At 73.8% G+C, this 55,787-nt stretch carries 50 protein-coding genes, 1 tRNA gene and 1 pseudogene; 13 read left to right on the top strand and 39 right to left on the bottom strand.

Going from position 1 to position 55,787, the window contains the following annotated elements; translation table 11 throughout:
• Nucleotides 1-2,362, bottom strand: a 2,362-nt coding sequence (locus MNY60_RS12495) for a response regulator (protein ID WP_242360696.1), incomplete at its 3' end; no start/stop codon positions are given.
• 220 nt (nt 2,363-2,582) lie between these two features.
• Here MNY60_RS12495 and MNY60_RS12490 point away from each other — a divergent pair.
• On the top strand, nt 2,583-3,143 hold the full coding sequence (locus MNY60_RS12490; RefSeq protein WP_242336996.1) for a hypothetical protein: 561 nt from the start codon (nt 2,583-2,585) through the stop codon (nt 3,141-3,143).
• A 40-nt stretch (nt 3,144-3,183) separates the two neighbouring features.
• A complete protein-coding gene (locus tag MNY60_RS12485) occupies nt 3,184-3,927 on the top strand; it encodes a metallophosphoesterase (RefSeq protein WP_242336993.1) in 744 nt (247 codons plus the stop codon).
• Nucleotides 3,928-4,072: 145 nt separating this feature from the next.
• On the opposite strand, the gene MNY60_RS12480 is transcribed toward MNY60_RS12485, so the two are convergent.
• The 3 genes from MNY60_RS12480 to MNY60_RS24285 form a co-directional block, all read right to left on the bottom strand.
• On the bottom strand, nt 4,073-4,978 hold the full coding sequence (locus MNY60_RS12480) for a MoxR family ATPase (RefSeq protein ID WP_242336991.1): 906 nt from the start codon (nt 4,976-4,978) through the stop codon (nt 4,073-4,075).
• A gap of 480 nt (nt 4,979-5,458) precedes the next feature.
• Nucleotides 5,459-7,714, bottom strand: coding sequence for a glycogen debranching N-terminal domain-containing protein (locus MNY60_RS12475; RefSeq protein ID WP_242336988.1), 2,256 nt, complete (start codon nt 7,712-7,714; stop codon nt 5,459-5,461).
• Nucleotides 7,693-8,766 carry a glycosyltransferase family 4 protein gene (locus MNY60_RS24285; RefSeq protein WP_242336985.1) on the bottom strand — a complete coding sequence of 358 codons (1,074 nt, stop codon included), beginning with the start codon at nt 8,764-8,766 and terminating at the stop codon, nt 7,693-7,695. The genes MNY60_RS12475 and MNY60_RS24285 overlap by 22 nt, the downstream gene beginning before the upstream one ends.
• A gap of 215 nt (nt 8,767-8,981) precedes the next feature.
• Here MNY60_RS24285 and MNY60_RS12465 point away from each other — a divergent pair, with 215 nt between their 5' ends.
• On the top strand, nt 8,982-10,094 hold the full coding sequence (locus tag MNY60_RS12465; RefSeq protein WP_242336982.1) for a type IV pilus twitching motility protein PilT: 1,113 nt from the start codon (nt 8,982-8,984) through the stop codon (nt 10,092-10,094).
• Nucleotides 10,091-10,981: a PilZ domain-containing protein gene (locus MNY60_RS24280; RefSeq protein ID WP_242336979.1), complete on the top strand. Its 891-nt coding sequence runs from the start codon at nt 10,091-10,093 to the stop codon at nt 10,979-10,981. The genes MNY60_RS12465 and MNY60_RS24280 overlap by 4 nt, the downstream gene beginning before the upstream one ends.
• A gap of 93 nt (nt 10,982-11,074) precedes the next feature.
• On the opposite strand, the gene prfB is transcribed toward MNY60_RS24280, so the two are convergent.
• The 8 genes from prfB to MNY60_RS12420 all read right to left on the bottom strand — a co-directional run bounded on the left by prfB (nt 11,075) and on the right by MNY60_RS12420 (nt 21,843).
• A protein-coding gene (prfB, locus tag MNY60_RS12455) for a peptide chain release factor 2 (RefSeq protein WP_242336976.1) occupies nt 11,075-12,194 on the bottom strand; the annotation gives its coding sequence in 2 pieces (ribosomal slippage) (nt 11,075-12,124 and nt 12,126-12,194; 1,119 coding nt in all).
• Between the two features lie 20 nt (nt 12,195-12,214).
• Nucleotides 12,215-13,972, bottom strand: coding sequence for an apolipoprotein N-acyltransferase (gene lnt, locus MNY60_RS12450; RefSeq protein WP_242336973.1), 1,758 nt, complete (start codon nt 13,970-13,972; stop codon nt 12,215-12,217).
• Nucleotides 13,973-14,032: 60 nt separating this feature from the next.
• Nucleotides 14,033-14,410 carry a hypothetical protein gene (locus tag MNY60_RS12445; protein ID WP_242356311.1) on the bottom strand — a complete coding sequence of 126 codons (378 nt, stop codon included), beginning with the start codon at nt 14,408-14,410 and terminating at the stop codon, nt 14,033-14,035.
• A complete protein-coding gene (ybeY, locus tag MNY60_RS12440; RefSeq protein ID WP_242336966.1) occupies nt 14,311-14,895 on the bottom strand; it encodes an rRNA maturation RNase YbeY in 585 nt (194 codons plus the stop codon). Before ybeY ends, MNY60_RS12445 begins: the two co-directional genes overlap by 100 nt.
• Nucleotides 14,892-17,237, bottom strand: a complete 2,346-nt coding sequence (locus MNY60_RS12435; protein ID WP_242336963.1) for an HD family phosphohydrolase — start codon at nt 17,235-17,237, stop codon at nt 14,892-14,894. The genes ybeY and MNY60_RS12435 overlap by 4 nt, the downstream gene beginning before the upstream one ends.
• 99 nt (nt 17,238-17,336) lie before the next feature.
• Nucleotides 17,337-18,413, bottom strand: a complete 1,077-nt coding sequence (locus MNY60_RS12430) for a PhoH family protein (RefSeq protein ID WP_242336960.1) — start codon at nt 18,411-18,413, stop codon at nt 17,337-17,339.
• 89 nt (nt 18,414-18,502) lie between these two features.
• Nucleotides 18,503-19,699, bottom strand: coding sequence for a DUF4388 domain-containing protein (locus tag MNY60_RS12425; RefSeq protein WP_242356310.1), 1,197 nt, complete (start codon nt 19,697-19,699; stop codon nt 18,503-18,505).
• An 11-nt stretch (nt 19,700-19,710) separates the two neighbouring features.
• Complete coding sequence (locus tag MNY60_RS12420; protein WP_242336954.1) at nt 19,711-21,843, bottom strand: tetratricopeptide repeat protein; 2,133 nt, start codon at nt 21,841-21,843, stop codon at nt 19,711-19,713.
• Nucleotides 21,844-21,893: 50 nt separating this feature from the next.
• On the opposite strand from MNY60_RS12420, the gene mazG reads away from it, so the two are divergent.
• On the top strand, nt 21,894-22,751 hold the full coding sequence (gene mazG / locus MNY60_RS12415; protein WP_242336950.1) for a nucleoside triphosphate pyrophosphohydrolase: 858 nt from the start codon (nt 21,894-21,896) through the stop codon (nt 22,749-22,751).
• A gap of 495 nt (nt 22,752-23,246) precedes the next feature.
• Nucleotides 23,247-23,519 carry a 30S ribosomal protein S20 gene (gene rpsT / locus MNY60_RS12410; RefSeq protein WP_242336947.1) on the top strand — a complete coding sequence of 91 codons (273 nt, stop codon included), beginning with the start codon at nt 23,247-23,249 and terminating at the stop codon, nt 23,517-23,519.
• Nucleotides 23,520-23,525: 6 nt separating this feature from the next.
• Here rpsT and lptE read toward each other — a convergent pair whose 3' ends face one another.
• Entirely contained in the window at nt 23,526-23,999 is a 474-nt protein-coding gene (gene lptE / locus MNY60_RS12405) for an LPS assembly lipoprotein LptE (RefSeq protein WP_242336944.1), read from the bottom strand.
• A 171-nt stretch (nt 24,000-24,170) separates the two neighbouring features.
• Entirely contained in the window at nt 24,171-26,666 is a 2,496-nt protein-coding gene (leuS, locus tag MNY60_RS12400; protein WP_242336941.1) for a leucine--tRNA ligase, read from the bottom strand.
• A 156-nt stretch (nt 26,667-26,822) separates the two neighbouring features.
• Between leuS and asnS the strand changes: the two genes are divergently transcribed.
• Nucleotides 26,823-28,127, top strand: a complete 1,305-nt coding sequence (gene asnS, locus MNY60_RS12395) for an asparagine--tRNA ligase (protein ID WP_242336938.1) — start codon at nt 26,823-26,825, stop codon at nt 28,125-28,127.
• 80 nt (nt 28,128-28,207) lie between these two features.
• On the opposite strand, the gene MNY60_RS12390 is transcribed toward asnS, so the two are convergent.
• On the bottom strand, nt 28,208-28,411 hold the full coding sequence (locus tag MNY60_RS12390; protein ID WP_242360694.1) for a DUF2892 domain-containing protein: 204 nt from the start codon (nt 28,409-28,411) through the stop codon (nt 28,208-28,210).
• Nucleotides 28,412-28,525: 114 nt separating this feature from the next.
• Between MNY60_RS12390 and MNY60_RS12385 the strand changes: the two genes are divergently transcribed.
• The 4 genes from MNY60_RS12385 to MNY60_RS12370 all read left to right on the top strand — a co-directional run bounded on the left by MNY60_RS12385 (nt 28,526) and on the right by MNY60_RS12370 (nt 31,868).
• Nucleotides 28,526-29,113, top strand: a complete 588-nt coding sequence (locus MNY60_RS12385; protein ID WP_242336931.1) for an RNA polymerase sigma factor — start codon at nt 28,526-28,528, stop codon at nt 29,111-29,113.
• Nucleotides 29,110-29,379 carry an anti-sigma factor gene (locus MNY60_RS12380; protein WP_242336928.1) on the top strand — a complete coding sequence of 90 codons (270 nt, stop codon included), beginning with the start codon at nt 29,110-29,112 and terminating at the stop codon, nt 29,377-29,379. Before MNY60_RS12385 ends, MNY60_RS12380 begins: the two co-directional genes overlap by 4 nt.
• A gap of 76 nt (nt 29,380-29,455) precedes the next feature.
• Nucleotides 29,456-30,073, top strand: coding sequence for an alpha/beta fold hydrolase (locus MNY60_RS12375; RefSeq protein WP_242355641.1), 618 nt, complete (start codon nt 29,456-29,458; stop codon nt 30,071-30,073).
• 124 nt (nt 30,074-30,197) lie between these two features.
• Nucleotides 30,198-31,868: an HNH endonuclease signature motif containing protein gene (locus tag MNY60_RS12370; RefSeq protein ID WP_255821381.1), complete on the top strand. Its 1,671-nt coding sequence runs from the start codon at nt 30,198-30,200 to the stop codon at nt 31,866-31,868.
• A gap of 139 nt (nt 31,869-32,007) precedes the next feature.
• Here the strand turns inward: MNY60_RS12370 and MNY60_RS12365 are convergent, their stop codons facing one another.
• The 21 genes from MNY60_RS12365 to MNY60_RS12265 form a co-directional block, all read right to left on the bottom strand.
• Nucleotides 32,008-32,811 carry a phosphatase PAP2 family protein gene (locus MNY60_RS12365; protein ID WP_242336920.1) on the bottom strand — a complete coding sequence of 268 codons (804 nt, stop codon included), beginning with the start codon at nt 32,809-32,811 and terminating at the stop codon, nt 32,008-32,010.
• Nucleotides 32,812-32,854: 43 nt separating this feature from the next.
• Nucleotides 32,855-34,384, bottom strand: a complete 1,530-nt coding sequence (locus MNY60_RS12360; RefSeq protein WP_242336917.1) for an AcvB/VirJ family lysyl-phosphatidylglycerol hydrolase — start codon at nt 34,382-34,384, stop codon at nt 32,855-32,857.
• Entirely contained in the window at nt 34,381-36,906 is a 2,526-nt protein-coding gene (gene mprF / locus MNY60_RS12355) for a bifunctional lysylphosphatidylglycerol flippase/synthetase MprF (protein ID WP_242355645.1), read from the bottom strand. Before mprF ends, MNY60_RS12360 begins: the two co-directional genes overlap by 4 nt.
• Nucleotides 36,907-37,099: 193 nt before the next feature.
• On the bottom strand, nt 37,100-37,681 hold the full coding sequence (locus MNY60_RS12350; RefSeq protein WP_242355647.1) for a M17 family peptidase N-terminal domain-containing protein: 582 nt from the start codon (nt 37,679-37,681) through the stop codon (nt 37,100-37,102).
• A gap of 14 nt (nt 37,682-37,695) precedes the next feature.
• The gene (gene nusB / locus MNY60_RS12345) at nt 37,696-38,127 is read right to left on the bottom strand and encodes a transcription antitermination factor NusB (RefSeq protein ID WP_242336909.1); all 432 of its coding nucleotides are present in this window, start codon (nt 38,125-38,127) and stop codon (nt 37,696-37,698) included.
• A gap of 2 nt (nt 38,128-38,129) precedes the next feature.
• Entirely contained in the window at nt 38,130-38,621 is a 492-nt protein-coding gene (ribE, locus tag MNY60_RS12340; RefSeq protein WP_242336905.1) for a 6,7-dimethyl-8-ribityllumazine synthase, read from the bottom strand.
• Complete coding sequence (locus tag MNY60_RS12335) at nt 38,618-39,895, bottom strand: bifunctional 3,4-dihydroxy-2-butanone-4-phosphate synthase/GTP cyclohydrolase II (RefSeq protein WP_242336902.1); 1,278 nt, start codon at nt 39,893-39,895, stop codon at nt 38,618-38,620. The genes ribE and MNY60_RS12335 overlap by 4 nt, the downstream gene beginning before the upstream one ends.
• Nucleotides 39,892-40,539 (bottom strand): riboflavin synthase, encoded by a 648-nt coding sequence (locus MNY60_RS12330; protein WP_242355649.1) that lies wholly within the window; start codon nt 40,537-40,539, stop codon nt 39,892-39,894. The genes MNY60_RS12335 and MNY60_RS12330 overlap by 4 nt, the downstream gene beginning before the upstream one ends.
• 12 nt (nt 40,540-40,551) lie before the next feature.
• A complete protein-coding gene (gene ribD, locus MNY60_RS12325; protein ID WP_242336896.1) occupies nt 40,552-41,748 on the bottom strand; it encodes a bifunctional diaminohydroxyphosphoribosylaminopyrimidine deaminase/5-amino-6-(5-phosphoribosylamino)uracil reductase RibD in 1,197 nt (398 codons plus the stop codon).
• Nucleotides 41,745-42,233: a transcriptional regulator NrdR gene (gene nrdR / locus MNY60_RS12320; protein WP_242336893.1), complete on the bottom strand. Its 489-nt coding sequence runs from the start codon at nt 42,231-42,233 to the stop codon at nt 41,745-41,747. Before nrdR ends, ribD begins: the two co-directional genes overlap by 4 nt.
• A gap of 57 nt (nt 42,234-42,290) precedes the next feature.
• Complete coding sequence (gene glyA, locus MNY60_RS12315; protein ID WP_242336890.1) at nt 42,291-43,544, bottom strand: serine hydroxymethyltransferase; 1,254 nt, start codon at nt 43,542-43,544, stop codon at nt 42,291-42,293.
• 45 nt (nt 43,545-43,589) lie between these two features.
• Entirely contained in the window at nt 43,590-44,033 is a 444-nt protein-coding gene (gene rpiB, locus MNY60_RS12310; protein ID WP_242336887.1) for a ribose 5-phosphate isomerase B, read from the bottom strand.
• 151 nt (nt 44,034-44,184) lie between these two features.
• Nucleotides 44,185-45,426, bottom strand: a complete 1,242-nt coding sequence (gene fabF, locus MNY60_RS12305; protein ID WP_242336884.1) for a beta-ketoacyl-ACP synthase II — start codon at nt 45,424-45,426, stop codon at nt 44,185-44,187.
• Nucleotides 45,427-45,495: 69 nt separating this feature from the next.
• Nucleotides 45,496-45,738 (bottom strand): acyl carrier protein, encoded by a 243-nt coding sequence (gene acpP / locus MNY60_RS12300; RefSeq protein WP_012097538.1) that lies wholly within the window; start codon nt 45,736-45,738, stop codon nt 45,496-45,498.
• Between the two features lie 71 nt (nt 45,739-45,809).
• Nucleotides 45,810-46,559: a 3-oxoacyl-[acyl-carrier-protein] reductase gene (gene fabG, locus MNY60_RS12295; protein WP_242336881.1), complete on the bottom strand. Its 750-nt coding sequence runs from the start codon at nt 46,557-46,559 to the stop codon at nt 45,810-45,812.
• 11 nt (nt 46,560-46,570) lie between these two features.
• Nucleotides 46,571-47,512, bottom strand: a complete 942-nt coding sequence (gene fabD / locus MNY60_RS12290; protein WP_242336878.1) for an ACP S-malonyltransferase — start codon at nt 47,510-47,512, stop codon at nt 46,571-46,573.
• 19 nt (nt 47,513-47,531) lie between these two features.
• Nucleotides 47,532-48,512, bottom strand: a complete 981-nt coding sequence (locus MNY60_RS12285) for a beta-ketoacyl-ACP synthase III (protein WP_242336876.1) — start codon at nt 48,510-48,512, stop codon at nt 47,532-47,534.
• A gap of 14 nt (nt 48,513-48,526) precedes the next feature.
• Nucleotides 48,527-49,609: a phosphate acyltransferase PlsX gene (plsX, locus tag MNY60_RS12280; RefSeq protein ID WP_242336873.1), complete on the bottom strand. Its 1,083-nt coding sequence runs from the start codon at nt 49,607-49,609 to the stop codon at nt 48,527-48,529.
• 6 nt (nt 49,610-49,615) lie between these two features.
• Entirely contained in the window at nt 49,616-49,795 is a 180-nt protein-coding gene (gene rpmF / locus MNY60_RS12275) for a 50S ribosomal protein L32 (protein WP_242336871.1), read from the bottom strand.
• Nucleotides 49,796-49,826: 31 nt separating this feature from the next.
• Complete coding sequence (locus MNY60_RS12270) at nt 49,827-50,387, bottom strand: DUF177 domain-containing protein (protein ID WP_242336868.1); 561 nt, start codon at nt 50,385-50,387, stop codon at nt 49,827-49,829.
• Between the two features lie 188 nt (nt 50,388-50,575).
• Nucleotides 50,576-51,223 (bottom strand): response regulator transcription factor, encoded by a 648-nt coding sequence (locus MNY60_RS12265; RefSeq protein WP_242336865.1) that lies wholly within the window; start codon nt 51,221-51,223, stop codon nt 50,576-50,578.
• A gap of 220 nt (nt 51,224-51,443) precedes the next feature.
• Here MNY60_RS12265 and MNY60_RS12260 point away from each other — a divergent pair, with 220 nt between their 5' ends.
• Nucleotides 51,444-53,786 carry a hypothetical protein gene (locus MNY60_RS12260; RefSeq protein ID WP_242336862.1) on the top strand — a complete coding sequence of 781 codons (2,343 nt, stop codon included), beginning with the start codon at nt 51,444-51,446 and terminating at the stop codon, nt 53,784-53,786.
• Between the two features lie 247 nt (nt 53,787-54,033).
• Here the strand turns inward: MNY60_RS12260 and MNY60_RS12255 are convergent, their stop codons facing one another.
• The gene (locus MNY60_RS12255; RefSeq protein WP_242336859.1) at nt 54,034-54,282 is read right to left on the bottom strand and encodes a hypothetical protein; all 249 of its coding nucleotides are present in this window, start codon (nt 54,280-54,282) and stop codon (nt 54,034-54,036) included.
• A gap of 4 nt (nt 54,283-54,286) precedes the next feature.
• Complete coding sequence (locus tag MNY60_RS12250; protein WP_242336856.1) at nt 54,287-54,970, bottom strand: NapC/NirT family cytochrome c; 684 nt, start codon at nt 54,968-54,970, stop codon at nt 54,287-54,289.
• 188 nt (nt 54,971-55,158) lie between these two features.
• Here MNY60_RS12250 and MNY60_RS12245 point away from each other — a divergent pair.
• A tRNA-Arg gene (locus MNY60_RS12245) sits at nt 55,159-55,235 on the top strand.
• 64 nt (nt 55,236-55,299) lie between these two features.
• Here MNY60_RS12245 and MNY60_RS12240 read toward each other — a convergent pair.
• Nucleotides 55,300-55,787 (bottom strand): annotated as a pseudogene (locus tag MNY60_RS12240) (hypothetical protein); the annotation flags it as partial.

Raw genomic sequence — 55,787 nt, 5'->3', positions numbered from 1 at the left:
CGCCCTCGAGCACGCCCTGCCGGGCGCCGGCCGCCGCCTCGACGTCGGAGAGGTGGGCGGTGAGCCGCGCGATCTCCTCGCGCGCCGACGCGATCGTGTCGGCGAGCCCCGCCGCGCCGCGCTCCGCCTCGACGAGCGAGGCCGCCACCGCGTCGCGCTCACCGGCGAGCCGCGCCGCCTCCGCGCGGGCGACCTCCACCTCGGCCCGCGCCTCGTCCCGCTCGGCGCCCCGCGCGTCGCGCTCCGCCTCGCGCTCGGAGAGGGCCGCCCGGAGCGCGTCGCGCTCGCGCGCGGTCCCCTCCGCCACCCCGCGCTGGCGCTCGAGGTCCTCGCGCACTCCGTCGAGCTGGGCCCGCTGCGCCTCTCGCTCGGCCGCGCGCGCCGCCTCGACCTCCTCGAGCCGCGCCCGCGCCTCCGCGAGCGCGCCGTCGAGCGCCTCGGCCCGGGCGCGCACCTCGGCGAGCGCACGCTCCGCGCCCGCGAGGGTCCGCTCCGCCTCCTCCTGCCGCACTGCGGCGGCCTCGGCCGCCTCGCGCGCCGCGCGCTCCGCCGCCGCGCGCGTCTCCTCCAGCGCCGCCTGCGCCCCCTCCAGCTCGGCGCGCAGCTCCCCCTCGCGCTCCGCCGACGCCTGCGCGAGCGCCTCGAGCGCGCCCTCGACCTCGCCGAGCCGCTGGAGCCGCTCCTCCGCCTCGCGGCCGAGCTCCTCCTCGCGCCCGCGCGCCGCGTCGCGGAACTGGCGGTACTCGTCGTCGAGCAGCCTGAGCCGCCCGTCGCGCTCGCGGAGGGCCGCCTCGCCCTCCGCCACGCGCCCCTCGAGCGCGGCCTGCGCCTCGCGGGCGGCGACCGCCGCCTCCTCGCGCGCGCGCTCCCCCTCGGCGAGGGCGGCCTCGAGCTCGCGGATGCGCACCTCGAGCGCGGCGCGGCGGTTCTCGTCGTCCGCGCGCTGCTTCTCGCGCTCCACCTCGACCGCGCGGACGCGGGCCTCGTTCTCCTCCCGCGCCGCTTCGCGCGAGCGCGCCTCGGCGTCGCGCTCGGTGCGCGTCCGCTCGAGCTCCGCCTCGAGCGCCCGCCTCCGGGCGGCGGCCTCGTCGAGCTGCGCCGCCGCCTCCCGGGCCGCGACCTCCGACGCCTCGCGCGCCTCGCCGAGCGCCTCCTCGGCGGCGGAGAGCTCGTCGGTCCGGCGGGAGATCTCCTCCTGCAGCTCGCGCTCCCGGGCCTCGGTCCGGTGCTGCTCGGCCCGCGCGTCGCGGCCGAGCTCCTCGATCTCCGCGCGCGCCCGCGAGAGCGCCGCGTCGCGCTCCTGCAGCTCCTCGCCCGCGGCGCCCACCTCCCGCTCGAGCTCGTGGATGCGCCGCTCGTTCGCGGCGACCACCTCGATGAGCTCCTTCTCCTGCCCGAACTTCTCGAGGAGCAGCCCGTCGATCGACGCGCCGTACTCGCGCTCCTTCTGGACGAAGAGCTCGCGCGCCTCGCCGAGCCGGCGCGAGAGATCCTCGACCTCGTCCCGGAGCGCCTGCAGCTCCACGTCCTTGTCGTGGAGCCGCTCGTCGAACACCGAAAGCTCGCGCTCGCGCGCTTCCCACGCCTCGGCGAGCCGGGCGATCTGCGCCTCCCGCCACTTGAGATCCTCGCGGAGGAGCTGCGTGCGCCCCTCGGGAGTCTCCCTGAGCTCGCGCCGCTGCGGGGGGCGGCGGTCCGCCTCCGCGGCGAGCGCGTGCCGCTCCCCCACGGACTGGAACACGCGCTCGACGAACGACCGGTCCTCGTCGGTGAGGCCGCTCCGCTGGGCGCGGCGGGGCATCGGCGGCGGCGCGTCCGGGTCGGGCGCGGGCTCCTGGCTGGGCTCCTCGGCGACCTCCTCGCCGCTCGCCGCGGCGGCCCCGGCCTCCGCCTCGGAGGCGACCTCGCCCGGCGGCTCGCCGGGGAGCTCCACGTCGCCGTCATCGAGCTCGATGACTGCGTCGTCCGCGCTCTCCACCGGGGCGGCCGCGGCGAGGATGCGCGCGGAGAGCTTGCGCAGCGCGTCCGTGTCGAGCGGCATCGCGAGGTAGCCGTTCGCCGCCCACGGCGTGCGGGCGTGCTGCGCGAGCGCCTCCGGGGGGGTGTCCGACGAGTAGAGGAGGACGGGCAGGCCGGCGGTCGTGCGATCGTGCCGGAGCCGCGCGCAGAGCGAGAACCCGGAGAGGTCGGGCAGCTCCGCGCGGGCCACGACGAGGTCGGGACGGCGGGTGGCGATCTCGAGCTCGGCCTCGCCGGCGCTCGCGACGATCCGCGTGCCGCAGCCGTCTTGCCGGTAGAGCGAGGCGAGCGAGAGCGCGAAGGCGTTGTCCGGCTCGACGATGAGGACGCGCTTCTGTTCCATGTGTGGGCAGGTCGCGAGAGGACTCCCGCGCGGTCACCGAGCATAGGCCGGTGTCGTCCGCCAATCTAGCCATCGCCTCCCGCCGCGCCGAACGGGCGAGCGCCGACCGAGGAGGGTCTCGCGGGGCGTCTGCGCGCGGGCGCCCCGCGCGCGGATTGCGGGGGCGCACCCGGCGACCGAACGTGTCCGGGCGCCCTGGGACGCCAGGGCGGGACGACCCATGACCACATCGGCCCTCCTCGTCGCGCTCGCGCTCACCACCTCGCCCGCGCTCGCGCCCTCGGGGGCCGCCCCGAGAGAGAACCTCCTGCGCGGCCCCGCGCGCGTCGTCCTGCACTACCTGGACGAGGTACGCCTCGCCGGACCCCGCGGGCCGCTCCGCGCGGGCGCCGCCGTGCCGGCTCGCGCCGGGGAGTACTCAGCGGCGACACGCCTCATCGCACCCCGTACGAGGGCCGAGCTCGAGCGCAAGGACGCGGCGGGCGAGCCCCACCCACTGGCGTTCTGGCGCGACGCCGCGCGGGCCCACGTGCTCGACTCCTTCCAGCTCCTCGCCGTCCGCCGCGGCCCTCGCGCGACCGCCGTCGTGACGGTCGAGGAGCGTTACCTCGACCCCGCCGCCGACGCCCGCAGGCTCCTCCGGACCGTGAGCGAGTACCTCGTCGCCCGCGCGGGAGGCGAGTGGCGGATCGTGGATCGGCGGCCAGGTGGCGCGTTCGACGCGGCGGCGATCGCGGCCTACGCCGGCTACTGGGACGAACCCGCCTCGGCGGCTCGGTGATCGCGCCGCCCAGGCGGGCGGGCGTTACACTCGCCCCGAGATGGCCGCGCCGCGCCGCACCCTCGTCGTGGGCGACGTCCACGGATGCCTCGCCGAGCTCGACGACCTGCTCCGGGCCGCCGGCTTCGCGCGCGGACGGGACCGGCTCGTCCTGCTCGGCGACCTGCTGGATCGAGGCCCCGACCCGGTGGGCGTCCTCCGGCGGGCGCGGGAGCTGCGGGCCGAGTCGGTCCTCGGCAACCACGAGGAGAAGCACCTCCGCTTCGCGGCGCACGAGGCGCGCCGGCGCTCGGACCACCGCCACCAGAACCCGGTGCGCTTCGATCCGCGCCGGGCCGCCCAGCACGCGGCGCTCGCGAAGGACGACCTCGCCTGGCTGGCCGCGCTGCCGCGGACCATCGCGCTCGGCGACGGCTGGGTGGCGGTGCACGCCGGGTTCCTGCCGGGGATGCCCATCGCGGCGCAGCCGCCCGACTGGATGGTCCGGCTGCGCTACGTCGACGCCGCGGGCCGTCCGGTGGGGCGCGTGCGCGGCGACGCGGGCGAGCCCGGGGTGCGGCGCTGGGCGGAGGCCTGGACGGGGCCCGAGCGCGTCGTCTACGGCCACCACCCGCAGAGCCTCGCCGAGCCGACGCGCGACCTGAGCGAGGCCGGCGTGAGGTGCCTCGGCCTCGACACCGGCTGCGTCTACGGCGGTCGCCTCACCGCGCTCGTCCTGCCGGGAGAGGAGATCGTCCAGGTGCCCTCGCGCATGCAGGGCGGGGGATCCGCCGCCGGGGCTTGAGCGACACGCGAGCGAAGCGAGCCCGCCGGGGCGCCGGCGCGTTCGCGGCGAAGCCGCCACGCGGCGGCGCACGGGACCCGGCGAGCAGGGGTGGGGCCCCGGCCGACGGCGGTCAGCCGTCGGTGGGGCGGGGGCGCAGCCCCCGTTAGATCAGCCACTCCCCGCGCCGCTCGCGCGCGCGGGCGAGATCGGCCTCGTACTTGAGGACGAGGTTCAGGGTCTCGTCGAGCAGCGTCGCGTCGAGCTCCGTCGCGTTCAGCACGGCGAGCGCGCGGATCCAGTCGAGCGTCTCCGCGATCGAGGGCGGCTTCTTGAGGTCGAGCGTACGGAGCTTCCCCACCGCCGACACCACGGCGCGCGCGAGCGCCTCCGTGGCCTCCGGCACCTTGGCGCGGACGATGGCGAGCTCCCGCTCGCGCGAGGGGAAGTCGATGTGCAGGTGGAGGCAGCGGCGCTTGAGGGCGTCGGAGAGGTCGCGCGCCGCGTTGGACGTGAGCACCACGCGGGGCACCTGGCGCGCACGGACGGTGCCGATCTCCGGCACGGTCACGGTCCACTCCGAGAGCACCTCGAGCAGGAACGCCTCGAGCTCGGGATCCGCCTTGTCGATCTCGTCCACGAGCAGGAGCGCCGGCTCCTCGCTCGTGATGGCCCGCAGCACCGGCCGCGGCAGCAGGAACCGCTCGCTGAAGAAGACGTTGCCCTCCCCCGCGATGCGATCCGCCGCCTCGGCGAGCGACTCCGCGCCTGACATCGCCTCCCCGATCCGCTCGCGGAGGAGCTGCGTGAACAGGAGCTGCTTCGCGTACTCCCACTCGTAGAGCGCCTTCGACTCGTCGAGCCCCTCGTAGCACTGGAGCCGGATGAGGGAGCGGCCCGACGCCTGCGCGAACGCCCGGGCGAGCGCCGTCTTGCCCACGCCGGCCGGCCCCTCGACGAGGATGGGCTTCTCGAGCCGGTCGGCCAGGAATACGGCGGTCGCGATCTCGCGCGAAGGCAGGTAGCCGGCGCCCGCGAGCTTCTCGGCGGCTTCTTCGATGGTCGCGAACATGGCTCCTCGCAGCGCGGCTCACGCGCTCCACGGCGCCATTCCTTATAGGGCGGGCGCGGGCACGATCGAGCATCCGACCGGTCATGTTACCGGGGTTCGCTACACCCTGGCGTTGCCGGGAACCGTCAGAATTACAGCCGCGGCCCGCGCGGGTTTTCCACAAGTCTTTGATTCCAGGAGTGATTCGCCTTGGAGGCCCTACGGCACGCCGATTGAACAGGTACGCACTCGAGTCCCGCCGGAGGCCGACCGAGGACCCTGCCATGAAGAAGCTCCAGCCCAAACGCTCGAACTGCAGGGCCCACCTCCCGTCTCACGTCCTCGTCGATGCGTGGTCGGACGCTCGACTCCTGCCCCCGCCGTTCGTCTCGAGTGAGGCGTCTGGCGGAGAATCCTAGTCGGGCGCCCACGCGCCAAAAAGCTGGAGAGGCCGCGGGGCACACCCGCGGCCTCTCGCTTTTCGTGCGCGCGGGTGAAGGCTCACACCTCGATGCGCACCCGCAGCGGTCCGCCCTCCACGTCCACCACCTCCGCGTAGGCGGACTTGGGCCCGCGGAGGAAGCGCAGCGTCGCGCGCGCGGCGCCCACGCGCACGCCCTCGAGCGTGAGCTCGTCGAGCCAGGGCGGCAGCCACGGGAACCGGACGTGGAGCGTCTGGGCGTGCGCGTCCGGAAAGAGCCCCAGCACCGCGCGGACGAGGAGGAACCACGCGGCCGACGACCAGGCCTGCGGCGAGCAGGCGACCGGGTAGTGGACCGGGAAGCGGCCGCCGTCGCGGCCGAGCCCGCAGAACAGCTCCGGGAACCGGAGCAGGCGGAAGTGCTGCGCCGCCTGCCAGAGCCCGGTGAGCACCTCCCCGGCGCGCTCCACCTCGCCGTAGGCGCTCATGCCCATCGCGCAGAGCGCGTTGTCGTGCGGCCAGACGGTGCCGTTGTGGTAGCTCAGCGGGTTGTACGCCGGCTGCCCCGCGCCGAGCGTGCGGATCCCCCACCCGCTCCACATGCGCTCGTCGAGCAGCGAGGCGACGACGCGCCGCGCGCGGTCCGGCGCCGCCGCGCCGGAGAAGAGCAGGTGGCCGGGGTTCGAGGTGACCGCGTCCACCTGGCGTCCTTCGCGGTCGAGCGCGATCGCGTAGGTGCCCGCCCGTTCCATCCAGAAGCGCGCCTCGATCGCGTCCGCGTGCGCGTTCGCGATCGCCAGGAGCCGCTCCGCGTCCGCGTCGCGGCCGAGGCGCCGGTAGAGCCCGGCCATCCGGCGGCGCGCGTCCACGGCGTAGCCCTGCACCTCCACGAGCGCGATGGGCGGCTCGGCGGGGCGGCCGTCCGCGAACGGTACGCCGTCGTGGCTGTCCTTCCAGCCCTGGTTGCGCAGGCCCTTCGGCGTGCGGCGCGCGTACTCCACGAGGCCGCCGCGCGCCGGATCGGCGGCGCGGTCGAGCCACCCGAGCGCGCGCTCGGCGGCCGGGAGGAGCGCCTCGACGGTGGCCCGATCCCCCGTCCAGCGGTCGTACTCGTCGAGCACCACGAGGAAGAGCGGGGTCGCGTCCGCCGAGCCGTAGTACGGCGAGTGCGGCACCTCGCCCGCCGCCGCCATCTCGCCGAAGCGGATCTCGTGGGGGATCTTCCCCGGCTCCTCGTCGCGCTCGGGATCGTCGATCGTGCCCTGCAGGCGCGCGAGGAAGCGGAGCGCGTCGCGCGCCACCTCGGGCGCGGCGAGCATCGCCTCGTAGCCCGTGATGAGCGCGTCCCGGCCGAACGGGCAGGTGTACCAGGGGATCCCCGCCGAGATGACCGGCTCGCCGAAGTGGTAGACGCGCAGCGCCTTCAGGTCGGCGACGGCGTTGTGGAGCGCGAGGTCGAAGAGATCGTTCGACGAGCGGAAGTGCGTCGCGCCGCGCTCCCACGAGTCGTAGGCGTCGCGGGTCGCGCGGGCGCGCGCGTCGAACGACGCGGACGGGCCGCGGGGCACCTCGCGGTCCTCGTCGCGCCCCCTCCGGCCGGCCGCCGGACCGCGCTCGATCCCCGCCGCGACGACGAACGACAGCTCGACCTTGCCGGCCGGCTCGAGGTGGAGATCCACCCGCGCGCCCCGGCCCCCCATGCGCGAGAGGCGCGCGGGGCCGTCCGCCCGCAGCCCCTCCAGCCGGATCTCCGTCGCGTACCCGCGCCCGTCGCGCCCGTCGTAGCGCAGGATCGCGCGGTCCTTCTCCACGCGCGGGACCTCGTAGGTGCCGCGCGCCGCGCGCTGGGCGCCGCGGATCTCGAAGACGTCCGCGAAGTCCGCAGCCCAGCACATCTCGATCCAGAAGGCGATGGGGCGGTCGAGGAAGTTCGTGAGGACGATGCGCTCGAGGAAGACGTCGTCGATGATCTGGTCGCGCCGCAGGTGGACGTAGTTCAGCGGCTCGCGCCCGAGGAGATCCCCCTCGTGCAGGCTCGTGACGGTGAAGTCGATCTGGGCGACGTACTCGGGCGACACCTGGGACGACAGGCAGAGGGGCGGCCCGCCCTTCACCGAGAGCTTCCACGAGGAGAGGTGGCGCGTGTCGGTGAGGAAGAGCCCGAGGTCGCGGGCGCCCGCCGGCGCCACGTCCCCGAGCCGGTTGGCCACCAGGAAGAGGTTGCCGCGCTTCAGGACGAGCTTGTCGACCCCCGTCGCCTCGGGCTGCGTCGAGGGGTCCGAGTAGCCGAGCAGGTCCTCCGGTCGCGCGAGGCTCACTGCGCGAGCGTCGTCCATCCGTCCTCCGCCGCGGGCGCCCCGCCGAGCCGCAGGCGCATGCGCTCGGCGATCGCGGCGCGATACACGGCGAGGTACCCGGCCGCCATCCGATCGGCCCCGAAGCGGTGCCGCGCCCGGGCCTGGATGGCCCGGCGGTCGAGCGCGCCGACCCGCCGCAGCGCGGCCGCCATCTCGCGCTCCGAGCGGACCAGGAAGCCGGTCTCGCCGTCCTCGACGATCTCCGGCGCCGCGCCGCTGGGCGACGCGATGACGGGGCACCCCGCGAGCGCGGCCTCGATCATCACGAGCCCGAACGGCTCGTCCCAGCGCAGCGGGACGAGCAAGGCGCGCGAGGTCGCGAAGAGGCGGCGCTTGGCGGCGAGATCGGCCTCGCGCACCCAGCTCACGTGTGGCCGCCGGAGCGCGGGCGCGAGCACGCGCTCTCGCCAGCCCTCCGGCGCGGCGTCGCCGTGGATGGCGCCGGCCACGGTGATGGGGACGCCGGCCCGCGCCGCAGCCTCGATCGCGACCTCCGGCGCCTTGCACCAGGAGAGCCGCCCGAGGAAGAACGCTCCGCCCCCGCCCGTGCCGGCGACGGGGTACAGCTCCGGATCGAGCCCGTGGTGGACGACGTCGTGCGGCGCGGGCCGCGCGAGCTCCGCCTGCCGCTCCGAGATGGCGACCAGGCGTACGCCCTCGACGCGCTCGTAGAAGCGCGCCAGGGTGGGCTCGAGCGCGTGGTGCAGGGTGTAGACCATCGGCGGGCGCAGCTCGTCGGCGAAGGCGAGCATGGCGGGGACGTTCGCGTGCACCACGTCGTAGCCGCCCGCGGCGATCTCCTGCGCGGCGAAGCGGCAGTGGAGGATCTCGGAGTAGGGATCGGGCGGCCACACGGCGCGCTCGAAGAAGGCGCGCACGCCGCGGGCGGTCGAGTCGCCCGTCGCGAAGACGGTGACGTCGTGGCCTGCGCGGGCGAGGGCGCGGTAGAGCGCGTGGACGACGAGCTCCGTCCCGCCGTACGCCGGGGGAGGAACGGGGACGAAGGGGGTCGAGACGATCGCGATGCGCACCTCCACACGGTAGGCCGCGCCCGGCGCCGGGGCCACGCACCGGGGCGGCGCACGCCGGGCGCGGGCCCGCTCCCCCGCGCGAGCCACGGCCGCCCGGCGCGCTTCCCGGGTGCGCGCGGGCGCCCAATGGTAGGCGCGCCGACGACATCTCCGGCGCGCTCTTCCGCGAGCACGCGATTGGCCGCTCGCCCGGGGCGCGGGTAGACTCGCCCGCCATGGATGGCCAGGGTCCGCTCAGCGAGGAGATGTTCCATTCGTTCCTGCAGCTCGCGGTGAAGCGGCAGGCGAGCGACGTCCACTTCGAGGTCGGCTACCCGCCGACGTACCGCGTGTTCGGCGAGCTGCTCGCCGCGAAGTATCCGCCCCTCACGCACGCCGACACGGAGGCGATCGCGAACTTCGTCCTGGGGGCGCCCGGCTCGGGGTTCACGCCCCTCGACTTCCGCGAGGTGGACCGCAGCTACTCCCTGCCCGGCGTCTCCCGCTTCCGCGCCTCGATCTTCAAGCAGCGCGGGAGCTGGGGCGCGGTGATGCGCACCATCCCGTTCCAGATCCCCGACTTCGAGACGCTGAACCTGCCGCCCGTGGTCCGCACGATCGCGGAGGCGCGGCGCGGGCTCGTCTGCGTCACCGGCGCGACCGGGAACGGGAAGTCCACCACGATCGCCGCGCTCATCAACTTCATCATCCAGCAGGAGCGGCTCCACGTCGTGACGGTGGAGGATCCCATCGAGTTCATCTTCCCCGGCGGGAAGGGGCTCGTCATCCAGCGCGAGGTCGGCTCGGACACCGCGAGCTACACCGACGCGCTGCGCGCCGCGCTCCGGCAGGACCCCGACATCATCATGGTGGGCGAGCTGCGCGACCGCGAGGCGGCCGACATCTGCCTGAAGGCCGCCGAGACCGGCCACCTCGTCATCACCTCCCTCCACACCCCCGACGTCCCCCGCGCGGTGAACCGGCTCGTCGGGCTGTTCCCGGCCGAGGAGCAGGACACGGTGCGCGCCCGGCTCGCCGACAACCTCCAGGCGGTGGTGGCGCTGCGGCTCCTCATGCGCGCCGACGCGGCGGGCCTCATCCCCGCGGTGGAGGCGCTGCTCGCGACGAGCACGGTCCGCGAGCTCATCCGCGACCGCTCCAAGATCACCGAGCTCAAGAGCTACATGGAGACCGCCGGCTCGGATCTCGGGATGAACAGCTTCGACCAGTACCTGTACCGGCTCCACGAGTCGAAGCACATCTCGCTCGACAGCGCGCTCGCGAACGCCACGAACCGCGCCGACCTGGAGCGGCGGATCCTGATGGAGACGGGGGGCCGCACCGCGTGACCCTCGCCGCACCAGCGGCGTCGCGCGTCCTCGTGGTCGGCTCGGACGCGGACGTCTCGATCGCGCTCCACCTGCACCTCGAGCGGGCGGGCTACGCGATCCACTGCATGCCCGGCCCCGCCGAGCTGGAGGCGATCGTGCGCGCGGTCGCGCCGCACGTGCTCGTGCTGCTCCTGCCCGCCGCGCCCGACGGGAGCTGGGGGCCCGCGCTCTCCACCGCGGCGAACACCGCCAAGGTCGGGGTGCGCGTCGTGATGGTGGCGCCCTCGCGGGAGGTGGTCGAGCCGCTCGCCGCGGTGGCGGGCGCCGAGCGCGCGCTGGCCCGCGCGGAGGTGCTCTCCCGCCCGCTCGTCGTGGTGGAGCGGACCATCGGCGCGGTCCCGCCCGGCGCCGTGTCGTCCCCCTCGCCCGCCCAGCGCCCGGCGCCGGCGCCAGCGCCCACGCACTCCCTCGCCGACGCGGCGGGGCCCCTCGCGGCGCCACGCCCGCGCACGAGCCCCGTCGATCTGATGGCGCTCATCGACGAGGAGCTCGTGGACGAGCCGCGCTCGCGCCCCGTCCCGACCCGCGTCGAGGTGACGGTGAGCCTCGTCTCGGAGCACAACTTCTACGTCGGGCCGACGCGGCGGGTGGACTCGGGCGGCGTCTTCATCGCCACGGCCATGCCGCCCCCCACCGGCACGCGGCTCCAGGTGAGGCTCGGCCTCGCCGACGGGCGCCGGATCGACCTCGAGGGCGAGGTCGCGTTCGTCCGCGAGAAGAGCGCGACCATCGGCCGCCAGCCGACCGGCTGCGGCGTGAAGCTCTTCAACCTGCCGGGCTGGGCGGTCGACGCGATCGACCGCTTCGTGCTGGCGCGCCAGCCGATCGTCTATTCCCCGCAGTAGCCGCGCCGCCCGGGGCCGCACCGGGAGCTCTCGGATCCCGCGGCGCGAACCCGCCGGCGCGACGGGCGAGGACGGCCGCCGCGGCGCCCTGACCTAGTCGTCCACCGGACGATCCGTGCGCCTCACGCCCAGCAGGTAGGGCTGGATGAAGCCGTCGAGGTCGCCGTCCAGCACGTCGTCCACCTTGCCCGTCTCCACGCCGGTCCGGAGATCCTTCACCATCCGGTACGGCTGCAGGACGTAGCTGCGGATCTGCGAGCCGAAGTCGATGTCCTTCTTGGCCGCCTCGACGACGTCGCGGGCCTCGGCGCGCTTCTTCTCCTCGAGGTCGTAGAGCTTCGCGCGCAGGATCTTCCAGGCGACGTTGCGGTTCTTCTGCTGCGAGCGCTCGTTCTGGACCGCGACGACGAGCCCGGTCGGGATGTGCGTGAGGCGGACCGCCGAGTCGGTCTTGTTCACCTTCTGCCCGCCCGCGCCCGAGGAGCGGTAGGTGTCCACCCGGACGTCCGCCTCCTTGATGTCGACGACGATGTCGTCGTCGATCTCCGGCGTCACGTCCACCGCCGCGAAGCTCGTCTGCCGGCGCGCGGCCTGGTCGAAGGGGCTGATCCGGACGAGCCGGTGCACGCCGCGCTCCGCCTTCATGAAGCCGTAGGCGAAGTCGCCGCGCGCGATGAAGGAGGCCTGCGAGATGCCGGCCTCCTCGCCCGCCACGAGGTCGGCGGGCTCGACCGCCCAGCCTCGACGCTCGCAGTAGCGCATGTACATCCGGTACAGCATCGCGGCCCAGTCCATGGCCTCGACGCCGCCCGCGCCGCTCTTCACCTCGACGATCGCGCCGGCGCGGTCGTGCTCCCCGGAGAGCATCCGCTGGAACTCGAGGGCCTCGAGGTCCTTCGCCACGACCTCGCAGTGCTGCGCCGCCTCGGCGCGGGTGGCCTCGTCGCGCGCCTCCTCGGCGAGCTCGGCGAGCGCCTCCGCGTCGTCGAGCCCGCGGCGCACGCGGCCATAGCCCCCCGTCACCGCCTCGAGCTGGGCCTTCTCCTTGAGGAGCGCCTGCGCCTTGGCGGCGTCCGACCAGAACGCGCCGTCCTCGGAGAGCTTGGAGATCTCCTCGACCCGCCGCTGCTTGCGGTCGACGTCAAAGCGACCCCCGGAGCGCCTCCAGGCGACGGGTGAGCTCCGCGATGCGTTCGTTCGTCGGTCCGGCCATGGGTGTCCTCGGGCGTCTCGCTACGTCCGCGCGGGGCGACGGCCGGCGCGGAGCGCGGCCGCGAGCGCCGCCACGGTGAAGAGCGCGCTCGCGTAGGCGAAGAGGTCGCCGACTGTAGTGTAGGGGGTGCGCCCGCGCAAGCGCGGGACCTCGGCGAGGAGGAGGCGCGCGGGCTCGTCGGGATGGGGGGCGCGATCGAGATCGACGGGCCCGATCTCCAGCGCGCCCGGCGCGAGCTCGCCGGTGGGGAGGAGCACCGCCGAGACGCCGGCGTAGGCGGGCCGCACGACGGCCTTGCCCGCCTCGATCGCCCGCATCCGCACGATGTCGAGGAACTGGTACGGCCCCGACGAGTAGCCGTACCAGGCGTCGTTCGTGGAGTTCACGAGCAGCTCCGGCTCGAGCGGCTGGCGCGCGAAGGCGACGTTGATCTCGGGGAAGATGGCGTCGAAGCAGATCATGGGGGCGAGGCGCACCGAGTCGCCCGGCGCGGCCGGCTCCGCCGCGCGCGCGGGCGCGACGAGGCCCAGCGCGGCGCCGGCGCTGCGCCCCTCCGGCGCGGGGTCGGGCACCGCCTGCCCGCCCGGCGCGGGGAACGCGAGGACCGCGAGCTCCGCTCCCGGCGCGGAAGGCGCGAAGCTCGGCACGACCTGCTTCAGGAACGGCAGCCACTCCTGGAGCGGGACGTACTCGCCGAAGGGCACCAGGTGGTGCTTCTGGTAGCCGCCGAGGACCTCGAGCCGCGGCGTGAGGAGCAGGTTCACGTTGCCCACGCGCGAGACGCGCTCGCCGCCCTCCCCGCGCAGCCGCTCGATGGTCGCGGCGCCCAGGAGCAGGTGCGCGTGCGACAGGACCGGCAGCTCGTAGCCGGGCAGCGCGAGCGAGCGCACCCCGGGCGAGAGGTACATCGGGTACGCCGACTCCGGCCAGGCGACGAGATCCGCGCCGCGGCGGTCCGCCTCGACGGTGAGGGGGACGAGGCGGTCGAGGATGTAGTCGAAGTTGTCGCGCGCCCGGTTCTTCACCGACTGGTTCACGTTCGGCTGGACGATCCCGACGGTGAGCTTCGGCGCCTCGGCCATCCGCGCCCGCACGTGGCGCAGCCTGAGCTCGCCGTGCGCCACGACCAGGGCGAGCAGGGCCGCCGTCGCGACCACCGCCCGGCGCGGCAGGGGCCGCCCCTCGCGGCGCGCGGCGATCGCCTCGGCGATCACCGCGTTCACGAGCACCACCACCGCCGCGAGGGCGTAGACGCCGGCCAGCGCGGCGAGCTGGGCCACGGGCAGGGTCCGCACCTGCGTGTAGCCGACGTTCGCCCACGGGAAGCCGGAGAACAGGTAGTTCCGCGACAGCTCGAACGCGGCCCACACGAGCGGGAGGTGCAGGTGGAGCGGCCAGCCGAGCCGCGCCCGGATCGTCCAGGCGACGGCGAACGCCGCCGCCCAGTGGGCGGCCATGTAGAGCACGAGCAGCGTGAGCGCGACGAACGAAAGCCCGAGGGAGAGCCCCCCGAACTCGGTCATGGCGTTCGAGACCCAGTAGATGGCGACGTAGAAGTAGCCGAGGCCGGCCACGAGGCCGCGGAGGGCCGCGGCGCGCGCCGAGGGCGCCCCCCGGAGCGCGAGCAGCGCGGGCACGAGCGCGAACCACGCCACGGGCTCGAGCCAGCCCGCGGGATCCACCTGCCGGATGGAGAGGAACGGGACGACGAGCGGCAAGGCGAGCGCCAGGGCGGCGCCGGAGGCCACCGCGGCGAGGTACGGGAGAGCGCGCTTCATCGGGATCCGTGCGATCGAGGTTGTTCTTGCCGCGCCGGGCGGCGCGGCGCAACTCGTGGCCTAGCGACGCCGCCCGCTCGCCTCCGCGGGCTCGTCCTCGGGTGCGGCGGCGGGCGCGTCCTGCCCGGCGACGTAGGCGGCCGCGGCGGCGAGGTAGTAGGCGACCGCCTCGCGCACGAGGTGACCGACCGGGCGACCGAGCCGCGTGGCGGTCGTGCCCACCGCGTCCGCGAGATCGGCCGGCATGCGGACGGTGACGATGCGCGCCTGGGCGAGGGCCGCCTCCAGCCGCTCGAGCGCCTGGCTCGGCCGCGAGACGCGGAAGTCACCGGCCTCGATCATCTCCTTGATGCGGTGCGCGAGGTCCTCGCGCGTGTACCACGCGCCGTCGAGCCAGACCGACTCTGAGTCGAGGTCGATGTCGGCGAACGGGTCCATGAAGTCTCGGTCTCCGGGGCGCCGCGCGTGGGCCGGCCGCCCTCCCGGAGCGCCGCGCCGACGAGCCCCTCGGCGCGCGCGAGCTCCGCCTCCTTGCGCGCCATGCGCCTCGCGTCGGCGGGCCGCTCGTGGTCGTAACCGAGCAGGTGGAGGAGCCCGTGTGCGAGGTAACGGTCGAGCTCCGCGCCGACCGCCCGCCGCTCCTGGCGCGCCCTCCGGGCGGCGGTGTCGAGCGAGATTACCACGTCGCCCAGGAGCGGCCCATTCCCCGGCGGCTCGCTCTGCGGGAACGACAGCACGTCGGTGGCCGCGTCCTTGCCGCGCCACTCCCGGTTGAGGATCCGGATGCGCCGGTCCGTGACGAGGAGGACGGAGAGCTCCGCCTCGCCGCGCCCGACGGCGGCGAGGTAGGCGGCGGCGCGGGCGCGCAGGCGGCGCGCGGCGGCGCGCCCGCGCGGGTGCTCGGTGGCGAGCCGGACGGTCACGGGCGGGAGACGACCTGGATGGCGGGCGGCGTGCTCGGCTCCTCGCCGGAGCGCGCCGGGTACGCCGGCCGCGTGTGGTAGATGGCCTCGAGGGCGCTCACCATCGCGCCCGCGATCGCGTTGAGGTCGCGGAGGGTGAGCTCGCACTCGTCGAGCTGGCCCTCGCTGAAGATCTCGTTCACCCGCTTCGACACGAGCGCCCGCAGCGCCGCCTCGGTGGGCTCGGGCAGCGCGCGCGACGAGGCCTCGCAGGAGTCGGCGATCATGACGAGCGCCGCCTCGCGGCTCTGCGGCTTCGGCCCCGCGTAGCGGAAGAGCGCCTCGTCCGGCGGGGCCCCCCGCCCCTCGGCGGCCATCTTCAGCGCGCGCGCCCAGAAGTAGCCGACGAGCCGCGTCCCCTGGTGCTGCGGGATCGCGTCCGCGACCACCTTGGGGAGCCGCCACTGGCGCGCGAGCTCGAGGCCGTCCGTCACGTGCCGCTTGATGATGAGCGCGCTCATGCTGGGCGCGAGGGCGTCGTGGCGGTTCTCGCCGCGCTGGTTCTCGGCGAAGTAGACCGGGTTCCGGATCTTCCCGAGGTCGTGGTAGTAGGCGCACACCTTGGCGAGCAGGGGGTTCGCGCCGATGGCCTGCGCCGCCGCCTCCACCATCGAGCCCATCAGGATCGCGTGGTGGTACGTCCCCGGCGCCTGGACGATGAGCTCCTTCAGCGCGGGGTGGTTCAGGTTCGCGAGCTCGAGGAGCTTCACGTCGGTGACGTAGCCGAAGAGCCCCTCGACGGCGGGCAGGATCCCCACCACGGCGACGGGCAAGAGCAGCGCCCCGCCGGCCAGGGCGGCGCCGGCGGCGACCAGGATCTCCGCCGCGCCCTTCCCCCCGTGGAGGCCGATCGCGACGGTCACGGCGACGCCGACGACGCCCACGGCGAGGCCCGCGCGGAACAGGCCCGCCCGGTCGCGGCTCCCCGGCACGAGCCCCGCGGCCGCGAGCGAGGTGAGCGTCGCGTAGACGGCGAACGACATCGACTGCCCGGCGAGGAGCCCCGCCGAGAGCCCCGCCGCGAGCGAGAAGAGGAGCGCGGTCTCCGCGGCGAGCACCTGCCGCACGATCATGGCGCCCGCCGCGAACGGCACGAGGTAGTGCAGCGACGGCCGCGGCAGGAGCGGGAACCGCTCGTGGAGCGCGTCCGCGACGGTGAAGCCGAGGAACCCCAGCGCCAGGGTCCCGAGGAGGAGACCCGCCATGAGGATCGCGTCGCGGCGCGCGGGGCGGAAGCCCGGGAAGTTCCGGCGCGCGTAGCCCCAGAGCAGGACGACGAGGAGGCCGACGAGCGCGCCGCCGCCCAGGCGGACGTGCGTGATGTCCTCGTCCTGGCGCTGCGCGCGCATCCCGTCGAGCACGACGAGGTGCCGCGCCTCGATCCGCTCCCCGTCGCCGATGATCTTCTCGCCCCGCTTCACCGGGATGACGACCGGCTTCACGCGGGCGGCGGCCTCCGACTTCCGCCGCTCCGTCTCGGCCTGGTTGTGGACGAGGGTCGGCCGGACCATGGCCGTCGAGAGCCGCGCGATGGCGGCGCGCAGGGCAGGCGGCTCGTGCTGGAGCCGCGCCGCCGCGGTCCGCGCGACCTCCTCGCGCGCCTTCTCCACGGTGCGGACCAGGGAGACGTCGGAGAGCGTGCGCTCTCCGCGCAGCGCGCCGTCGCCGAAGGTGCGCAGCGCGAAGGCCGGGTCCCGCCCCGCGGGGAGGAGCTTCGCGTCCTCGACGACGAGCCCCTCGAGCCCCTTCTGCGCGAGCGCCGCCAGATCGTGCTCGACCGCCTCGGAGAACCGGGCCTGCGTGAGGGCCGCCACGTCCTCGTCGCGGACGAGCACCTGGAGCCGCGAGACGAACGCGTCGCGCTGGGCGGCGTAGCGCCGCTCCAGCTCGCGGGCGTCGCGGGCGGCGGGCGTGTCGCGGAGGGCGGCCTCCTCGCCCCGCATGAGCTCGAACGCGGCGTGGATGCGGGCGACCGCCTCGTCGGCGGCGCCGGAGTCGTGGTCGTAGACCGTCCGCTCGGCGGCGGCGGCCTCGGCGCGGCGGCGCGCGGTCGCCTCCGCGTCCACGATGTCGTAGTCCCGATCCGCCTTGATGGTGACCGGCGCCGGGGAGCCCAGCGCGTCGGGGCCCGGGAGCCGGTGCGCGGCGAACGGCGCGAGCAGGAGCCCTGCGGCAGTCGCGATGAGGAGGACGAGCCCGAGGCGCATGATGCGCCCGAGCCAGTCGACGCGCCGCTCGGCGAGCGGCCCGGCGGCAGCCTGCACGGGCGGCTGGGTCGTGGAGACTTCGGTCGGTTCGGGCACAGGCGCGCAGCCTCGCACCGGGGGAGCCCCCTGGCAACCGGGTCCGGTGTCCCCGATGGAACCTTCCAGGCCCCCGGTAGGCTTCCCCCGCCCGGGGTCCTACTCGCCGGCGCCCGTCCGGTCGGCGTTCCCGGCCGGCTGCGCCTGGGCCGGCGCGGTGGGCCGCTCCCGCTCCGCCTTCGCCGCCTCGGCGCGCGCGCGCCGCTCCGCCTCGAACACGTCGTAGGCGCGGACCACCTCCTGCACGAGCGGGTGGCGGACCACGTCCACCTCGCTGAACTGGCAGAAGCCGACGCCCTCCACGCCGCGCAGCACCTTCTGGACCTCGATGAGCCCCGAGCCGCGCCCGGACGGCAGGTCCACCTGCGTGACGTCGCCGGTGACGACCGCCTTCGAGCCGTAGCCGAGGCGCGTGAGGAACATCTTCATCTGCTCCTCGGTCGTGTTCTGCGCCTCGTCGAGGATGATGAATGCGTCGTTGAGGGTGCGGCCGCGCATGAACGCGAGCGGCGCGACCTCGACCGTCCCGCGCTCCATGAAGGCCGTCGCCTTCTCGTAGTCCACCATGTCGAACAGGGCGTCGTGGAGCGGGCGCAGGTACGGGTTCACCTTCTCCGCGATGTCTCCGGGCAGGAAGCCGAGCTTCTCGCCCGCCTCCACCGCCGGCCGCGTGAGCACGATGCGCTTCACCTTGCGCTCCACGAGGAACGACACCGCCATCGCCATGGCGAGGTAGGTCTTGCCGGTGCCGGCGGGGCCGATGCCGAACACGATGTCGTGATCGCGGATCGCCTGGATGTAGCGCTTCTGCGCGAGCCCCTTCGGCGTGATGATCCGGTGGCGCGAGGAGACGAAGACGGTGTCGCCGAAGACCTCCTTGAGCGGCACGCCCTGGCCGGCGAGCTTCGTGGCCTGGTCGACGTCCTCGAGGTAGAGGGGATAGCCGTCCTCGACGAGCCCGTACAGCTCGCGCACGAGCCCCTCGGCCACCTTCACGCGCGCCTCCTCCGGCGCCGCCACCACGATCTGTCCGCCGCGCAGGCCGAGCTGCACGCCGAGGCGGCGCTCGATGAGCTTCAGGTGCTCGCTGTGCGCGCCGCAGAGCGCGCGAACCTTGTCGTTGTCCGGGAAGTCGAGCCGTGCCGTCTTCAGCGGTTCCGCCGCGGTCTGAACCAAGCGTCTCCTCCGGGGCCGCGCGTTTGTACGTCGCGGTCCTCGATCGCACGATAACCGCCGCGGCCCCGGCCGGCACGCGGAGGAGGCGGCTACTCCACGGGGGGCAGGAGCACGAAGCGGCCCTCGGCCGTCCGGCGGTAGTACCACTCGACCGGCCACGGGTGGCGAAGATCGCGCGCGGAGGCGAGGTCCGCCTCCACGAGGGCGGAGAGGGACGGCGGGTACTCGCCGCGCTCCACGCGGTAGATCTCGAGCGCGCTCCGCAGCCGGGACGCCTGGGCGCGCGCGAGGAACCGCCGGCCGGCGTCGTCCGCCACCTCGGCGCTCGCCTGCGCGGCGAGGCCGCGCGCGTCGACCCAGGTCGCGATCCCGGCGAGCGCCGCGGCGAGGGCCACCGTCGCGACCACGCGGACCGCGGCGCGGCGCAGGCGGCTGCCCCACCCTTCCCGCCCGTACACGCCCACGGCGGAGGTCCGGCGCGCCGGGGCGATCGGCGCCAGGTAGCCGAGGTTCACGAGGGCGAGGAGCGCCTTGCACGTCTCGAACTCGCCCAGGCGCGAGAGGTCGACGATCTCCTCGACGGGCCGCCCCGGCTCGGCGAGCGCGTGGACGCGCCGCTCGTTCGGGCCCAGGCTCGCGAACTCGCCCTTCCGCTCGACGGGCTCCTCGCCGAACGCGTCGAACGCCGCGTCCACGTCGTCGCCGCCGGCGGGCGCGGAGCCCGCGCCGGCCCCGCGCTCGGCGCCGAGCGGCCGGAGCCGCTCGAACGTCATCGCGGTGGAGGTGATCCGCTTGCGGATCATCGGCCACTCGTCGACCTGGCGGAACCCCTCCATCAGGACCGACTCGGCGCGGAGCGGCGTGACGGTCGCGCGGTCCCACTCCACCTCGCCCGGCTCGAACGCGTACGTCCCGCTCTTCCAGTGGAAGAGCCGGTAGACCGTCTCGGTGGTCTGCAGCGCCGTCATCTCCTTCAGCGCCGCCGTCGAGACGAGCCCCTCCTCGACGAGGACGTCGCCGAGCCGGCGCAGGCTGCGCTTCTGGACCTCGAGCGCGTGCTGGAGGCCGTCCGGGCTCACGAGCCCGGCGCGGACGAGCAGGGTCCCGAGGCGCTCGCGCGACTTGCGGCCCGCCGACTCGGCGTGGACGACGCAGCCGTCGGCGAGGGCGATGCGGATCTCGTCGCCGCTCCCGCGAAGGTGGAGCACGCCCGTCTTGGCCTGCTGGCCGATGAGCTGGAGGATCTCCGCGATGCCGAAGTCCTTGAGGGTCCCGGTGAGCGCCATCGCCGTCTCCCTCAGCGCGTGCGGCGGAACGCGTCGCGCACCGCGAGCCCCCACGCGAGGAGCGCGAGCGGCGCCGCGACGGCGAGCTTGCCCGCGAGCACCCAGGGCGTCGCCTCGGGCGGGGGCAGGACGCCGCGCCAGAACCAGACCACGAACCCGAGGAACAGGAGCGCGAGGAGGAGCAGCGCCCCGCGCACCGGCGCGCCGCTCCAGAGCGGGCCCGCGCCGCCGCCCACGAGCGCGAGGATGCGGGCCGAGAGCGCGGAGAGGCGGGCGTGGCGCCGGATCTGCGCCTCCTTGCGGAGCCGGTCGCGGGCGTCGACGAGGCCGCGCCGCTCGAAGGCGTTCACGCACTGGCCGCAGCGGACGTCCGACGCAGGCCCGCAGCGGCGGCACGCGGCCCCGCCGCAGCCCTCGCACGCGCGCGAGGGGCCGAGGCGCGGGGCGAGCGCCGAGAGGAGCCACAGCGCCGCGAGGAACCCGACCCCCGCCCAGGGGAGCGCCGCGCGCGGGAGCGTCCCGGCGAGCCGCGCCTCCGCCCACGCGCGCACGCGCCCCGCGGCCCCGTCGGCGTTCGCGAGCGCCGCGAGGCGGCCCTCCGGGATGGGCAGATCGACGAGCCAGCGGTTCGCCGAGAAGTCGTCGTCCGAGCCGCGCGCCCGCAGGAACGCGCCGGCCTGCGCCTCCGCCTTCTCGCGGGCGGCCGCGCTGCGGTCCATCTCCGCGGTGCGCAGGTAGAGCTTCGAGAGCCCGTAGCTCGCGGCGCCCTGCACGAGCGGGTCGCCCGCCGCGCGGTCCGACGCGGCGAGGTACGCGGCCCGCGCGCCCTCGAGATCGCCCGCGAGGAACAGCGCGTTGCCGAGGTTCACCGAGAGCTCCGGAGCGCGCTCGTCGGCGGCGGCCGCCGCGCGGTAGTGCCGGAGCGCACCGGCGAGGTCGCCGCGCCGCTTCGCGAACCTCCCCAGGGCGGCGTGGACCACCGCCGGGGCGGGCTCGCCGGCGGCCGCCTCGAGCGCGGCGGCGTCCTCGTCGGAGGCCGCCCCGTGCTCCACCGCCTGGACCCGCTCCGCGAGCGTGCCGGTCCAGGCGGTCGCGCGCGCCGCCGCCCCGGAGGCCCACGGCACCGCGAGCAGGGCCGCGAGCGCCGCGGTCGCCACGGCGCGCTCCGCGCGCGCGAGGTAGGGCCAGGCGGCGAGCGCCAGCACCGCGAGCGCGACGAGGGGCCCGAGCCCGAACGCGAGCGGCGCCAGGAGCAGGACGATCGCGAGGAAGCCGGCCTGGACGCGCGCGGTCCCGCGCACGAGCGGGAGGTGATGGAAGTCGTGGACGAGCAGGGGGAGGCGTCGCGCCAGCAGGAGGACGAGCACCGCGACGGCGCTCGTGATCGCCGCCGCGAGCGCCGCCGCGAGGACGTCGGCCAGGAACGCGCGCCGCGTCTGCGGATCGCGGGCGGCGGCGACCGCGGTGTCGCGCAGCGCGCCCGCGACGGGCGCGGCCCGGCCCGGCGCCTCGGCGAGCCGCGCGAGCGCGAGCGCGAGGTGCGCGTCCGGCAGGTCCGGCGCGAGCGCGACCGCGAGCTGGGCGTGGGCCACGGCCTCGGCGACGAGGTCCGACGCGAGCGCGCGCGAGACGGCGCGCGTCTCGGCGACCGCGAGCGGGACGAGGTTCTCGATCCCGAGCTCGCGCTGCGCGCCGAGCAGCGCCTCGGCCGCCGCGTCGGCGCGGGCGGGATCTCCGTCGCGGAGCGCGTCCCGCCGCTCCGCCCAGCGCCGCATGAGCTGGGCGTAGGTGGTCGAGACGGGCACGATGCGCCGCGCGCGCTCCGCCGGCGGCAGGCGCACCTCCGACGCAGGGGGCGGAGCGGCGCTCGGGCCGGGGCGGACGGACGCGTCGGAGGGCGGCACGTCGGCCGGGACGGGCGGGGACCGCTGCGCCGAGCCGGCCGCTCCGGGAGTGGAGAGCGTCCCGCCTCCGGCAGGCCGCGCAGCGGCGGGCGCGGGCGGCACCAGCGTGGGCACGGCCTCCTCGGCCGTCTCCTCCCCCTCCACGACGAGCCTCGGGGGCGCGAGCTGCGCGGCGGCGAGGACCGGCGCGGCGAGCGAGAGGAGCGCGACGAGGAGGATGGGCGATCCGCGGTGGGCCACGCGAGAACGGGATGCTAGCACGCCCGCTCCTGGGCTAAGAAGACGCGACCATGTCGCGCGCCACCGATGCGATCGAACGTCTCCTCGGGATCATGGAGCGGCTACGCGGACCCGGAGGCTGCCCGTGGGATCGCGAGCAGACGCTGCGGAGCCTCCGGCCTTACGTGCTCGAGGAGACGTACGAGGTGCTCGAGGCGATCGACGCGGGCGACGCCCGGGAGCACTGTGAGGAGCTCGGCGACCTCCTCCTCCAGATCGTGTTCCAGGCGCAGCTCACGCGCGAGCAGGGCCAGTTCGACTTCGCAGACGTCGCGAACGCCATCTCGAACAAGCTCGTGTCGCGCCACCCTCACGTGTTCGGCGACGTCGCGGTGAAGGACGCGGACGACGTGCTCCGGCAGTGGGCGGCGCTGAAGCGCGAGGAGAAGCGCGCGAAGGGGCGCGGCGAGAGCGTGCTCGAGGGCGTGCCGCGGGAGATGCCGGCGCTCGCCCGCGCGGACCGGCTCACCGAGAAGGCGAGCCGCGTCGGCTTCGACTGGCCGGACGCGGGCGGCGCGAGAGAGAAGCTCTCGGAGGAGATCGGCGAGCTCGACCAGGCGATCGCCTCGGGCGACCGCGACGCGATCGAGCACGAGCTGGGGGACGTCCTCTTCGCCGCCGCGAACCTGTCCCGCAAGCTCGGGATACCTGCAGAGGAGGCCCTTCGGGGGACGGTCGCTCGCTTCATAGCGCGCTTTTCCCACATCGAGCGCGAGCTCGCGCGCCGCGGCGTGCCCCACGGCGGCGCCTCCCTCGACGAGATGGACGCCCTCTGGAACGAGGCGAAGATCTTGGAGGCCAAGGCGAAATCGCCAGCCGATCCGGCCGTCACCGAGCCGCCACAGGGTTTGGGGAAAGAACGTGGATAAGTCTGTGGGCAGCCCCCTCGGAAGGCGGATTTTCGCGGGTGCGGCGGGCTCTGCTGCATTTTGCGGCGGTCGCGAACCTGTGTGATTCCGGTCGCTTGTCCTTGGACACACCCACGAACGTCCACATCCGGGAGTCAAGTGACCCGCGAGGATTCCCGCTTCTTCGCCGCCGGTGGATAACTCTCCTCCCCCTGTGTCTCCCAGACCCGCACCCGACGTGGGACAGCCGTTCGGGTAATGCGCGGGTGGTTGCAGGAGAAGGGCGCGTGCGACCGCCGCTGCGCTCTGCCGCGCCGCCCTAGGGCATGCGGCGCGAATGGGCCGCGGGACCGCATGGCCGTAGGGGCCGCGGAGCACGCCCGCGGTCGAGGCGAACGGTCGCTGCGCGCCGGCCTGCGCGACGCCGCGCAGCCGAGCGGTCATAACCCCTTGACGTCGCTCGCGATGGACGGTAGATAGCGCGCCCTCGTACCCCTATAGAGCACAGAGGTCAGCTTGGCGAATACCGCATCGGCCGAGAAGCGAAACCGTCAGGCGCAGAAGCGCCGCGCCCGCAACGTCCAGGTCCGCACCGGCGTGAAGAGCGCCGTGAAGAAGGCGCGCGAGGCGATCACCCAGGGTGACGCCAACGCTGCCCGCGACACGTTCAAGGCCGCGGCCCGCGCGCTGGAGAAGGCGACGTCGAAGGGCGTCGTGCACAAGAACGCGGCGTCGCGGAAGATCTCGCGGCTCGCGAAGGCGGCCGCCAAGGCCGCCGCCGCGAAGTAGGCGGAGCTACCGCTCGAACGCGCGGAGGAGGTCGCGCGCCGCGTCGCCCGCCACCCGGCGGAGCGCGAGCGCGCGGCGCCCCTCCGTCTCGAGCGCGTCGTTCACGCGACGACCCTGCGCGTCGAGCGCCGACACGCCCGCGAGGTAGTCGGCGTCGCGCCGCACCGTCCGCTCCGACACGGTCGCGCCGTCCACGACGAGGCGCGCCTTCACCACCACCCCGATGCGCCAGGTGGAGCCGTCCGGCGAGGACGTCCCGGGCGCGGTCGCGCGCACCTCTCCGACGATCTCCGCAGGCGCGCCGGGCCCCGCCGAGGCGCCGCGGCGCGCGAGCTCGTCCCGCAGCGCCGCCGTCAGCTCAGCCCCGAGCGACGCCTCCGTCGAGAGGTTCTCGAACGGCTGGACGTGGACGCGCTCCGCGCCGCCCTTCGCGACGTAGCGGTTCTCGAAGCCGTAGCCGCAGCCGGACAGCGCGAGCACCAGCGCGAGCGCCGCCAGGCCCGCGGGCGGTCGGGCTCCGCGTGGGGAGGCTGCCGGCCGCATCGGCGACCCCTGCCGCACCTCGTGTCGCCAGCGCAAGCGCAGGGGCGGCCGGCTGAGGCCGCCCCGGAGCGCGCCGGGGGGGTGTGGGGGGGTAGCCAGCCTCATCGGCTACCCCACCACAAAGTTGATCAGCCGCTTCGGGACGAAGACGACCTTGCGGATCGTCTTGCCGTCGAGGTGCGCCCTCACCCGCTCCTCGCCCTCCGCGAGCGCGCGGACCTCGGCCTCCGCGGCGGCGACGGGCGCCTGCACCTCACCGCGAAGCTTGCCGTTCACCTGGACGGCGATCGTGACCACGTCCGCCGCGACGAGCGCGGGGTCGAAGGTGGGCCACGGGTGCTCCGCGAGCAGCTCCTCGCGCACCGACGGGCCGAGCACCTCGTGCCAGAGCTCCTCGGCCGCGTGCGGCGCGAAGGGCGCGAGCAGCGTCGCGACCGCGAGGAGCGCCTCGCGCACGGCGGCCCGCTCCGGATCGGCGCCCGGCTCGAGCGCGTAGAGCGCGTTCACGAGCTCCATCAGCGCGGCGATGCTCGTGTTGAACTTGAGATCGCCCTGGAGCCCGTCGGTGACGCGCTTGATCGTGCGGTGCGTCTTGCGGCGGAGCTCGAGGAAGTCACCCTGCGCCTGCGCGAGCGCGGCCTCGGGCGCGCGGAAGCACTCCTGCCGCGCGTGGAAGATGCGCCACACCCGCGAGAGGAACCGGAACAGGCCGTCGACCTGCTCGTCCGACCAGTCGATGTCCTTCTCCGGGGGCGCGGCGAACAGCATGAAGAGCCGGACCGTGTCCGCGCCGAACCGCGCGACCATGGGGCCCGGGGCGACGACGTTGCCCCAGCGCTTCGACATCTTGCGGCCGTCCGGGCCGTTCACGATGCCCTGCGTGACGAGCCGCTTCACCGGCTCGTCCTCCTGGACGAGCCCGAGCTGGTGCATCACCCGGTGCCAGAAGCGGAAGTACAGCAGGTGCATCACGGCGTGCTCGGGGCCGCCGACGTACACGTCGACGGGGAGCCAGCGCTTCGCCTCGGCGGGATCGAACGGCCGCGTGTCGTCCTTCGGCGAGAGGTAGCGCGCGTAGTACCAGGACGAGTCTACGAACGTGTCCATCGTGTCCACCTCGCGCCGGGCGGGCTTGCCGCAGCGCGGGCAGGTGGTGTTCACGAACGACGGCACCTTCGCGAGCGGCGGCTCGCCGGTGCCGGTGATGAGCGCCTCCGCCGGCAGCGTCACCGGGAGCTGATCCTCGGGGACCGGCACGGCACCGTGGTCGGGGCAGTAGACGATGGGGATCGGCGTCCCCCAGTAGCGCTGGCGCGAGAAGCCCCAGTCGCGCAGGTGCCAGCGAACCGTGGCCTGGCCGAAGCCGCGCGTCTTCGCCTCGGCGGCGAGCTTCTCGCGCGCCGCCGCGCTGTCGAGCCCGGACGCGTCGCCGGACGCCTCGAGCACCCCGTCGGCCGTGTACGCCTCGGTCAGCGCGTCGCCCGCGGGGAGCCGCTCGCCCCGGGCCGGCTGGATGACCACGCGGATGGGCAGCCCGTACTTGCGCGCGAACTCGAAGTCACGCTGGTCGTGCGCCGGCACGCTCATAACCGCGCCCGTCCCGTACTCGGCGAGCACGAAGTTCGCGATCCAGACCGGGACCTCCTCGCCGGTGTACGGGTTCACCGCGTGCGCGCCGGTGAAGACGCCCTCCTTCGGCGCCGCCTCGCCGGTCCGCTCCGCGGCGTCGGTCTTGCGCATGCGCTCGACGAAGGCGCGCACCTCCGCCTGCCGCTCGGGGCGCGTGAGCCGCTCGACGAGCGGGTGCTCGGGCGCGAGGACCACGTAGGTGCAGCCGTGGATCGTGTCGACACGCGTGGTGAAGACCTTGATCGGCCCCTGCCCCGGCACCGCGAAATCCACCTCAGCGCCGACGCTCTTGCCGATCCAGTTGCGCTGCATCGTGATGATGCGCTCGGGCCACTCCGTGAGCCCGTCGAGCCCGTCGAGCAGGTCCTGGGCGAAGGCGGTGATGCGGAAGGCCCACTCCGGGATCACCTTCTCCACCACCGGCGAGCCGCAGCGCTCGCAGCGGTTGTCCTCGACCACCTGCTCGTTCGCGATGACCGTCGCGCAGCCGGTGCACCAGTTGGCCTTCCCCTCGCGCCGGTAGACGATCCCGCGCTCGAGCATCTTCAGGAAGAACCACTGGTTCCAGCGATAGTAGGACGGGTCGGCGGTGACGACCTCGCGGTCCCAGTCGAACGCGTAGCCGAGCTTCTTCATCTCGGCGCGGAAGGCGACGATGTTCTCGCGCGTCCGCTCGGCCGGGTGGCGTCCGTCCTTGATGGCGGCGTTCTCGGCGGGGAGGCCGAGCGCGTCGAAGCCGATGGGGTGCAGCACGTCGTGGCCGCGCATGCGCAGGTAGCGCGCGAGCGCGTCGCCGATGGTGTAGACGCGCGCGTGCCCCATGTGCATCGCGCCGGAGGGATAGGGGAACATCTCGAGCACGTAGCGCTTCTCGGCGTCGGGGCGGCGGCCGGCGTGGAAGGCGCCCGCCCCCTCCCAGCGCGACTGCCAGCGTGGCTCGATCGACTGCGGCTCGTAACGCTCGTTCATCGCCATAAGGGGCGGCGATATTACCGGACGTCGGGGTGTTCGTCTGCCCTTCGTGAGGAACGGCGCCCCCGTCCGCGCCACGCCGCGAGGCCCCGCCGGCCGCCGGGCGTTCGGTTATAGTGCCCGCCGCCAGAGCGCCCCGAAGCCCACGGAGCCCACCGCATGTTCCCGCCCGTCCACATCGCCGACATCGCCCAGCACGAGGGGAAGGAGGTCACCCTCCACGGCTGGCTGTACAACCGCCGCTCGTCCGGGAAGCTCCACTTCCTGCAGGTGCGCGACGGCACGGGCACCATCCAGTGCGTCGTGTTCAAGGGGAACGTGACGCCGGAGGTGTTCCGCGAGGCCGACCACCTGCCCCAGGAGACGAGCCTCACCGTCACCGGGCTCGTGAAGAAGGACGACCGCTCGCCCATCGGGTTCGAGCTCGACGTCCGCGACCTGAAGGTCGTCTCCCTCCCGGCGCAGGAGTACCCGATCGGACACAAGGAGCACGGCGTCGCGTTCCTCATGGAGCAGCGGCACCTCTGGCTCCGGTCGCAGCGGCAGCAGGTGATCCTGCGCGTGCGGCACACGGTCGAGAAGGCGATCCGCGACTTCTTCGACGCGCGCGGCTTCACGCTCGTCGACGCGCCGATCTTCACGCCCTCCGCCTGCGAGGGGACCTCCACGCTCTTCGAGGTCCCCTACTTCGATCTCGGCAAGGCGTACCTGACGCAGTCCGGCCAGCTGTACATGGAGGCCGCGGCCATGGCGCTCGGGAAGGTCTACTGCTTCGGCCCGACCTTCCGCGCCGAGAAGTCGAAGACGCGCCGCCACCTGACCGAGTTCTGGATGGTCGAGCCCGAGGTCGCCTTCATGGACCTCGACGGCGACATGCAGCTCATGGAGGAGTTCGTCTCGCACGTCGTCCAGACGGCCCTCGCGAAGCATCGCAAGGAGCTCGCGGCCGTCCTCGAGCGCGACGTCTCGAAGCTCGAGAGCGTGAAGCCGCCGTTCCCGCGCATCACGTACACGGAGGCGGTCGAGGTGCTGCAGAAGGCCGGTCACCCGATGAAGTGGGGCGACGACATCGGCGGCGACGAGGAGACGGTCATCGCGAAGCAGTACGACCGCCCGGTGATGGTCCACCGCTACCCGGCGGAGATGAAGGCCTTCTACTTCAAGAAGGACCCGACGGATCCGAAGGTCGCGCTCGGCTGCGACGTGCTCGCGCCCGAAGGGTACGGCGAGATCATCGGCGGGGGCGAGCGCGAGAGCTCGCTCGAGACGCTCGAGGCCGCCATCGCGCAGCACCAGCTCCCGAAGGAGGCGTTCGAGTGGTACCTCGACCTCCGCCGCTACGGGACGGTGCCGCACGCGGGGTTCGGCATGGGCGTCGAGCGCTGCGTCGCGTGGATCTGCGGCCTCCACCACGTCCGCGAGACCATCCCGTTCGCGCGGATGATGGAGCGGATCACGCCGTGAGCGGCGCCGGCTGATCCTGATCTTCCACGAGAGAGAGGGGCTCCGGCGATGAGCCGGAGCCCTGTCCGGTCGCCGCGGGATCAGCTACGCGTCGACACCTTGGGCATCGGGCAGGTGCTGAGGCCGAAGAGTCGGTACAGCGGGCAGAACCCGACGAGCCCGGTGAGAAGCGGGATGACGCCGATGAGCCCGATGAGCGGGCGGGGGCCGGCGACGGTGAGGGAGAGGAGCGCGAGCCCGACCACCACGCGGATGGTCCGGTCCAGAATGCCTTCGTTCATCATGTTTACGACCTCCTGCACCGGAGAGTGCCGCCGCCCGCCGGAGGATTCGCGGGCCGGCGCTTCTGGCGCTCGCGAATCCTTTCCGCGTCCGCGGGACTCGCAACGGAAGGAACGATGCTCGGCGCGCCGACGGACACCAGTGACGAGGAGCTGATCCGCCGGAGCGCGGCGCGCGACCGCGCCGCGTTCGACGCCCTGGTCGCGCGCCACGGCGGCGCGCTCCTTCGCTTCGCGACGCGCAGCTGCGGGACGGAGGTGGAAGCCGCCGACGCGCTGCAGGACGGGCTCCTCGCGGCGTGGCGCGGCGCCGGGACGTTTCGCGGCGACGCCAGCGCGCGCACCTGGCTCTTCCAGATCGTGCTCCACTGCTGCCGCCGGCGCGCGCGCCGGCGTGCGGGCGAACCGGAGCAGCACGCGCCCGTCGAAGCCGCCGCCGATCTCCCCGGAGCCGATGCGCCCGAGGCGCGGGTCGCGGCGCTGCAGGCCGGCGCCGCCCTCGAGCAGGCGCTCGCGTCGCTACCCGCGGCGGCGCGGGAGGTGCTGCTGCTCCGGGATGTCGAGGGGCTGTCGGGCGCCGAGACCGCGGCGGCGCTATCCATCGACCTCACCGCGATGAAGAGTCGACTCCACCGGGCGCGGCTCGAGCTCAAGGCCCGCGTCGAGGAGCGCCTCGGCCGCGCGCTCTCGGAGGTGCTGCCGTGACGATCGAGAACGAGAAGGTGATCGCGGGGCTCTCCTGCAGCGACGTCCTCGCGCGGCTCTCCGACTACGTCGACGGCGACCTTCCGGCGGAGGAGCGAGGGCGCGTCGAGGACCACCTGCGCGCGTGCGAGGGCTGCGCGCGGTTCGGTGGGGAGTTTGCGGCGACGGTTCGCGGGCTGCGCACCCACCTCGGCGCGCCCGCCAGCGTCTCCGGCGAGCTGAAGGACCGGCTCCGCCGGGCGCTCGACGACGACGGCGCGCCGTAGGGCCCCCGAGCATCTTTCGACGCTGTTGGTCCTGGTTCGACGGTTCGTCGTACAGTGACCGTCCAGGTCATCTGCAATGGCACCTCCCCTCGTCTTCCTGCCCGGCGCCGGCGGAAGTGAGTCGTTCTGGAAGCCAGTCGGACAGCGGCTGGCCGACCTGGGCGACGTCGTCCTCTTCGGCTACCCCGGGTTTGGCGGGGTCCCCGCCGATCCTGGCGTGAAGTCGCTGGACGACCTTTACCGCTGGATCGTCGCGCGCCTCCCTGCAGGAGCGAGTCACGTCATTGCGCAGTCGATGGGCGGAATCTTCGCCGCACGTCTGGCGCTGGAACATCCGGAGCGGGTTGAACGCTTGGTCCTGGTCGCGACCTCGGGCGGCATCGACGTACGACGGCTCGGCGCAGCGGAATGGCGTCACGACTACCGAGCGTCGTTCCCGGACGTGCCGAGCTGGTTCATCGACGACCGCACCGACCTCACGCATCGGCTCGCGGGGATCCGTGCACCGACCCTCCTGCTGTGGAGCGACTCGGATCCGATCAGCCCGCCCGCCATCGCTCATTTCCTTGCCGAGCGCATCGGGGGCGCTCGCGTCGTCACCGTGCCGGGCGGGACTCACGCGTTCGCGAACGAGCGTCCAGACGAGGTCGCGACGATCATCAGGTCCCACCTGGTACCGGTACAGCGGCCCTGACGCCGTGCCGCTCCGGCGAGGCGACGACGACCGATCGTATACGGCGGCCGGGGCAGGTTATCGGCCAACTCGACATTGCTTCAATTGACGGTGAGTGTCAGACCTCCATGCCATCCTGTATTCGATGGAGGCCGCGCTCCCCACGATCGAGACGGACGCGGTGACGCCCGAAGCCTCGCTGGCCGGCTACGCGGCGCCGCTGCTCGATCTGCCGCCGCTCACCCGGGCCGAGCTCGAGACGTGGTTTCGGGGCGGGGAGCCGGAGGCCGACGCCTGCGAGCATCTCCTCGCCTGGGCCGCACGGGCTCGGGGGACGCTGGACCTCGCGATCGGCGAAGGGCTCGACGCGCTCAGGCGGGGGGACCGGCTCGCGGAGCTGGGCTATCACCTCGACGACTACGCCCGCGAGGTCCTCGATCTCGGGAAGCGCACCGCCGAGAACCTCGCCCGGCTCGGGGCTGGGCTGCGCACGCGTCCACGGCTCCGGGCGGCGCTGCGGTCGGGGCTCGTCCGGGTCCGCGCTGCGGAGACGGTGCTGCCGGTCGCGGTCGGCGAGGCCGAGGCGCGCTGGGTCGAGCGCGCCAGCGTGCAGACGGTCCGCGAGCTGGAGGAGGCGGTCCGCGCGGCGCGGGCGGAGCCGGCCGCCGGCGAGGAGGAGTGGGTGCGGCTGCGCACGCATCTGCCGCTGAACGAGCGGCTGGTCGTGGACGAGGCGCTCGCGGCCGCGCGCGAGCAGGTGCCGGGCTCGACCCGGATCGAGCAGCTGGAGGCGCTCGCGCAGGAGTACCTCGCCGAGTTCTCGTCCGACGGCGACTCCCACGAGCCGCGCTCGCTCGGGCCCGGGTTTGGCGCCGTGGGCCCCGGTCACTCCGCGCGGCGCGCGGGGGACGGAGCCGAGACCGGCCGATGGGCGGCGCTCCCCCCAGTACCCGAGCTCGCCGCGCCTGACGTTCCGTTCGACGAGACCTCGACGGCGCAGGAGCTCGACGAGCGGCTCCGCGCGCTCGGCCGCCTGCGTTCCGGGTGGGATCGCCTCATCGGATTCTGCGGGTACGCCGTGAAGCGGAGCGGGATTCCGGTGCTCCTGGGCTACGACGGCTTCCGCGAGTACGTCGAGGAGCGGCTGGGGCTCCCCGCGCGCGCGGTGGAGCAGCGCGTCGCGCTCGAGAAGCGGCTCTGGGAGTCGCCGGCGCTCCGGGAGGCGCGGCGGCAGGGCGTGTCGTACGAGAAGCTGCGGGTGCTGGCGCGAACGCCGGAGACCGACATCGCGACGTGGATCCCCCGGGCGCTCGCGGCGACCTGCATCGCCCTGAAGCGCGAGGTGGAGGGGGAGCACGAGCGGCAGATGCGTGCGCGGCAGAAGATGCTCGTTCCGTTGCCGCGCCGGGTGGCGGTGCTCCTCGCGGACGCCATCGAGGCCGTCCGGGCAAGATTCGGGCGCGTGCTCTCGACCGGAACGTGCCTCGCGGTCATCGGATTTCACTTCCTCGCGTCGTGGAGGGGTGCGGGGAGACGATCGATGACTCGTTCACAGAAGGTCCGCGCCCGAGATCACGGTTGGTGCCAGGTCCCGGGGTGCAGCCATCGCGCCGTCCACTCGCACCACATCGAGTTCCGCTCGCACGGCGGCAGCGACGATCCCGAGAACCAGGTCGGCCTGTGCGCCTTCCACCACCTGCGGTGCGTCCACGGTGGGATTCTCGCCGTGATCGGGCGGGCGCCGGACCGGCTCACCTGGCTCCTGGGCGGAACCATTTGGGAGGCGGGCACCTGCGCCGAGCCGGTGGCTTGCTGAATCGAGCAGGCCCAGAACCGCGTGGCCGCGAAAGCGCCCCTCTTCCGGGCAAGCATTCCGGCGGCGCAGGAGGCGCGTGGCGGCTCGAGCGCGGCCGCTCGCCGCCCGTTCCTCAGGCGCCGGGGCTGCATCTGGCCGTTCAGAACCGTCCCATGAGCGCGAGGCCGCGGCCCACGGGCGCGACGCCGAAGTCGCCGGACCTGCGGCGGTGCAGGAGCGGGACGGCGGTGCCGACCGCCGCCCCCGCGACGAAGCCGACCACCACGTCGCTCGGGAAGTGGTGGCCGCCCCACACGCGCTCCACCGCAACGCTCGCGCCGGCGAGCCCGGCGACGAGCCAGGGCCAGCCGCGTTCGCCGTAGCGCAGGCGCATCGTCCAGGCAGCGTCGGTGAGGGCCGCGACGGTGGTGCTCGTGTGGCCGGACCAGAAGGCCCGGTACGAGCCGGGCTGCCGGAGGTACGCGGGCTCGCCCTCGTACGCGCGGGGGATGGGGCGCTGGGTGGTGTACTTCGCGAGCGCGTTCAGGGCGCCGTTCACGGCGAGCGTCTCCGCGAACACCGTCGCATCCTCGACGAGCGCGCGGCTCCTGCCGAGCGCGGCCCAGTCGGCGAGCGGCGGGCCGAGCATCGCGAGGTACACGGTCGCGTCGCTCACGTGCGCCGCGGCGTCGTCGTGGAGGCCGATCGCCCAGCGGTCGAGCCGGTTCACCTCGCCGCGATCGCAGGGGCAGCGCAGCGCGATGAGCCGGTCCTCGAGGAGCCAGGGCACGAGGTTCCCGAGCCCGGCGATCGCGATGATCGCGCCGTCCACCGCCGGGTCGACGTGGAAGACCTCGCGCGGGGACCCTCCTGCCGCCGCGCCCGAGCCCGGCGTCGCGACCGCGACGAGCGCCGCGGTGACGAGCGCCCGGACCGCGGCGGTCCCACCTCGCCCAGGAGCCATCCCCCCCTCCCCTCCCCGCGCCCGGCGGCGCGTACCGACTGCATCATGGGGACGACGGGGCGCCCGCGCCCGGGGCGGTTCCGCTCGCCGCGTCGTTCACGATGCGCGCGAGGTTCGCGTAGTCCCGATCGAAGTGGTGACCGCCCGGGAGCACGACGCGGGCGACCCAGGGCAGGTCCACGAGGTGCGGGCAGAGGCTGTCGCTCTCGTCCGCGCCCTGCACGCACAGGAACCTCGTCGCGCCGCCCGAGGCGCGCACGGCGGCCTCCGTCGAGGTCGCCGCGCTCCGCCGGACCGACGAGAACAGATCCACCATGTGGACCTCGAACTCGGCGAAGGTCTGCGGGCCGAGCATCGCGACGAGCTTCAGCGCGGCCCGCTGGTCGGCCGGGAGGCGCGTGGCGACGAACGGCACGATGTCGGCGCCGCGCGAGTAGCCGATGAGGACCAGCTCCCGCCGGCCCCAGGCTGCGCCGTAGTGCGCGAAGATCCGCGCGACGTCCTTCGCGGTCTCGTCGGGCGTGCGCCGCCGCCAGAAGTAGCGGAGCGAGTCGAGCCCGACCACCGAGACACCGACGTCGGAGAGCGCGCGGCTCATCCCCTTGTCGAGCCCGACCCACCCGCCGTCGCCGGTGAGGAGCACGGCGAGGCGCGGTCCAGGCTTCGCCGCGGGGACCTCGACGAGGGGCAGGTTCTTCACGTCGGGGGGCGGAGCTGCGGCCGCCGGCGGCGCGGGGTCGGGGGGCCGGTCTCCCCCGGCGGCTTGCGCCTCCGCTCGCGGCGGCGCGGCGGGCGTTCCCGCCGCCGGCCGCGACGGAGCCGCCTCGGCGGCGTCACACTGCGCCTCGATGCGGTCGATCTCGTCCCCGGCGGCCGCGGCCCAGCTCGACACCGGCACGAGCGCGTGGCCGACTCCGGGAAGGACCGTCACCGCGAGGGCGCGGCCGCGCCCGAACGCCTGCGCGCTCGCCGCAGGACAGGCGCGGTCTTTCGCGCCGGCCACGATCGCGAGCGGCGCGCTCGGACGGGCGCCGTCCGCGGGGAGGTCGCCCTGGGGCGTGCTGCGCGGCGCCGGCCCCGCGCCGGCGCAGAGCGGCACCCCGAGCGGCTTGCCCGGGCACGGCGCGAGCGCGACCGCCCCCGCGAACGTGCCCTCGGGCGCCTGGGCGAGGGCGGCCCACGTCGCCGCGGCGCCCTGCGAGTGCCCGACGACGTACGGCCGGACGTACTCCTCGAGCCCGAGCTCCTTCTCGAGGTGTTGCGCGAGCGCCTCGAGATCGCCCGCGGGGTAGACGCAGCGGTGCTCGCGGTGGCGGGCGAGGTAGCCGGCGGTGTCGACCGCGAGCACCAGCGCCCCGCGGGCGGCGAGCGCCTCCGCGAGGGCACGCCGCCCCTCGCGCACGCCCGGGCCCTCGCCGGACAGGAGCACCACCACGCGGCGCGGATGGTCCTCGGGCGCGTGGACGTGGACCGCGCCGAAGCCTCGCATCTCGAACGTGCGCGGAGACGCGCTCACGGGCGGCTGGGCCGGCGCGCTCGCCCCGAGCAGCGCGGCGACGACGAGCGGGATCATCGGGACACCACCCCTTTCAGCCCGCGCGAGACGAGGGCCGCCACGTTCGTGAGCACGAGCGGCAGCCGGAGCCCCCCCGGCGCGGCGAGGAAGCGCGGCCGCCACTCCGGGGCGAACTTCTCCTTGTACTGACGCAGTCCCTGGAAGTTGTAGAAGTACTCGCCGTGGCGGTAGAGGCGAGCGCCGAGCCGCATCCACAGGGGCGCGAGCATGCGGTCCTCGAGCCCCGAGAACGGCGCCATCCCCAGGTTGAACGCCTCGTACCCCTCGGCGCGTCCCCAGCGCATGAGCGACACGAACAGGAAGTCCATCGTCGTGCGCGGCGCGTCGGACTCGTGGCGCATGAGGTCCACCGACAGCTCGGCCTTGCGCGTCCCCGCCCAGACGTTCGCGAAGGCGACGGGGCGGCCCCCCAGGAGCGCGAGGGCGACCGGGCCTTCCTTCAGATAACGCTCGTCGAAGTAGCCGAGCGAGAAGCCCTTCTCCCGCGTGCTCCGGTCCGCGAGCCATGCGCCGGAGATGCGCGCGAGCTCCGGGAGCAAGGACGGCACCCGCTCCGCCGGGACGAGCTCGAACGAGAGCCCCTCGCGCTCGGCGCGGTTGAACGCCTGGCGGAGCGGCCGCCGCTCCGGCCCGTCGAGCGAGAACGCGGGGAGCGGGACGATCGCCTCCTCGCCGAGCCGGTAGATCGCGAGGCCCAGGTCGAGGTAGCGCGGGAGCGCGCCGGGGCCGACCTGGTAGAAGCAGGCCCACCCGCCGTGACGGTCCGAGAGCTCGCGGAAGCGCCACGCGAGCTCGGTCGCGGCCCGCTTCGAGCCGATGGGATCCCCCATGGAGCACCAGGTCCGCCCCTCCACGCCGTACATGAGGAACGACGCGCCGTCCTCGCCGAAGAGGATCGGCTTGTCGCCGAGCAGCGCGAGGTGCGCGGTCGAGTCCTGCGCCCGATCGACGATGGGACGCAGCCGCGCGAGCTCCGCCTCGCCGGGCGGCGCGGGCTCGGGCGGCGCGGGGTGCATGAGCCGCACGACGCCGTAGAGTACGACGGCGCAGACCCCGACCACCGAGGCGCGGAGGAAGCGCGGGGCGTCGGCGTGGAAGGCGAAGTCGAACCAGAGGTCGCGCGAGTAGTCGACGTGCCGGTACGCGAAGAGCCCGATCCACACCGAGGCCCCGATGACGACGAGCACGGCGGAGATCCAGCCCGACGACAGCGGCACGTCGAGGAGCGCGCTGCGCCGGTAGAACTGGCGCCGGAACGGCAGGAGCGCGAGGAGGATGGCGGTGAGCAGCGTCGCCTCCTCCCAGTCGAGCCCCTTCGCCAGGGAGGCGACGGCGCCGGTCGCGAGGAGCCCCACGGCGAGCACCCAGGCGCCGTCGAGCCGCCGTGCCAGCGCGCGCCCGAGCAGGAGCAGCGCCGTGCCGACGAGGCTGCCGATGAGGTGCGACGCCTCGAGGAGCGCGAGCGGCACGGTGCGCCGCAGGAGGTGGAGCCGCGCGGCCTCGGCGGGGGTGGCGCCGGACACGAGCAGCACCGCGCCCGCGATCATGCTCCCCGCCGCCGCCAGCCAGGGTACGACCGGCGCGAAGGAGGCGTGCGCGCCCCGCAGCACCCGGCCCAGGCGCTCGCGCCGGACCACGACCTCGTTCACCGCGAGGAGCGCGAACGCGAGGACGAAGGGTCCGAGGTAATAGACGACCCGGTACGCGACCAGGCTCGACAGCACCTGCGGCGCGGGCACCGCGGGCGTGAGCGCCGCGAGCACGATCGCGTCGAACACGCCCACCCCGCCGGGGAGCTGCGAGGCGAGCCCCGCCACCTGCGCGGCGACGAACAGGCCGACGAGGCCGGGGAGCGAGAGCGGCGAGGTCGAGGGCAGGAGCACGTGCAGCACGATCGCGGCGAGCACCCAGTCCGCCGCCGACACCGCCACCTGGGCGGCGGCGAGCGGCAGCGACGGGAGCGTCACCGAGGTCCCGCCGAGCCGGAGCTCTCGCCCGCGCGCCGCGAGCACGAGGTACACGGCGGTGACCGCCAGTGACGCGACGCCGAGCCCGCGCGCGACGGCCGCGGGGAGCGGCACCGGCACCCCCGAGAGGAGCGCGAGCCCGAGGAGCGGGAACAGCCCCGCCCAGAGCTGGGCGGCGGTGAAGCCCACCACCTTGGCGATCTCCGCCGGGGCGAGCCCCCACTGCGAGTAGAGGCGGAACCGCACCGAGCTCGAGGACAGGAGCGCGAACCCGACGTTGTTCCCGAAGGCGTAGGCGATGAACGAGGTGAACGCCACGCGCCCGTAGGGGAGCCGCCGGTTCGCGTAGCGCAGCGCGAGGAGGTCGTACGCGCCGAGCAGCAGGTAGTCGGCGAGCGTCACGGCGACGGCGACCGCGACCGCCAGGCGGGGCAGCGCGGAGAGCCCGCGCTCGATGTCCCGGACGTGGAAGCCGCGCAGCTCCGCGTGGAGCGACCACGCGGCCGCCCCGAGCAAGAGCGGCGGGAGCACCCCTACCGCGATCCGGCGCACGCGCCCGCGCATCGGTCCGTGGCGCGCCCGAGCGGGCCGACCTCGCCGCCCCCGCGCGCACCCTGCTCATGATGACACCGGGTCTTCCCCCGCGGTTCAACGTCCGCCTCGGGGCGTGCGGCGCACGCGGCCCGGGGACTCGGACGCGGAGCGTCCCCTCACGCCCGCGCCGGAACGGGACGCGGGGCGGGCGTCAGCGGAGGACGCCGCCCACGTGCGGCAGCGCGCGCGCGCGCCGCGGCATCTCGACCCGCGAGGGTGGGGCGATGACCTCGACCTCGACCGCGAGCGTGTTGCGCGCCGCGGCGAGCTCCCGCTGGAGCTGGCGCGCGTCGCCGAGGAGCACCTGGCGCCGCACGGGGCGCGAGAGGCTCGCCTCGAGCCAGAGGCGAGCCGCGAGCGCGGGGTCGCCCCCGGCGAGCGGGGGCATGGCGACGGCGAAGGCCTCGCTGCCCGCCCGCGCGAGCGCCTCGAGCCCGGCGCGCGCCGCGGGCAGGAACGCCTCGGGCGTGAGCGGAGCGTCCGGCAGCCCGAAGCAGAACAGCCGCGTGGGCGCGATCCGGCCCCCGGTCGGCAAGAGGAGCGCCTCGCCGCGGCCTGCGTGGAACAGCTCGTTCCGGATCGTGCGCGAGATGGCGCCGCACATCCGCCAGTCGATGAAGCCCGCGAACCCCTGCAGCGGCCGCTCGGGCCCGACGAAGACGCCGACGGCGTCCACGTCGAGCGCGTCGATCGCCGGGAGCCCCAGGTCCGCCACCTCGATCTTCAGCGCCACGCCGATCCCTTCTCCTACCGGTCCGCCCGGCGCCGCTCGGGCGGAAGGCCGGCGGCAATCTTGTCGAGGACGCCGTTCACGAAGGCGCCCGAGCTCTCCGAGCCGTACTTCTTGCCCAGCTCGATGGCCTCGTTGATCGCCACCTTGATCGGCACGTCCGTCTCGAGGAGCTCGTACGTCGCGAGCCGGAGCACGTTGCGATCCACCTTGGCCATGCGATCGAGCCGCCAGTGCGACGAGACCTGCTCGATGGTGTCGTCGAGGGTGCGGCGGTGCGCGGCGACCCCGCGCACGAACCCCTCGGCGAGCTCCATCACCTCCCGCTCCACCGGCTCGAAGCTCTTCCAGAACCGCGCGAGGGCCTCATCGATGCCCTCGGCGGCGACGTCGATCTGGTACAGCGCCTGCAGCGCGCGCTCCCGCGCTCTCGTACGCTTCAGCGACACGTTCACTCCGCCCGGCGCGGAGACGGGACCTTCCCCGCCTCCCTCAGCACGTTCGCCTGCTCGATGGCGGCGACGGCCGCCTCGGCACCCTTGTTGCCGGCCTTCACGCCGGCGCGCTCGAGCGCCTGCTCCATCGTGTCGCAGGTGAGGATCCCCATCGAGACCGCGCACTCGGCCTCGAGCGCGACCTGCGCGACGCCCTTCGTCGCCTCGCCGGCCACGTACTCGAAGTGCGGCGTGCCGCCCCGGATCACCGCGCCGAGCGCGACCACCGCGTCGTAGCGCCCGCTCCGCGCGACGCGCCGGAGCAGCGAGGATAGCTCGAAGGTCCCCGGGCAGCGGAACACGTCGATGTCGGCGTCCTTCACGCCGTGGCGGCGGAGCACGTCTGCCGCGCCGAGCAGGAGCTGCTCGGTGACGAGCGAGTTGAACCGCGCGACCACGAGCCCGACCTTCAGCCCGGTCGCGACGAGCGAGCCTTCGTAGAAGTTCATCGCTTCCTTCCTTTCGCACGGGACGCCGTCTTCCGCGCCGGCGCCGGGGGCGCGAGCGTGAGGAGGTGGCCCATCTTGTCCCGCTTGGTGATGAGGTACGCGCGGTTGCGGCGGGTGGCGGGCATCTCGATGGGCACGCGCTCCAGGACCTCGAGGCCGTAGCCCTCGAGCCCGATGATCTTCTTCGGGTTGTTCGTGAGCAGCCGCATCTTCCGCACGCCGAGGTCGCGGAGGATCTGCGCGCCGATGCCGTAGTCGCGCAGGTCCGGCTTGAAGCCGAGCCGCACGTTCGCCTCTGCGGTGTCGTACCCCTCGTCCTGGAGGTTGTACGCCTTGAGCTTGTTCGCGAGCCCGATCCCGCGGCCTTCCTGGTCGAGGTAGAGCAGGACGCCCTTCCCCGCGCGCTCGATCTGGCGCAGGGCCGCCTGGAGCTGCGGGCCGCAGTCGCAGCGCTCGCTCCCGAACACGTCGCCGGTGAGGCACTTCGAGTGCACGCGGACGAGCACCGCCTCGCCCTCGCGCCACTTGCCCTTCACGAGCGCGACGTGCTGATGCCGGTCGACGTCGTTCTCGTACGCCACCGCCCGGAACTCGCCGTACTCGGTCGGCAGCGGCGCGTCCGCGGCCCGCCGGACGAGCGTGTCCTTCAGCATCCGGTAGGAGATGAGGTCGGCGACCGAGACGATGGGCAGGTCGTGCTCGGCGGAGAGCTTCTCGAGCTCGGGCATCCGCGCCATCGTCCCGTCGTCGTTCATCACCTCGCAGATGACGCCCGCGGGCTTCATCCCCGCGAGCCGGGCGAGGTCCACCGAGCCCTCGGTCTGGCCGGCGCGCACGAGCACGCCGCCCTTGCGCGCGCGGAGCGGGAAGACGTGGCCCGGCCGGGCGAGATCCTCGGGGCGGGCGTCGTCGCGCACCGCGGTGAGGATCGTGTGGGCCCGGTCCTTGGCGCTGATCCCGGTGGAGACGCCCTCCTTCGCCTCGATCGACACCGTGAATGCGGTGCCGAAGGAGGAGGAGTTCGCGCTCTCGTCCACCATGAGCGGCAGGCGCAGCGCCCGGACCTTCTCCTCGGTGAGCGACAGGCAGACGAGGCCGCGCCCGTACTTCGCCATGAAGTTCACGGCGGCGGGGGTGGCCTTCTCCGCGGCCATGCAGAGATCGCCCTCGTTCTCGCGATCCTCGTCGTCCGTGAGGATCACCAGCTTGCCCGCGCGGATGTGGGCGATGGCCCGCTCCACGCGCTCCACGGCGTGCGCCGCGTGGTCCTTCACTGTCCGCTCCTCGTGCCGTAGCCCCAGCGCGAGAGGTCGGCCGCGCTGGGCCCCTCGAGCTCGCGCAGCCGCGCGACGTGCCGCGCGATGACGTCCGCCTCCAGGTTCACCTTCGTCCCCGGCCCCGCCTCGCCGAGCGTCGTGCGCGCGAGCGTCTCGGGGATGAGCGCCACCTCGAAGCGATCGCGCGTCACCGCCGCGACCGTGAGCGACACCCCGTCCACGGCGATCGAGCCCTTCTCGGCCACGAGCGGCGCGATGGCCGCGGGCAGCGAGATCGTGAGCCGCGCACCCTGCCCCTCCGGCCGGCGCTGGAGGATCTCGCCGACCGCGTCGACGTGCCCCTGCACGAGGTGCCCCCCGAGCCGCTCGCCCACCGCGAGCGCGCGCTCGAGGTTGAGCGTCGTGCCGGGGCGCCACCCGCCGAGCGTCGTCCGCGAGAGCGTCTCCGGCACCGCGTCGAACGAGACCCGGCCGCCGCCGCGCTCGACCACGGTGAGGCACGCGCCCGAGCACGCGACGCTCTCGCCGAGGACGAGCTCGTCGACGGGGAGCGTGCGGGGACGTACGGTCAGCCGAGCGCCGCCCTGCCGGGGCAGGACCGCCTCGACCACGCCTAAGTCCGCGACGAGACCGGTGAACATTCGCGGCGAATCCTAGCCCCGCCGGGGGTTTTTCGCCAACAGGCCACGCGGGCCGCGGCGGGAGGGGATTCCGGTCACGAGCACGTCGTCGCCCACCCGCTCGACGCAGACGTCGGTGAGCGAGAGCGCGTCCGCCATCCGCGCCGGCCCGCGCCCCGCGACGAGCGGGATGCCGTCGCCTCCGGCGATCTTGGGCGCGACGAAGATGGCGACCCGATCGACGAGCCCCTCCTCGAGGAAGCGCGCGTGGACCCGCGCCCCGCCCTCCACGAGCAGGTGGGTCACGCCCCGCGCCGCGAGCTGGGCGAGCAGGTCCTTGAGGTCGATCCCGCCCGCGCCCCGCTTGCAGCGGAGCAGCTCGACCTTGCGGCCGAGGTCGCGGGTGCGCGGGGCGGCGTGGGCGACGAGGGTGGGCGCGGCGGAGCGCTGGCGGAAGAGGTTCAGGTCGCCGGGGAGCGAGAGATCGGTGTCGAGGACGACGCGGAGCGGATCGCGGCCGCGGCCGCCGGGGAGCCGCGTGGTGAGGCGCGGATCGTCCGCGCGCGCGGTCCCGCTCCCGACGAGCACCGCGTCCACCCGGTCCCGCAGCCGGTGCACCCAGCGGCGGGCGGCCTCGCCCGTCACCCAGCGCGCGTCGCCGGTGCGCGTCGCGATCTTGCCGTCGAGCGTGACCGCCGCCTTGAGCGTCACGTGCGGGCGCCGCTCCGTGATGTAGGTGAACCAGTGGGCGTTGAGCTCGTCGCAGGCGTCGCGGAGCACCCCGGTCACGACCTCGACGCCGGCCGCCCGGAGGCGCGCGACCCCCTTCCCGTTCACGAGCGGGTTGGGATCCGCCGAGCCGACCACCACGCGGCGCACGCCGGCCTCGATCAGCGCGACCGAGCAGGGCGGCGTGCGGCCGAAGTGGTCGCACGGCTCGAGGGTCGTGAAGAGGTCGGCGCCGCGCGCGCGCGCGCCCGCCTCGCGCAGCGCGACCACCTCCGCGTGCGGACCGCCCGCGCGGGAGTGATGGCCGCGGGCCACCACCCGGCCGTTCTTCACGAGCACGGCGCCCACGGCCGGGTTCGGGCTGGTGCGGCCGAGCCCCTTCTCCGCCTCGCGCAGCGCGACGTCCATGAAGCGCTCGGCCACCGCGCGGTCGAAGCGGGCGGCGGTGCGGGGGGCGCGGCGCGCCGGCGTCCGGCGGCCGCCGGCGGCGACCCGGCTCATCGCGTCCCCTCTCCTCCCGGCTTGGAGCCCGGCTCCCTGCGGGCGAGCCCCTCGAGCTCCGTCATGAACTCCCCGACGTCGCGGAACGCGCGGTAGACCGACGCGAACCGGACGTACGCCACCTCGTCGAGCTTCCGCAGGCGCTGCATCACCGCCTCGCCGATCGCGACGGTGCGGATCTCCCGCTCGCCGAGCTCCTGGACCTGGCGCTCGACGCCCGCGACGAGCGCCTCGATCTGCTCCGCGGAGACCGGCCGCTTCTGGCAGGCCCGCGCGACGCCCTCGACGATCTTCTTGCGGTCGAACGGCTCGCGCCGGCCGTCCTTCTTCACGACGTGCGGCAGGATCTCCTCGATCCGCTCGTAGGTCGTGAACCGCCGAGCGCACCCCAGGCATTCCCGCCGCCGCCGGGTCGCCTGCCCCTCCTGCGCCTCGCGCGAGTCGACGACCCGATCCTCGAGGTGTCCGCACCATGGGCAGCGCATCGGCGTCTCCGCGGGCACCGCGCGGCGCGCCACGAGCGGCCGTCCGCGCGGCGATCCCTAAGTCCGGTCCTGGTACATCGGGAACTGCGCGCAGAGCGCGCGCACGTCGCCGCGCACCCCGGCGAGGACCTTCTCGTCGGCGGGCGCGTCGAGCACGCGACCGATGAGCGCGGCCACCGCCGTCATCTCGGCCGGGCCCATCCCGCGGGTCGTGAGCGCGGGGGTGCCGACGCGGATGCCCGAGGTCGTCATCGGCTTCTCGGGATCCCACGGGATCATGTTCTTGTTCACGGTGATCCCGGCCTTGCCGAGCGCCTCCTCGCCGATCTTGCCGGTGAGCTTCTTCGGGCGGAGGTCGACGAGCATGAGGTGGTTGTCGGTGCCGCCGGAGACGAGCCGCAGGCCGGCCTTCTTGAGCCCCTCCGCCAGCGCTTGCGCGTTCTCGACGATCCGCCGCTGGTACTCCTTGAAGCTCGGCTGGAGCGCCTCGTGGAACGCGACCGCCTTGGCGGCGATGACGTGCTCGAGCGGCCCGCCCTGGATGCCCGGGAAGATCTGGGAGTTGAGGATCTTGGCGTGCGCCTCGCGGGTCAGGATGAGGCCGCCGCGGGGACCGCGCAGCGTCTTGTGCGTCGTGGAGGTGACGATCTCCGCGTGCGGGACGGGGCTCGGGTGGAGCCCTGCCGCGACGAGGCCCGCGATGTGGGCCATGTCCACCACCATCGCGGCGCCGACCTCGCGGGCGATCTCGGCGAACCGGTCGAAGTGGAGCGTGCGCGGATACGCGCTCGCGCCGACCATGAGCACCTTCGGCCGGTGCTCGCGGGCGAGGCGCGCGACCTCGTCCATGTCGATCGTCTCGTCCGCCTGCTTGAGGCCGTACGGGACGATCTTGAAGAGCTTGCCGGAGAAGTTCACCGGGGAGCCGTGGGTGAGGTGCCCGCCGAAGTTGAGGCTCATGGCGAGGACCGTGTCGCCCGGCGCGGCGAGCGCGAAGTACGCCGCCATGTTGGCCTGCGAGCCCGAGTGCGGCTGGACGTTCGCGTGCTCGGCGCCGAAGAGCTGCTTCGCGCGGTCGATGGCGAGCTGCTCGACCTTGTCGACGACCTCGCAGCCGCCGTAGTAGCGCTTGCCGGGGTAACCCTCGGCGTACTTGTTCGTGAGGGTCGAGCCCATCGCCTCCATCACCGCCGGCGAGACGAAGTTCTCGCTCGCGATGAGCTCGAGCCCCTCCGCCTGGCGGCGGGTCTCCTCGCGGATGAGCTGCGCGATCTGGGGGTCGGCGTCGGCCAGGGGCTTCGTCGGCATCATCTGGAAGATCTCCTCGGGCGAGCGGCGTACATACCGCCCTGCTGCCTACTTTTCCATGTCCTTCAGCTTCTGGACGCGCCGCTCGTGGCGGCCGCCCTCGAACCGCGTCTCGAGGAACGCCTTCACGATCGCGGCGCCCAGCCCGAGCCCCACGACCCGCTCCCCGATGCAGAGGACGTTCGCGTCGTTGTGGAGCCGCGCCATGCGCGCCTCGTACTCGGAGGCGCAGTGCGCCGCGCGCGCCCCCTTGACCTTGTTCGCCGCGATCGACATGCCGATGCCGGTGCCGCACACGAGGAGCCCGAGCCGCGCGCGGCCCGCGGCCACCGCCTCGGCGACCTGGCGCGCGTAGTCGGGGTAGTCGACGCTCTCGCCCGAGAACGGGCCGAGGTCCTCGACCTCGTACCCCGCCTCGCGGGCCACCTTCACGGCCTCGGCGCGGAGCGACAGCCCCGCGTGGTCCGAGCCCGCGATCACACGTTCCGCCATGGAGTCCTCCGGAAGGGGCGGCATTCTTCCACAACCGGCCGCCCCCCGTCGCCCCCTCTCGTCGGGGCGACGGAGCGGAGCGCCCGGCGGGCGCTCGGCCTCCTGGGCGGCCGCGGTCCGCAGGGCGGGACCGGCCGCGGGTCAGCTCAACTCAGACCCGCTTGAAGATCAGCACCGCGTTCGTGCCGCCGAACCCGAAGGAGTTCGACATGGCGTAGTCGATGCGGGCCTCGCGCGCGTGGTTCGGGATGACGTCGAGCGCGCACTCGGGATCCTGCTCCTCGACGTTGATCGTCGGGGGCAGGACGCCGCGCGCGAGCGCGAGGACCGACACCACGGCCTCGAGGCCGCCGGCGGCGCCGAGCAGGTGCCCGGTCATCGACTTCGTCGACGACACCATGAGGCCCTTCCTCGCGTGCTCGCCGAACACCTTCGCGATCGCCTGGCACTCCGCCACGTCGCCCGCCGGCGTCGAGGTGCCGTGCGTGTTCACGTAGCCCACCTGGTCGGGGGAGATCCCCGCGTCGCCGAGCGCCATGCGCATCGCGCGCTGGCCGCCCTCGCCCTCGGGGGCGGGCGAGGTGATGTGGTTCGCGTCGGCGCTCGCGCCGTAGCCCACCACCTCGGCGTAGATCCGCGCCCCGCGCTGCCGCGCGTGCTCGTACTCCTCGAGGATGAGGAGGCCGGAGCCCTCGCCGGCGACGAAGCCGTCGCGGTGCTTGTCGAACGGCCGGCTCGCCTTCTCCGGCGCGTCGTTGCGCTCGGACAGCGCGCGCGCCGCGCAGAATCCGCCGATGCCGAGCGGCGTGATGGTCGCCTCGCAGCCGCCGGTGATCATCACGTCGGCGAGCCCGCGCTCGATGTAGAGCGTCGCGTCGCCGATGGAGTGGTTGCCGGTCGCGCAGGCGGACACGGGCGAGAAGTTCGGGCCCTTCATCCCGTACTTCAGGCTGATCTGGCCGGGCGCGAGGTTGATGATGAGGCTCGGGATGAAGAAGGGGCCGATCTTCCGGACGCCCTTCTCGAGGAAGGTCTTGTGCTCCTCCTCGATCGTGCCGAGGCCGCCGATGCCGGCGCCGACGATGGCGCCCACCCGCTCCGCGTTCACCTTCGCCATGTCGAGGCCGGCGTCCTTCATCGCCATGTCGGCCGCGGCGAGCGCGAACTGGATGAAGCGGTCGTTGCGGCGCGCCTCCTTGCGATCCATGAACTTCGTCGGATCGAAGCCCTTCACCTCGCCCGCGATGCGGGTGGGGAAGGTGGACGCGTCGAACAGGGTGATCGGCCCGATGCCGCTCTTTCCCGCGACGAGCGCGGCCCACGACTCGTCCACCCCGATGCCCACGGGGGAGACGAGACCGAGCCCGGTGACGACGACACGGCGCCTGGTCATGCTGTTCACCTCGATGGAGAAGCTTGAGCTGCGCCCCGGGCGCGGAGGCCCGGGGTCCTGGTCTCGCGTCTACTTCTTGTGGGTCGTGATGTAGTTCACCGCGTCCTGGACGGTCTTGATGTTCTCCGCCTCCTCGTCCGGGATCTCGACCTCGAACTCCTCCTCCATCGCCATGACGAGCTCGACGATGTCGAGCGAGTCCGCGCCGAGGTCCTCGATGAAGCTGGACGTGATCTTGATCTCGTCCTCGCCCACGCCCAGCTGGTCCGCGATGATGTTCTTCACCTTCTGCTCGACGTTCGCCGTGGTCATGTTCCGTTCCTCCTGGTTGTGAAGCCGTGAAGCCGTGAAGCCGTTGAAGCGCCGCGCCGCAAATGGCGAGGCTACATGTACATGCCGCCGTTGACCCGCAGGACCTCGCCGGTCACGTACGACGCCAGATCGCTCGCGAGGAACGCCACCGCGTTCGCGACGTCCTCCGCGGTGCCGAGCCGCGCGAGCGGGATGAGCTCCTGCAGCTTGGTCTTCGCGGCCTCGGGCAGCGCCGCGGTCATGTCCGTCTCGATGTAGCCCGGCGCCACCGCGTTCACGCGGACGTTGCGCGAGGCGAGCTCGCGGGCGACGGACTTGGTGAGCCCGATGAGGCCGGCCTTCGTCGCCGCGTAGGCGGCCTGCCCGGCGTTGCCCATCTCGCCGACCACCGAGGTGAGGTTCACGATCGAGCCGCCGCGCGCCTTCATCATGGGGCGCGTGACGGCGCGCGTGAGGTTGAACGCGCCGGTGAGGTTCACCTGGAGCTGCCGGTTCCAGTCCTCGTCCTTCAGGCGCATGACGAGCTGGTCGACCGCGATGCCCGCGTTGTTCACGAGCACGTGCAGCCCGCCGAGCTCCGCGACCACGTCCTCGACCGCCTGGTTGCACGCGGCGGGATCGGCGACGTCGAACCGGTAGAGCTTCGCCCGCGGCGCGCCCGCCCGCTGGACGAGCTCGAGCGCCTCGGCCGCGGCGGCCTCGTTGCCCGCGTAGTTGAGCGCGACGCTCGCGCCGCCCTTCGCGAGCGCGACGGCGATGGCGCGGCCGATGCCGCGCGAGGCGCCGGTGACGAGCGCGGTCTTCCCGGTGAAGTCGAACATCCCGTCTCCTCTCAGGCCCGCAGCGCCGCGAGCGTCTTCTCGAGCGACGCGCCGTCCTCGACGTTCCACACCTCGAGGGATTTGTCGATGCGCTTCGCGAGGCCGGCGAGGACCTTCCCCGGTCCGACCTCGACGACGCGGGTGACGCCCTGGCGCGCGAGCTCCTCGACGCACTCGATCCAGCGCACCGGCGCCGTCACCTGCTCCACGAGCAGGGGCACGATGCGCGCCGCGTCCTCGCTGGGCTTCGCCTCGACGTTCGTCACCACCGGGCAGCGCGGCGCCTTCCACGGGATGGCCCGCAGCACCGGCTCGAGCCGCGCCTTCACGGGCGCCATGAGCGCCGAGTGGAAGGGGGCGGACACGGGGAGCGGCAGCACGCGCTTCGCCCCCGCCTCCTTGAGGCGCACGCCGGCCTTCTCCACCGCGCCCGCGGCGCCGGCGATGACGGTCTGGGCGGGCTCGTTGTAGTTGGCGGGCGAGACGACCTCGCCGGTCTCGGCGGCCACCGCGGCGCAGATCTCCCGCACCTTAGCCGGGTCGAGGCCGAGCACCGCGCTCATCGCGCCGTGCCCGGCCGGCACCGCCTCCTGCATGAACGTGCCGCGCGCGCGGACCGCCGCCGCGGCCTCGGCGGCGCCGCAGGCGCCCGCCGCGACGAGCGCGGAGTACTCGCCGAGCGAGTGGCCGGCCACGAGGTCGGGCGCGATCCCCCGCGCCGCGAGCACCGCCGCCGCCGCCGCGGAGACCGTCAGGATCGAGGGCTGGGTGTTGGCGGTGAGGCGGAGCCGATCCTCCGGACCCTCGAAGCAGAGCGCGGAGAGCCGCTCGCCGAGCGCGGCGTCGACCGCGTCGAACACGGCGCGCGCCTCCGGGAACCGGTCGTGGAGATCCTTGCCCATGCCCACGGCCTGCGAGCCCTGGCCGGGGAAGACGAACGCGAGCTTGCCCATCTTCGTGCGGTCTCCTCGCCTACCACCGGACGACGCTGGCGCCCCACGCCATGCCGCCGCCGATGGCCATCATCAGGATCACGTCGCCGCTCTTGAACCAGCCGGCGCGGTTCGCCTCGTCGAGCGTCATGGGGACGCTGGCCGCCGAGGTGTTGCCGTACTTCTCGAGGTTCATCCAGCACTTCGAGGCCGGGATCTCGAGCCGCGAGAGGGTCGCGTCCAGGATCCGCTTGTTGGCCTGGTGCGCGATGACCCAGGTCACGTCGTCGGTGGTGAGCTGCTCGGCGGCGAGCACCTCCTGGCAGCTCTCCACGAGCGCGCGCACCGCGATCTTGAACACCTCGCGGCCGTTCATCTTCACGAAGTGCGACTTCTCGCGGATGAGCTTCTCCGAGATCGGCTCGCGCGACCCGCCGCCGGGCTGCAGCAGGATCGGCACGAGCGAGCCGTCGGTGTGGAGGCGCGTCGTGAGGATGCCGCGCTTGGGGTCGGTGCTCGGCTTCAGCACCATGGCGCCCGCGCCGTCGCCGAAGAGGATGCAGGTGTTGCGATCCGTCCAGTCCGTGATGCGCGTGAGCGTGTCCGCGCCGACCACGAGCGCGTTGTTCACCGCGCCGCTCGCGACGAAGCGATCGGCGACGGAGAGCGCGTAGAGCGAGCCCGCGCACGCGGCGGAGAGGTCGAACGCGAAGGCCTTCTTGTTGCCGAGCCGGCCCTGGAGCACCGCCGCCGTGGACGGGAACGGATAGTCGGGGGTCACGGTGCCGACCACGATCAGCTCGACGTCCTTGGGGTCGAGCGCGGCCGCCTCGAGCGCGCGGATGGACGCCTTCACGGCGAGGTCGCTCGTCGCCTCCTCGGGCGCCGCGATGTGCCGCTCCCGGATGCCGGTCCGCTCGACGATCCAGTCGTCGCTCGTCTGGACCATCTTCTCCAGGTCGCTGTTCGTGAGGACCTTCTCGGGCGTGTAAGAGCCGGTACCGGCGATGAACGAGCGCATCTCTACCTTTCGGATCAGGCGTCGTGCGACGAGGCGCGGCGCGGGGGGGTGGACGCCTTCTCGGCGCGGTCGGCGGCGCGCTCGAGGAGCGACTCCGCGGGCGCGACTGCCCGGGCGATCTCGTCGGTGAAGCGGGTGCGGGCCGCGTCGCGGGCGCGGCGGATGGCGTTCTCGACGGCCAGCGCGTCCGACCGGCCGTGGGAGATGAAGCCGACGCCGTTCACGCCCACGAGCGGCGCGCCCCCCACCTCGCGCCAGTCGAGGCGTTTCTTCATCCCGTCGAGCGCGGCCTTCGAGAGGAGGCCGCCCAGGCTCGACACCGCCGTCGAGCGGAGGGCGCGCTTCAGGTACTCGCCGACCACCTTGGCGGTGCCCTCCATGGTCTTCAGGGCGACGTTGCCGGTGAAGCCGTCCGTGACGATGACGTCCACCTCGCCGGTGAGGAGGTCGCGCCCCTCGCAGTAGCCGACGAAGTGGATGGGCGCCTCACGGAGCGCGGCCGCCGCGGCGCGGGTGAGCTCGGTGCCCTTCGACTCCTCCTCGCCGTTCGCGAGGATGGCGACCTTCGGGCGGGCCACGCCGACCACGCGGCGCGCGTAGACCTCGCCCATGAGCGCGAACTGCACGAGGTGGATGGGCTTGCAGTCCACCACCGCGCCCATGTCGAGCAGGATCGAGGCGCCCTTCAGCGCGGGCAGGACCGAGATGATCGCCGGCCGCTCCACGCCCTCCGGACGGCCGAGCACGAAGATCGCGCCCGCCATCACCGCGCCCGAGTTGCCGGCCGACACCATCGCGCTCGCCCTGCCCGCCTTCACGAGCTCGAAGCAGACGCGGATGGAGTTGTCGCGCTTGCGGCGCATCGCCTGGCCGGGGTGGTCGTGCATCTCGACCACCTCGCCCGCGTGATGCACCTCGATGGGCAGCGCGTGCCCGGCGCGGTGGCGAGCGAGCTCCTCACGCACGCGCGCTTCAGGGCCGACCAGGATGACGGCCAGCCCCTTACGCGCTGCGTTAATGGCACCTTGTACGATCGCGCCCGGGGCGTGGTCGCCCCCCATCGCATCCACGGCGACGGGCGCGATCTTCTCGACCATCGGGGCTTACGTCGCCTCGGTGATCTGCTCGCCCTTGTACGTCCCGCAGGACGGGCAGGCGCGGTGCGAGAGCACGGGCTCCTTGCACTTCGGGCACTTCGTGACGTTCGCGGCCTTGATCTTGAAATTGGCCGCGCGACGGCGGTCGCGGCGCATGCTGCTCGTACGCTTCTTCGGGACACCCACGGCGTGCTCCTTTGGCTTCTCGTGCGGCCGCTTAAAGCTTCACGTTCTTGAGGCCCGCCCAGCGCGGATCCGGAACGTGGCGATCGCAGCCGCACTCGCGATCGTTCAGATTGGCCCCGCACACGGGGCAGAGTCCTTTGCAGCCCTCGCCGCACACCGGGTACCCCGGCAGCGCGAGGAGGAGCTGTTCGCGGAGGATCGGGTCGAGATCGATGGTCTTGCCCGAGTACGTGTCCTCCTCCGCATCATCGAGATCGAAGCTCCCGGCGGTCGGGCCGGTGTTCGAGTCCTTCGCAGCGCGCGCCTCGTCGCCGTACTGGTCGGCCGGGACGAGCGTGACCTCGAAGTCGACCGGGACGTCGATGGAGACGGGGCCGAGGCAGCGGCCACACGCCGCCGAGAGCTCGGCCTTCACGTGCCCGTCGATGCGGACGCGCCGCTCGATCTTGTCGAGCTTCGCCTCCACGTGAGCAGGGCCACGCGCGCGATATCCCGCGCGTTCTCCCGACACCAGCTCGTCGACCTGCTCGCGGGCCACGTCCCAGCTACGCCGGAGTCCGGCCTCCTTGATTTCGTCAATGTTGACGCGCATTTACAACGCTTCCCGAGACCAAAAAAGGGCCTCATTATAGGGGTCGATCAGGCGAAGTCAAGGCGCGCCGAGCCACGGCGCGCGCCGACCGCCGCCCCTTCTCGCCGAAGGAGACGACCTACTTAACCCCCGCGCGAGCCTACTTCATCGCGGCGCGAGGGGCCGAACCTCCGGGCGAGGCCCCGGGATCAGGGCTTCACGAGGCCGCGCGCGACGGCGAGGAGCGCCGCCTCGGCCTTCGTGGAGACGTCCATCTTCTCGTAGATCCGCTTCACGTAGGTCTGGACCGTCCCCTCGGCGATGCCCAGCGCCTGCGCCACGTCGGCGTAGGTGTGGCCGTGCACGAGGAGCTGGAGGACCTCGAGCTCGCGCTTCGACAGCGCCGGGCCGTCCTTGGCCTTCTGGTCCGGCGGATCGCCGCGCAGCTCGGACAGCAGCACCTTCGCGGCGCGCGGGCTGATGGGCGCGGCGTCGCCGGTCAGCACGTCCTCGACCGCCCGGGTGAGCTCGGCGGCGTGGAAGGGCTTCAGGATGTAGCCGGCCGCGCCGGCGCGCATGGCGCCGAGGACGCGGGCGGGGATGTCGACGGCGGTGAGCGCGATGCAGGCGGTCTTGGGCAGCTCGTGGCGAATTGTCGCGATCACGTCCTCGCCGCTCATCTTCGGAAGCCCGAGATCGACGAGCGCCACGTCCGGCTTCTCCCGGCGAGCGAGCGTCACCCCGTCCTCTCCGGTGGCCGCGGTGCCGCAGACCTCGAATCCGTGCGACGTGAGAACCTGCGCGATGAGCCTAGAGACCGCCTCGTCGTCCTCGACCGCGATCGCCCGGATAGCCATGCTCCCCCACCTTCACACGGAGGTGGACCCCCCACCTTCCGGAAAAACCCGCTCATAAGTAGCAGCCCTGCGCGCAGGGGGTCAAGAAACCCACCCCCCCGCAGAGATGGCACCCTGGAGACCCATCGCCTACCCGTCCGCACACGGAAGTACCTGACACCAAATGGAAATCTCCACAGAGCTGTGTCAGGTTGCTCGCCTGGTCGTCCAGGAGGCTTTCATGCGAAGCGGACACGCTCGGCTCGGGCTGCTCGTCGCTGCCCTCACCTCATTCATCCTCGCCTGCAGCTCCGGCGGTGGCGGCGGCAGTACCTCGTGCAAGGGACTAGACGCCGCTTGCACGGCGGCCTCCGACTGCTGCGCGGGCAGCACTTGCGGTGGCGCGGGCGTCTGCGTCCCCGCGGGGCAGTGTTCGCCAGACGGCGCCGCGTGCGCCGGCCCGGCCGATTGTTGCTCGAACACCTGCCCGGGCGGCGTCTGCGGCGGCACCTGCAAGGCGGTCGCCCAGCCCTGCACGGCCCCCTCGGATTGCTGCTCGAACTCGTGCGGCTCGGGCATCTGCACCGAGCCCCCCGGTCCTGGCGGCTGCTTCGCTCTCGGCGCGAGCTGCGCCGCGCCGAGCGAGTGCTGCACGGGCACGTGCACTGCCGGTAAGTGCGCGGAGCCGACGACGCCCGGCTGCTTCGCTGAAGGCGTCGCCTGCACGCAGGACGGCGCGTGCTGCTCCGCGAACTGCGTCGACGGGGCGTGCGCTCCGTCGGGGTTCTGCAAGGAGCCGGGCCAGGCGTGCGCGAACGCCGGCGAGTGCTGCTCACGCACCTGCACGGGCGGCGCGTGCTCCCAGACCGTCTGCAAGCAGGCCGGGACGGCGGTCGCCGACGCGTCGCAGTGCTGCTCCGAGTACGCGGAGCTCCTGAACGGCACGCTCACCTGCGCGAAGCTCCCCTCCGGCAGCACCGGCTACACCTGCACCACGCTCGGTGAGGCCTGTACGGCGGCGCTGGAGTGCTGCTCGCGCAACTGCCAGGGCGGCACCTGCGCCGCGGCCTACTCCTGCCACGCCCCGGGCGACCTCTGCACGCGCACGGAGGACTGCTGCTCCGGGCTCTGCAGCGCGACGGGCGGAGCCCCGGGCCGCTGCGAGGACGCGCCGGGCGGCTGCACGCAGGACGGCGTGCCCTGCGACAACGACTCGAACTGCTGCACGCGCAAGTGCGTCGACCTCGGCAGCGGCACGCGGGTGTGCCAGCCCGCCGGCGGCTGCCGCATGACGGGCAACTACTGCGACGGCGACGCCTCGTGCTGCAACATCAACCAGCTCGTCGCGCCTTCGCAGGCGATCCACTGCGATCCCGCCGATCACACCTGTGACAACGGCGGATCGTGCAACCCGCCGGGGAACATCTGCGGCGCCTTCGGCGACAACGCCTCCCAGAACTGCTGCGTCCCCGACGGAGCGACCGGGGTGAAGTTCAACGGGAGCGGCAAGCTCGTCTGCAAGCTCGACATGAACAACGTCGCGCGCTGCTTCGGCTCGCCGCCGGGCGGCGGCACCGGGACGAACTGCCCGACGGGCTACGACGGGTCGAACCCGCTCTGCTGCATGGCGCCGGGCGACATCTGCCAGTTCCGCGACCAGTGCTGCGGGTTCGCGCCCTGCGTGCCCGACTCCCAGGGCGTGCTCCGCTGCGCGGACACGAACTCCTGCAAGCCGCGCGGGACGCTCTGCACCGGCACGAGCGACACGAGCTGCTGCGAGGGCACCACCTGCCAGCTCGTCAGCGAGATCGGCTACCTCTGCACCGACACCGCGCCGCCGCCGCCGCAGTGCATCCTGGACGGCGCTTCCTGCACGGCGAACACGACCGGCTGCTGCGGCGGCCCCGGCGCCTGCGTCGCCGGGACCTGCAACGCGTGCGCGCCGAATGGCAACACCTGCCAGACGGACGGTCAGTGCTGCTCCGGGACGTGTGACGCTGGCGTCTGCCGCACGCCGTGCCAGGGCACCTCCGCGAGCTGCACCGTCGGCGGCGACTGCTGCTCCGGGCTCTCCTGCGACATCCCGCCGGGCGCGACCGCCGGAACCTGCGGCACGACCGGTACCCTCTGCGCGGCCACCGGCCAGGCCTGCGCCGCCAGCGCGGACTGCTGCAACACGCCCAGCGAGCAGTGTCTCGGTGGCGTGTGCGCCGTCCCGCCCCCGAGCTGCTCCGGGGTCGCGCTGCCCTGCGCGACCAACGGCGACTGCTGCACGGGCCTGTCGTGCAACCTGACGACGGGCGCCTGCGAGGCGCCGGTCTGCGCCAACACGGGCACCTCCTGCAACACGACCTCGGGATGCTGCGCGACCGACGACGTGTGCGCGCTCGCGTCGAACACGGCGCAGCCCTGCACCGACGGCTCGAGCTGCGTCTGCGTCAAGCCCGCGGTCTGCGCGCCGCTCGGTCAGGCGTGCTCGCCGACGCCGGGCTGCTGCAACGGCGTGTGCGTCAACCAGGCGAACACGACCCAGCGCTGCGATCCGACGACCGGCATGAACTGCGTCTGCGTGGGAATCGGCTAGCGCCACCAGAAGTCGTCGTACGAACGGCCGCTCGCGCTCGACGCGCGGGCGGCCGTTCTCTTTCTGGAGGTCGCGGTTTCCGGTCCGGCGGGCGGCGATGTCGCGGCGGCGGTCAGAAGTCTCGAGGTCGGGGTCGAGGTCGGGGTCGGGGTCTCGCCCTGAAACGCCGACGGCCGCTCCCGCGCGTGCGCGGGGCGGCCGTCCGTGAGGCTTGAGCCCAGGCCGACGCCTGGCGCCTGTGGCTGCATCAGGACTGCGGGCGGTCCCCTCCGCCGAGCGCCTCGTCCTCGCCGACGCCCTGGAGGTCGAGCGCGATCGCGAGGAGGTACAGCGCCAGCGAGGAGGTGCCGAAGAGCTGGCCGAGGCTCATCGCGAGGACGAGCAGCAGCGGCGACGGCCAGAACAGGCCGGCGACCATGAGGCCGAGCGCGACGAGCGTGAGGACCGCGGAGACGTTGACGAGGCGGCGGACGGTGATCTTCGAGAGTCCGATCACGGCGCTACTCCTTCTTCTCGCCGGCGGCGGACGCCGTGGGCGCGCGGCCGTTGCCGCCGTGGTTGAACGAGCGCGGGTGGACCTGGGCGCCGCCGTGGCAGTCGATGCAGCCCGCGTCGCCCTTGCGGAGGTCCTCGATCATCCCGGCGTGCTCCTCGCGAGCGAGCCAGTTCGGCGCGGTCGTCGAGTGGCAGCGGGTGCAGCTCCCGTTCTTGAACGGCTTGTAGAGGTGGATGCGCGGCCCCTTCTCGCCGTAGGGGCCCGAGCTCGCGTACTCGGTGATGTAATAGTAGAGGTGCTTGAGCCCGTTCAGCTTGGTCGTCATCGCGCCGAACAGGGCGTAGTCGGCGTGGCACGTGTAGCAGCTCTCGCCGCCGAAGGTCGCGTTGCGGCTGTGGATCGCCGCGAGGCTGTTCGACCTCGGGTCCGCCGCGTCCTCGGTGTACGGGAGCATCACGTGGCAGGAGCTACAGAACTCGCGCTTCAGCGTGTACTCGAACCCGGAGACGTTGCCGGTGAGCGCGACGCCGATCGGCATCACGCCGAGCCCGAAGAGCAGCAGCACCTTCGTGAGCCGCCCGAGCGGCGGCCGCTTCACGAGGTACCAGATGATGATGAGGGCGGCGATGGCGGCGGCCGCGACCGCCGTCAGCTTGAGGAGCTGCTCGAGCGAGTTGATCTCTTGCACGGTCGGTTTTGCTACCATGTGGGTCCGGGCACTTCAAGGCGGAACCGCGTCATTTTGCCGCGCCTGCGAGGAGTCCCCCCTCCCGCCCCGGCCCCGGGTGCCGTTCCGGAGAGGATCGCGCGCGATCACGCAGCGCCGCGAACTCCTTGCCTTTCCGCCCCACCTGCACTAGATACGGCGGCTCGCAAGCGCGGTTAGCTCAGCTGGATAGAGCGTCGGCCTCCGGAGCCGAAGGCCACAGGTTCGAATCCTGTACCGCGCGCCACTCAGAGAGGCCCGTCCCAGCGGCATTCATGCCCGGGGACGGGCCTCTCGCTTTCGAGGGAGCGTCAGTCCGCCGGCGTGCCCTGCTCCGCCACGGCAGGCACGCGCGTCGCGACCTCTCCGCCCTCGAGCGCAGCGGGGAGCGCCTCCGTGGCGACGGCCGCCGCGGTCGCTTCGTCCGCCTCTTCGGGCGCCGGCTCCGTGGCCTCGCGCGACGGCACGGGGGCCTCGACGAGGGCATCGAAGACGGCGTCGAACGGGTCCTCCACCGTACCGGCGGCGGGCTCCCCGGAGGCCTCGGCCTCCTCGGCCGCGGTGCTGCTGTCCTCGGGGCGAGAAGCGGCGAGCTCGGCAGGGCGAGCCGCCTCGCGCGTCGCCGCCGCGGCGACTGGAGCGGATTCGCGGGACCCGGCGCTCGCCCCGTCGCGGCGCGGCGTGGGCTGCGACCGCCCCGCGCTGCCCGGGGTCGGCGCGGGCGAGGCGGGCGCCGGCAGCGCACGAGCCTCGGCGGCCGCGATCGTCGGTGCGCCGCCTCCGGCCACGACCGCCAGCG

Source organism: Anaeromyxobacter sp. SG17, from assembly GCF_022690695.1.
GTDB lineage: Bacteria > Myxococcota > Myxococcia > Myxococcales > Anaeromyxobacteraceae > Anaeromyxobacter > Anaeromyxobacter soli.
Note: the sequence above shows the minus strand (reverse complement) of the source record. Positions and strands in the feature narration are given on the sequence as shown.

What these genes read in the sequence shown, in the direction of transcription:
- MNY60_RS12490 (WP_242336996.1), top strand. Translation starts at nt 2,583, where the DNA reads ATGACCACATCGGCCCTCCTCGTCGCGCTCGCGCTCACCACCTCGCCC.
- MNY60_RS12485 (WP_242336993.1), top strand. Translation starts at nt 3,184, where the DNA reads ATGGCCGCGCCGCGCCGCACCCTCGTCGTGGGCGACGTCCACGGATGC.
- MNY60_RS12480 (WP_242336991.1), bottom strand. Translation starts at nt 4,978, where the DNA reads ATGTTCGCGACCATCGAAGAAGCCGCCGAGAAGCTCGCGGGCGCCGGC.
- MNY60_RS12475 (WP_242336988.1), bottom strand. Translation starts at nt 7,714, where the DNA reads ATGGACGACGCTCGCGCAGTGAGCCTCGCGCGACCGGAGGACCTGCTC.
- MNY60_RS12465 (WP_242336982.1), top strand. Translation starts at nt 8,982, where the DNA reads ATGGATGGCCAGGGTCCGCTCAGCGAGGAGATGTTCCATTCGTTCCTG.
- lnt (WP_242336973.1), bottom strand. Translation starts at nt 13,972, where the DNA reads ATGAAGCGCGCTCTCCCGTACCTCGCCGCGGTGGCCTCCGGCGCCGCC.
- MNY60_RS12445 (WP_242356311.1), bottom strand. Translation starts at nt 14,410, where the DNA reads ATGGACCCGTTCGCCGACATCGACCTCGACTCAGAGTCGGTCTGGCTC.
- MNY60_RS12425 (WP_242356310.1), bottom strand. Translation starts at nt 19,699, where the DNA reads ATGGCGCTCACCGGGACCCTCAAGGACTTCGGCATCGCGGAGATCCTC.
- mazG (WP_242336950.1), top strand. Translation starts at nt 21,894, where the DNA reads ATGTCGCGCGCCACCGATGCGATCGAACGTCTCCTCGGGATCATGGAG.
- leuS (WP_242336941.1), bottom strand. Translation starts at nt 26,666, where the DNA reads ATGGCGATGAACGAGCGTTACGAGCCGCAGTCGATCGAGCCACGCTGG.
- asnS (WP_242336938.1), top strand. Translation starts at nt 26,823, where the DNA reads ATGTTCCCGCCCGTCCACATCGCCGACATCGCCCAGCACGAGGGGAAG.
- MNY60_RS12390 (WP_242360694.1), bottom strand. Translation starts at nt 28,411, where the DNA reads ATGATGAACGAAGGCATTCTGGACCGGACCATCCGCGTGGTGGTCGGG.
- MNY60_RS12385 (WP_242336931.1), top strand. Translation starts at nt 28,526, where the DNA reads ATGCTCGGCGCGCCGACGGACACCAGTGACGAGGAGCTGATCCGCCGG.
- MNY60_RS12375 (WP_242355641.1), top strand. Translation starts at nt 29,456, where the DNA reads ATGGCACCTCCCCTCGTCTTCCTGCCCGGCGCCGGCGGAAGTGAGTCG.
- MNY60_RS12370 (WP_255821381.1), top strand. Translation starts at nt 30,198, where the DNA reads ATGGAGGCCGCGCTCCCCACGATCGAGACGGACGCGGTGACGCCCGAA.
- MNY60_RS12365 (WP_242336920.1), bottom strand. Translation starts at nt 32,811, where the DNA reads ATGGCTCCTGGGCGAGGTGGGACCGCCGCGGTCCGGGCGCTCGTCACC.
- MNY60_RS12360 (WP_242336917.1), bottom strand. Translation starts at nt 34,384, where the DNA reads ATGATCCCGCTCGTCGTCGCCGCGCTGCTCGGGGCGAGCGCGCCGGCC.
- ribE (WP_242336905.1), bottom strand. Translation starts at nt 38,621, where the DNA reads ATGAACTTCTACGAAGGCTCGCTCGTCGCGACCGGGCTGAAGGTCGGG.
- MNY60_RS12330 (WP_242355649.1), bottom strand. Translation starts at nt 40,539, where the DNA reads ATGTTCACCGGTCTCGTCGCGGACTTAGGCGTGGTCGAGGCGGTCCTG.
- ribD (WP_242336896.1), bottom strand. Translation starts at nt 41,748, where the DNA reads ATGAGCCGGGTCGCCGCCGGCGGCCGCCGGACGCCGGCGCGCCGCGCC.
- nrdR (WP_242336893.1), bottom strand. Translation starts at nt 42,233, where the DNA reads ATGCGCTGCCCATGGTGCGGACACCTCGAGGATCGGGTCGTCGACTCG.
- glyA (WP_242336890.1), bottom strand. Translation starts at nt 43,544, where the DNA reads ATGATGCCGACGAAGCCCCTGGCCGACGCCGACCCCCAGATCGCGCAG.
- rpiB (WP_242336887.1), bottom strand. Translation starts at nt 44,033, where the DNA reads ATGGCGGAACGTGTGATCGCGGGCTCGGACCACGCGGGGCTGTCGCTC.
- fabF (WP_242336884.1), bottom strand. Translation starts at nt 45,426, where the DNA reads ATGACCAGGCGCCGTGTCGTCGTCACCGGGCTCGGTCTCGTCTCCCCC.
- acpP (WP_012097538.1), bottom strand. Translation starts at nt 45,738, where the DNA reads ATGACCACGGCGAACGTCGAGCAGAAGGTGAAGAACATCATCGCGGAC.
- fabG (WP_242336881.1), bottom strand. Translation starts at nt 46,559, where the DNA reads ATGTTCGACTTCACCGGGAAGACCGCGCTCGTCACCGGCGCCTCGCGC.
- fabD (WP_242336878.1), bottom strand. Translation starts at nt 47,512, where the DNA reads ATGGGCAAGCTCGCGTTCGTCTTCCCCGGCCAGGGCTCGCAGGCCGTG.
- MNY60_RS12285 (WP_242336876.1), bottom strand. Translation starts at nt 48,512, where the DNA reads ATGCGCTCGTTCATCGCCGGTACCGGCTCTTACACGCCCGAGAAGGTC.
- plsX (WP_242336873.1), bottom strand. Translation starts at nt 49,609, where the DNA reads ATGGTCGAGAAGATCGCGCCCGTCGCCGTGGATGCGATGGGGGGCGAC.
- MNY60_RS12270 (WP_242336868.1), bottom strand. Translation starts at nt 50,387, where the DNA reads ATGCGCGTCAACATTGACGAAATCAAGGAGGCCGGACTCCGGCGTAGC.
- MNY60_RS12265 (WP_242336865.1), bottom strand. Translation starts at nt 51,223, where the DNA reads ATGGCTATCCGGGCGATCGCGGTCGAGGACGACGAGGCGGTCTCTAGG.
- MNY60_RS12260 (WP_242336862.1), top strand. Translation starts at nt 51,444, where the DNA reads ATGCGAAGCGGACACGCTCGGCTCGGGCTGCTCGTCGCTGCCCTCACC.